Here is a 57,671-nt window from a genome sequence, read left to right as displayed (position 1 = left end):
TGATTCGGCTTGCCTGACCAACTGATACAGGCTTTATTTTATTGAGCTTTTCAATTGCTTCAAGTCTAAGACTTTTTATATCATTATAGTCAATATCCGCAGGCAAAGCCTTTTTCTCCAGCTTTCGCATAGCCTCCACCTGTTCAAGCTGTATCTTTATATAGCCGTCATATTTTATCTGCAATTCTACTTGCTCTTTTACTTCTGCTGAAAGCTCAGGTCGTTCCTTATCGAAAGGAGCAAGACCATCATATGACACCTGTGGTCTGCGGATAAGCTGAGCAAGCTTTATGCCGTTGTTAAGAGGGTCAGTGCCTACAGATTCAAGATAGGCATTTATCTCAGGATCTGGTGCAATATTTATTTTTGAAACACGCTTTATCTCAGCGGCTATCTGTTCATTTTTGTCAAGCAAATGCTGATATCTTTCGTCTGAGATAAGCCCTATCTCATGTCCGATAGGCGTGAGCCTTATGTCAGCGTTATCTTGTCTTAGCAAAAGTCTGTATTCGCTTCTTGATGTGAGCATTCTGTAAGGGTCTGAACAGCCCTTTGTCACAAGGTCGTCAATAAGAGTGCCTATGTATGATGACGCTCTGTCAAGGATAAGCTGTTTTCTGCCGAGAATTTTCAGTGCGGCATTTATGCCTGCAATAAGACCCTGTGCGGCGGCTTCTTCATATCCCGAAGTGCCGTTGAATTGACCTGCGCCGTAAAGACCGTCAAAAGCCTTGAACTCCAGCGTAGCAGAAAGCTCTGTAGGGTCGCAGCAATCATATTCTATGGCATAGGCGTTTCGCATTATCTCAACGTGTTCAAGTCCTTTTATAGTGTGCAAAAATTGAAGCTGAACGAACTCAGGCAGTGATGACGACATACCTTGCAGATAATATTCGTCAGTGTCAAGACCCATTGGTTCAATAAAAAGCTGATGCCTTGGCTTATCTGAAAATCTCATTATTTTGTCTTCGATAGACGGACAGTATCTTGGGCCAATAGCGTGTATCCTACCCGAATATATAGGTGAAAGATGTATGTTATCTCTTATTACCTTGTGTGTTTCTTCATTTGTATAAGCCACATAGCATTTAACTTTATTTTCAAGCTTTTCATGATTATCAAAAGAAAATGGTGTTATATCATCGTCACCGCATTGAACTTCAAGCTTGTCAAAATCTATGGAACGCTTGTGTACACGGGCAGGAGTGCCTGTTTTGAAACGTCTTATTGTCATGCCTGCCTTTTTAAGACATTCTGTCAGGCTGAGTGCAGGCAAAGTTGCGTCAGGACCGCTTGAATATGATACTGCACCCACATGGACAGTGCCGCCAAGGTAAGTTCCCGTTGAGATCACAACAGCCTTGCAGTCATACTCAGTGCCAAGCTTTGTACGCACACCACGGACAGTTTTGCCGTCCTCCTCAAATAAAATATCAGTTATCTCAGCCTGCTTCAGATAAAGCCCGTCAGTATCTTCGATAGTCTTTTTCATAAGCTTGTGATATTCCACACGGTCTATCTGCGCCCTCAGACTATGAACGGCAGGACCTTTTCCACGGTTGAGTATCCTGCTTTGCAGAAAAGTTTTATCCGCCGCCTTGCCCATTTCTCCGCCCAAAGCGTCTATCTCACGAACAAGATGTCCCTTTGCAGTTCCGCCTATAGAGGGGTTGCATGGCATATTGGCAACACCGTCAAGTGTTATGGTAAAAAGTGCCGTCTTTAGTCCAAGGCGTGCCGCCGCCAAAGCCGCTTCACAGCCTGCGTGACCTGCACCTACCACAATAATATCAAAATATTCCTTTTGCATAATAAAACCACCTGTCTGAAAATAAGACCATATAAATTACTTTCCTACGCAGAATTTTGAAAATACCTCGTCTACCACCGCTTCTGTAGCCTTTTCTCCTGTCAGCTCCAAAAGTGCATTTGCACCATTGTCTATCATCACAGTAACAGCGTCCAAAGTTTCTCCCATATCAAGGCTTTCAAGAGCCATGGCAAGATATTTTCTTGCACGTTCTGCACAGGCTATTTGACGCTCGTTTGCAAAAATTGTGCTGTCAGCGTCATATCCGCCAATGCCCAAAAGCTTCTCTGCGGCCTTTTGCAGCTCTTCTCTGCCCTCGTCAAGCTTCGCAGATATCTCTATCACATAGTCTGAATATTTTTCAAGCTGAGACCTTTCAACAACATTTTCAAGGTCAGACTTGTTGAGAACTATGATAACTTTCTTTCCAAGCTTTTTCACATATTCAAGAAGCTCAAGATCCTCCTCGTCAAGCTCTCTTGAAATGTCGAAAACTTCTATCACAAGCATAGCGTTTTTAAGCTTTTTCTTTGCAATATCAACGCCTATTTTTTCAACTTCATCATCAGTTTCATGTATTCCTGCAGTGTCGGAAAGCTTCAAAATAAGCTCGCCAAGCTTTGCACTTTCTTCGATAACATCTCGTGTAGTGCCTGCCATATTTGTGACTATGGAGCGATCATATCCCAACAGCATATTCATGAGTGTCGATTTTCCAACGTTCGGCTTGCCTGCGATAACAGTGTCAACACCGTTTTTCAGTATCATACCGCTGTCATGATCTGCTATTATTTTATCAAGCCCTGCCAAAGCGTTTTTAAGGCTCTCTCTGAGATTATCCTCAGATATCTCAGGCAAGTCCTCCTCTGGATAATCCACCCATGCCGCAAGCTCACCTAGTATTGTGACAAACTTTCTTGACATATCAGAAATAAGCCTGAAAAGCCTGCCCTCTTTTGTAAGATTTGCAGAATTAAGCGCATATTCTCCCTGAGCGGAGATAGTTTCCATTACGCCCTCAGCCTGAGTAAGTGAAAGCTTTCCATTGAGAAAAGCCCTCTTTGTGAACTCGCCCCTCTGAGCAAACTCTGCACCCTGTTCAATGCAAAGTCTGAGAACTTTTTTTGTAACATATATTCCGCCATGGCATGATATCTCGCAGACGTTTTCACCGGTGTATGACTTAGGCGCACGGAAAACCGTCAGAACGCCGTCATCAACTTCTCTGCCGTTTTTGTCAACTATTTTTCCGTATGCACACGAATAGCCTGCCATGTTTTCAACACTTTTGCATGACAGCGGTTTAAAAACCTTTGCACCTATGCTTATGGCGTTTTCTCCGCTTATTCTTATGACTGATATACCGCCCTCAGCGAGTGGTGTCGAAACTGCACATATATCTTTCATTTTTACCTCTTTTTACTCCGACAGAGCCTTTCCCTGCCATGAATTTCTTCTTCCCATTTCCTTGTCTATCTCGTTCATAACGCAGAATTTTTTCAAACTCCACAAAGGTGCAACAAGGTCGTCCTTTGCACCGTCACCTGTCACACGCTGTATTACTATCTCCGCAGGCAGAAGTTCCAACTGGTCGCAGACGATATTAACATACTCGTCCATTTCAAGTGCTCTGAACTCTCCACGCTCATACATCTGTGCAAGCACAGTGCCTTTTAAAACGTGCAGAAGATGTATCTTAATGCTTTGTATATCAAGCTGACCGAGAGTTTTAGCCGTTTCAAGCATCATATCTCTATCCTCACCGGGAAGCCCGTCGATGATATGCACGCACACATTCACATTGCGTTTTCTCAGCATTTCATAGCCTTTGAGAAAATCCGCAAAAGTATGACAGCGGTTCATTTTCAAAGCCGTTTCGTCATGTATAGTCTGCAAGCCAAGCTCTACTGTAAGAAACGTTTTTTCAGCAAGCTCACCGAGCAGGTCGGCTTTTTCTTCGTTGATGCAATCTGCCCTTGTTGCGATAGAAAGCCCTGCCGTATTTTCAAATGACAGGGCTGTATAAAACATTTTTCTCAGCGTTTCAACGTCAGCATAGGTGTTTGAGCCTGCCTGAAAATACGGTATGCACAGACCCTTGCTCCACTTTTTGCTCATTTTCTCCCTTATCTCTCTGTACTGAGTAAGGATATCCTCATGAGGGTCGCCTGCAAAATCTCCGCTCATTTTTGCCGAGCAGAACACACAGCCCCCCACACCTTTTGTGCCGTCTCTGTTCGGACAGCCAAGGTCAATATTAAGCGGTATCTTGAAAACCTTAGTGCCAAACTTGTGCCTTAGATAATAATTATAGGTATGATATCTTTTATTGTCATCAGAATAGGGAAAAGGGTTATCAAATCTGCTATTCATCTGACGGTCCCTCAGTTTGCTCGGTGGTAGGTTCTGCAGTTTCTGTCGGCTGAGTTGTGGTCTCAGTTGCCTTTGTTGTGGTCGTGGTAGTAGTAGGACCGGGCTGTACTATAGGCTCAGTTTCGGTGACAGTATAGTAAGGCTTGTCATTATTTGTGGTAGTGGAAGCCGTTGAAGTCGTTGTGGTGCTTTTAGTTTCCTCCGGTCTGTCAATAGCAGTGGTAGTTGTTGTTTTTTTCTTGTCCTCTTTTTTCTTTGTGGTAGTTACTTCACCATCCTGCGGTTTTGCAGTGGTGGTGATAACATTTTCGTCAGGATCATCACTGTCATTATTAGTCGGCTGATCGAAGCTGTTGTGATTAGAATCAGTATTGTCAGGCGTTTCCTTTATAGGGTCAGTGACCTTATTGCCGATACCGTAAATAAGAGAGATACGCTCCTCAACAGCTTTCATGGCGTCAGGAAAAGGTATACTATTATTATAAGAGTCCTCCAATGCCTGAGTGTAATCCCCTGAAAAGAAAGTCTTGAATGTTAAAGACAGATTGTTGTCCTCCACAATGTCGCTTCCTGAAACTGAAATAAAGAATATGCAGGCAAATAGCATTATGACCGCTATGGAAAGAAGATTTATAAAGCTGTAATGCTCCTCCAAATTCGTTTTGGCAAGCTCTTCAGCCGCTTCCTCTGCAGCCTCGCATTCCTCCGGTATTTCATATTCATTGTCATCGTGAACGATATTGAATCGTGTAGTTTTCTTATCCATTAGTATTTTCCTCTTTTTATGCTGCGTATTCCGCCGCAAGTGTTATAACGCTCACTGCAAAAACAAGCACTGTCATAATGGTCTTTGTTATCATAACTCTGCCATAAGCCGCCTGAGACTTCTGTGAAAGCTTTTTAAAAATCTTGCAGAAAGCTCTTTTTGCAGGTGGGCAGACAATAAAGAACGATATTACTATAAGGGTGATATTTTTCAGCACTGCACTTTTTACAGACACGCTCAAGGTGTATTTCACATTTACTCCTGCAAGTGCAAAGAGCCATTTTTTGTAGCCATAGAAGCTGTCAAAATAAAGTCCGCCAAAAATAACGAGAGCAGTGAGTACAAGATAGATATACTTCACAATGTCAGGCAGCTTTGAAAGCGGTCTTTCAAGAAACAGCTTTTCAAGGATACAAAGCACAGCCGCACAAAGTCCGACGATAATGAAATTCACCTTTGCCTGATACCATATAGAAAGTGCCAGACCGCAAAGTATATAGCATACAAAAGTAAAGACCTTGTTCATGTTTTTTTTGCAGCAGAAAACCTCGCTGAAAAAGTCAACAACAGTTGTATTGAAGCTTTTTATCATACCAGTGAAAAGTCCGTCAGCCTCAATGTTTGTGTAGTTGTCGGGATAAACAAAGCCGTTTGTAAGACCAAGTCCCATTGCCATATCCGAAAGTCCTGTGAAAAGAAAATAATACTGAGCCAAGAATGACAGCATACCAAGCCAACAGCCAAGGGTAGTTATCTCTTTGCCGTTAAGTCCTGCAAGCTTTATCTGTTCAAAAACGCCTGCAAGAAGCACCACCTTGCCAAAACCGAAAACTATCTTATTAAGTCCCTGGTTGAGCTTTGCTCCTGTGATTTCACGATGCCTTATCTGTGGCTCAATATCACCGTATCTCACAAGAGGTCCCACAAGCATAAAATGCAGTGACACCATATAAGTCAAAAGGCAGAAAATGTTTTTTTCTGCTTTGCAGTTGCCCTTGAAAACGTCATAGACATAAGAAATTCCTCTGAGCATATAATAACCCATACCAAGTGGAAGTATGGCGGCGTCAAAACTGAGCTTTTTTACCTTATTATAAAGGATATTCTGACCGAATATCAGCATAAGAGATACGTTCATTATAATATCCAGCACCAAAAATATCCTGCAAAGGGCTTTGTTCTCACGGTTTTTTGAAATAATAAGACCAAATATCCAATCGAGGATAACTGACAGAAAAATAAGACAGAACACAAAAGGTCTGCCCCAACTGAAAAACAGCAGGGAACAAACTATCAGAATGAGGTTTTTATATTCTGCACTTCTGTCGAAAAGCGAAATAATGGTCATTATCGGGAACATTCCCAGTATAAATATAAGATCGGAATAAACCAAAATAAATTGCTCCTTAATATTTTTATGTGTTAAAATATTTTTATATTTTTTTACTTATGATTTATACCTATAATTTTATCACAATTCACTAAATATAGCAAGCAAAATTATAAAGAAAATCTAAATTTTTCAGTTTTCTTCAAAAAGTATTTGCAATTAATAAAAACTGTGGTATAATTATAGTAAATAAATGTGCAATTCTACTTGGGGAAGGAGTGGCAGAGTTGGCTTCAATTTTAGTTACAGGAGCAAGCGGAATGATAGGCTTGTACCTTACATCCAGCTTACTGCACAAAAAGCATCGTGTATTCGGTATAGATACACGCAAAAATGAGTTTATTGGAACTGATCCAAACTATACTTTTATCCAGTGTGATATTACAGATAAGGACGCTATTACAAATGTAATCGATAGCAACAAGATCGACGTTGTCGTGCATCTGGCAAATTCTGTAGATAACGATATAGATCCATATGTAACAGACGCTGAGATGAAAAAGAGCAAGATATGTGATAAGTTCATATATGCGGCTGCAAACAAGGCTGAGGTAAGGAGCTTTATCCTGCTCAGCACAACAGCAATATATGGTGTACAGAAAGGCAGAGAACCAATAAGGGAAACTGCTCCTGAAAAGGGAAATTCAAACTATGCAGATCTTAAGATGACATCTGAGAAGATAATGCAGAAGGAATTTAAAAAGTCTGAAACTATACCTGTTATTGCCAGAGTAGCTCCTATTTATGACGCTGAGTATACACAAAATCTGAGAGACAGAGTATTTGACGCAAAGGAAAATGTTGCATACATATTCAATGATGGAGAATACGGTTTTTCATTCTGTTGTGTATTCAATCTTATCGACTTTATAAATGGTATCATCAATGTGCCGACAGGAAGATATGAGGGAATCTACAATCTTGCTGATTCAAGGCTGATAACGGCAAAAGAGATAATTGATTATGAAAAGGAACATCACCGCATAGGTGCAGTTATCCAGAAATCACCTGGAATGGGAATAAGCATCAACAAAGGTAAGATGAAAACTGATTATCGCTATTTTGACCCATCTATCACATTCAACAACTGGAACATAGACAACACAAGGGCAAAGAGAATAGCACCTTTCAGATGGACACTTTCAAACACAAAATAAACTCACAAAGGCAGTCCCAGGGCTGCCTTTTTTGTATTGTTCCATGTGGAACATTTGATATAACAGGAGAGCTAAGATATCATGGAAAGCAATAGGTTAGTTAAAATATTATGTGTTGTCTGTGCGGCAGGCTGTTGTCTTTCCTCTTGCGGAAGCACAGGGGAAGAAAAGCCCAAAAAGCTTTCAAGCGTCAGCACAGGAGTCACCACAACTGTGACCACAAATAAAAAGTCTGCCGAAACTATCACGGGTTCAGTGACTACTATACAAACAGCAGCGACTTGTACAAAGATAGTTTTTGATGGCGGCTATACCCTTTTTGCAAATGTGCAGGGGGGATATACTCTTATAAACAGTTCAAATGAGATAGTGAACTCTTTTGAGATAACTGATGATAACGGTGATAAGCTTGTACTGACTTGTGACGGAAATACTGTCACTGTCACTAAGAACGGAAAAAAGGTCAACTCGTTCAGTTATAAAGGCACAAGGATAATAATATCAGCCAACGAGGTCTACTATGCAAACACAAAGGTGACATATGTTGATGAAAGCTTCAGCAGCTTTAACGTAACTGACAAGGTGACTATAAGGTGTATCGCAGAGAACAAGTTTGAAATTGTAAAAGACGGCAAGACAGTAAAGAAAGCTACTGTAAAAGATGTGAACGGCTCAAAGTATGTGCTTGAAGCCATGGATAAGGGCATGGAGATAACAAACACTGATAATGAGCTTATGGAATCCATAGTGGTAGGCAATAACTACATAAGCGTGTCAGGGGATAAGGTTATCATAAACGGAAAGACCATGCGGCCACCTCACAGTGCAGATATAAAAGCTGTGACTACAACTGTTACTACAACAACGACAACGGCTGCTACTACCACAACGACTTCAAAGAAAACTGAAAAGAAAACAGAAACGCAAACTGAAACTGTTACCGAGCCTGTGCAGGAAGAACAGCCCTCTGCTCCTCAGCCTGCCGAACCTACTGAACCTGATTCAAGCACGAATATGTCAAATAGAAATCTTTCTGCTGAAACATCTGAAATGCTTGGCTATGTAAATGAAGTCAGAAAACAGTATGGTTTAAGAGAACTTGAGGGACTTGAACTTCTCGACTCTGCGGCAGATGTGCGAGCAAACGAACTTCTGGAAAATTATTCTCATGACAGACCTGACGGCAATTCATACATCACAGCTATAGAAGAAACTGACCTTCCTGAATGGCGTGCGGCGGCTGAAAATATCGCATATGGTATGAACAGCATGAGCACTGTGAAAGAGGCTTTCGACGCATGGATGAACTCACCGCCTCATAGAGAAAATATCCTCAACCCTGATGTGCATTACATGGCATGCGCAAAAGCCACAAAGTCAGAAAACGGGGAATACACCTATTGGGAACAGCTTTTTTACAGCGATATATAAAAAAATTTGGACAGACTTTTGAGCCTGTCCAATTTTTTTGTTCCATGTGGAACATTTTATTCTGCCTGCTTTTCCGATGGTATCTTTATAATATATTCGATATAATCCTCATGGTCGATACGTTTTGCGTCAGCGTTCACTCCTGCCATTCTCATAACATCTATCGCCTTATTGACACTGTTGAAAAACAATCTAACATCTTTTAACATAGCCGCTCTTTTGTGATAGCTTGCACGCTTTTCATCATCTTTCAGAAGCTTGGCAATATATTTTTCCAATACGTCAACTGTCCAACCGCTTTCAGCCGCTTTGTTCAACACAGCAAGCCTGCGGTCATTATCTGTGATCTTCAGCAAAGCCCTTGCGTGACGTTCTGACATATTGTTATCGAGAATTATTTTGCGTTCCTCAGCGTTAAGTTTCAGAATACGAAGCTTGTTTGCAACTGTGGATTGAGCAAGTCCCAGACGAATAGCCGCAGATTCCTGAGTCATGCCATATTTTGTGATGAGCTGAGAGATCGCTTCGGCTTCTTCAAAAAAGTTCAGGTCACAACGTTGGATATTCTCTATAAGTGCAATGACCTGCGAACGTTCCTCTGTGGCATTGATAAGTATACACGGCACTGACCTTAATCCTGCAAGCTTTGCCGCACGCAAACGCCGTTCGCCTGACACAAGCTCAAAAGTGCCTTTTACACGCCGCACTGTGAGAGGTTGTATGATCCCGTCCTGAGAAATGCTTTTTGCAAGGCTTGTTAGTTCAGCAGGTGAGAAATATCGCCTTGGCTGAACAGGGTTAGGCTTTATCTCTCCTATGGAAATGTCGATTATTTTGCCTAATGTCTGATAGGGTGAAGCCCTTTGCGATTCGTCAGTTTCTTCGCTGAAAGCTTTTGTTAATGTTTTTGGGAAAATGCTCATTTTTTTATACCTCCGTTTCGTTTTAAAATAATCATAACACTTCACGATCCTCAATTCTATATTTTATTCAGAAAACTTTTCTGCTCTTTATGACCTTGATTTTGATATTGGTACTTTATTCTTTGTATTATTTTCTAAATTGTCATGGACTTTGTCGGATAAAGTAAAAATTCTGATTTGTTCCATGTGGAACATTTTCAAGAAAATTTGTAAAAGGGTCTTTTCAAAAGTGAAAAATTGTAGTATAATAAATATGATATAATTCTACTTAGAAAAGAGGTCAAGAATATGGGGAAAATAATTGCCGTTTCAAATCAGAAAGGCGGCGTTGGAAAATCTACTACTGTTGTAAATCTTGCAGCGGTTTTTGGACTAAAGGGCAAAAAAGTCCTGATCGTTGACTTTGACCCACAGGGCAATACTACCACAAGCTTTGGTATAAAGAAAAAAAGTATCAGAAATACAGTGTTTGATGTAATATTTGAAGAATGTTCGATATTTGAAGCTGTCGTGCCAACTTCCTGCCGTGGAGTTTCAGTTGTGCCGACAACTCAGGATCTTTCAGGTGCGTCTGTATCACTTGTGAATGAAAAGGACAGAGCAATGAAGCTTCGCAATGCCCTTATGCCTGCAAAAGAGTTTTATGACTACATATTTATAGATTGTCCCCCAACTCTCGATATGCTCACAATAAATGCACTTGCGGCGGCTGATTCTGTACTTATCCCTCTCCAATGCGAGTTTCTTTCACTTGAGGGTCTTGTTGAGCTCCACAATACTATCAACAGAGTAAAAACATCATTCAATCCTGACCTTGATATCGAGGGCATTTTGTTTACAATGTGCGTTGAAAGATACAAGATAACAGGTCAGATAATAAGCGAGGTCAAAAAGCATTTTGCAAAGGAAGTCTTTGAAACTACCATACCGAGAAACGTTGCTTTGTCGGAAGCCCCAAGCTTTGGTGAGCCGGCTATTTATTATGATAAGAAGGCAAAAGGCTCAAAGGCATATGAAAATCTTGCAAAAGAAATAGCTAAAAGAGAAAAGAAAAAAGCGGCAAAGAATAAAGAAAAATAAAGAAAAAATAATGTTCCACATGGAACATTGTATCTTATAATGTGAAAGGAAAATACAATGGCTAAAAAAAGCAAAATGGACAGAGGCTTGGATAGCCTGTTCTTTGATAATTCTATAGATGAGATCACACGATCTGATAGTGAATCGGTAAAAAATGATGATGGCGAAAATGGCATTTCCACAGTAAGGATATCTCTTATTGAGCCTGACAAAAATCAGCCACGTTCTGAGTTTGACGAGGACGCTCTTAATGAGCTTGCGGAAAATATCAGACAGCATGGTGTTTTACAGCCTATACTTGTAAGACCTCTTGACAATGGAGGATATAAGATAGTTGCAGGCGAGCGTAGGTGGCGTGCGGCACGTCTGGCTGGACTTGATGAGATACCTGTTTATATAAAGGAACTTACAGATCTTGAAGCCGCTGAGATATCCCTTATTGAAAATATCCAGCGTAAAGACCTTACACCTCTTGAGGAGGCTGCCGCTTATCAGACTCTTATGGAAACCTATGGTCTTACTCAGCAACAGGTGGCAGAAGCTGTTGGACGTTCACGTTCCGCTGTGGCAAACTCTATCAGACTTCTTTCCCTTAGCGAAAATGTGCAGGAAATGCTCCGTGACAAAAAGCTCACCGAGGGTCACGCAAAGGTGCTTGCAGGCGTTGCGGATAAGGATACTCAGGAGAAGCTTGCCACAGAGTGTATAGAAAAGGGCTGGACGGTAAGAGAGCTTGAAAAAGCTATCGCCGCTTTGGAAACAAATAAAAAAGCTGAAAAGAAAATAAAGCGTACTATCACAAATCCTATGTATACTGAGTTTGAGATAAGAGTAAATCAAGCCACTGATAAGCTTCGTGTAAGTTTAAGCGAGGATAAAAAAGGCGGTTCAAAGCTTGATGTAAAATTCAGCTCTGATGTTGATGTGGATAAGATACTCAATGCCCTCGCCGAACTTCTTATGAACTGCTAGTTTTATAATTTAAATATATGAAAAATGTCTGTTTCGGCAGGCATTTTTTTTATCTCCGTAATACAGCACGTCTGAAATATGAGGAAGTCATAACTAACCGAAAATAGGGGGTTTACAGCGTATAAATCAAGAAAAAATGTGGTAAAAGGTCTTTACAAATTGAAAAATAAGTGGTATACTATAAGAGTTAAAACAGATGTATCCTGAGAAAGTTTGTTACAGCTTACTTTTGAAGAAAATATCTGCTGTCCTTAAACAGACGTGCTTGAAAAAGTACGCTAAAAAGGAAATTTGAGTTTTGAGCTTTTGCTTGAAATATCGAGAAAGGAATGATTCTAAAATGGCAAGAAAAATGAAAACCATGGACGGAAACAACGCTGCTGCTTGGGCGTCATACCCATTTACAGAAGTTGCTGCTATCTATCCAATCACACCATCATCTGTTATGGCAGAAGTAACAGACCAGTGGGCTGCCAAGGGTAAGGAAAACCTGTTTGGCACTCCTGTAAAGCTTGCAGAAATGCAGTCTGAGGCAGGTGCTTCAGGTACAGTACACGGCTCACTTGCAGCCGGTGCGCTCACAACAACATATACAGCATCACAGGGACTTCTTCTTATGATCCCTAACCTGTATAAGATCGCAGGTGAGCTTCTCCCTTGCGTTATCCATGTATCTGCAAGATGTGTAGCTTCACACGCACTTAATATTTTCGGCGACCATTCTGACATCTATGCTTGCCGTCAGACAGGTTTTGCTATGCTTTGTTCTTCAAATGTACAGGAGGTAATGGATCTGGGTACAGTTGCTCACCTCTCAACTATCGAGGGCAGAGTACCATTCATCCACTTCTTTGACGGATTCAGAACATCTCACGAGATCCAGAAGATCGAGACATGGGATATGGAAGACGTAAGAGATATGGTTGACTTCGAGAAGGTGGAGGAGTTCAGAAAGAGAGCTCTTAACCCTGAGCATCCTGTACTTAGAGGTACAGCTCAGAACCCTGATATCTTCTTCCAGGCAAGAGAAGCTTGTAACCCATACTATGACGCTATCCCTGGCATCGTAGAGGATTACATGAACAAGGTAAACGAAAAGATCGGCACAAACTACAAGCTGTTCAACTACTACGGCGCACCAGACGCTACACACGTTATCGTAGCTATGGGTTCTGTTTGTGACACTATCGAAGAAACAATTGATTACCTCAACGAGAAGGAAGGCACAAAGCTCGGTCTTGTTAAGGTTAGACTTTACAGACCTTTCCGTGCTGACAAGCTCGTTGAAGCTATCCCTTCAACTTGTGAGCAGATCTCAGTTCTTGACAGAACTAAGGAGCCAGGTTCTGAGGGCGAGCCTCTTTATCTTGACGTTGTTGCTGCTCTTAAGGGTACACAGTTCCATGATGTAGCTATCGCTTCAGGCAGATATGGTCTTGGTTCTAAGGATACAACTCCTGCACAGATCAAGGCTGTTTACTGGAATGCAAGCTGGAAGGATACATACAAGCCAAGATTTACTATCGGTATCGAAGACGATGTTACAAACCTCTCTCTCGAAACTGAGGGCAAGCTTGACTCTGCTCCAGCAGGCACAACTGCTTGTAAGTTCTGGGGTCTTGGTGCTGACGGTACTGTTGGTGCAAACAAGAACTCTATCAAGATCATTGGTGACCACACAGATCTGTATGCTCAGGCATACTTTGCATATGACTCAAAGAAGTCAGGCGGTGTAACAGTTTCTCACCTGAGATTCGGTAAGACACCTATCAAGTCAACATACCTTATCAATCAGGCTGACTTTGTTGCTTGCCATAACGAGTCTTATATCTCTAAGTACAACATGGTACAGGATATCAAGCCAGGCGGAACATTCCTTCTGAACTGCCAGTGGGAGCATGAAGAGCTGGATAAGCACCTCCCAGGTCAGGTAAAGAGATATATCGCTGAGAACAACATCAAGTTCTATACTATCAACGGCGTTAAGATCGGTAAGGAGATCGGTCTGGGCAACAGAATAAACACTGTTCTTCAGTCTGCATTCTTCAAGCTTGCTAACATCATTCCTATCGACGACGCTATCAAGTACATGAAGGACGCTGCTACAGCTTCTTATTCTAAGAAGGGCGACGCTATCGTTAAGATGAACCATGACGCTATCGACGCTGGATGTCAGCAGGTTCACGAAGTTAAGGTTCCTGCATCTTGGAAGAAGTGCAAGGATACTCCAATGGGTATGCCTGCCGCTAAGTGCGCAGATAAGACACTTCAGGACTTCGTAAACAACATTCAGATCCCTTGCAATGCTCAGGAAGGCGACAAGCTCCCTGTTTCAACATTCACAGGTATGGCAGACGGCACATTCCCACAGGGTTCTGCTGCATTTGAGAAGAGAGGTATCGCTGTTGACGTTCCTGCATGGAATGGTGACAACTGTATCCAGTGTAACTTCTGTTCATATGTATGTCCACACGCAGTTATCAGACCTGTTGTAATGACAGACGCTGAGCTGAAGAAGGCTCCTAAGCTTGCTCAGGAGAAGGCAGTAGCTATGACAGGTATGCCTGGTTACAACTTCGTAATGACAATGTCTGCTCTGGACTGCACAGGCTGCGGTTCTTGCGTAAATGTTTGTCCTGGTAAGAAGGGCAACAAGGCTCTCAGCATGATGCCACTTGAAACTCAGCTCGCTGAGCAGGAAGTATTCAACTATGGTCTTACACTTGCTGAAAAGCCGGAAGTATTCGAGAAGTTTAAGGCAACAACAGTTAAGGGCTCACAGTTCAAGCAGCCACTGCTTGAATTCTCAGGCGCTTGCGCAGGCTGCGGTGAAACACCTTATGCTAAGCTCATCACACAGCTCTTTGGTGACAGAATGTACATTGCTAACGCAACAGGCTGTTCATCAATTTGGGGTGGTTCAGCTCCTTCAACTCCATACACAGTAAACAAGGACGGCAAGGGTCCGGCTTGGGCTAACTCACTGTTCGAGGATAACGCTGAGTATGGTTACGGTATGTTCCTTGCACAGTCAACTATCAGAAACAGAACTATCGCTAAGGTTCTTGAACTGTCTAAGACAACTAAGGCAGCAGCTCTCAAGAAGGCTTGCGAAGAGTATCTTGAAACAGTAGATGACGGCGAGAAGAACTCAGCAGCTACAGATAATCTTATCGCAGCTCTCAAGAAGACAAAGAACAAGGCTACTGAGGAGATCCTTAAGGACGCTGACTATCTGAGAAAGAAGTCAATGTGGATCTTCGGCGGTGACGGTTGGGCTTACGATATCGGATTCTCAGGCGTTGACCACGTTATCGCTCAGGGCGAGGACGTAAACATCTTCGTATTCGATACTGAGGTTTACTCAAATACAGGCGGACAGTCATCTAAGTCAACTCCAACAGGTGCTATCGCTCAGTTCGCAGCAGCTGGTAAGGAAGTTAAGAAGAAGGATCTCGCAGGTATCGCAATGTCTTACGGCTATGTATATGTAGCTCACGTTGCAATGGGTGCTGATTACAATCAGTGCATCAAGGCTATCCACGAGGCAGAGTCTTATCACGGTCCTTCAATCATCATCGGTTATGCTCCATGTATCAACCATGGTATCAAGGGTGGTATGTCAATTGCTCAGACGGAGGAGAAGAAGGCTGTTCAGGCTGGTTACTGGCATCTGTACAGATTCGACCCACGTCTTAAGGCAGAGGGCAAGAATCCATTTATCCTTGATTCTAAGGCTCCAACAGCTGACTATAAGGATTTCATCATGGGCGAGGTACGTTACAACGCACTTGCTAGACAGAATCCTGAGAGAGCTGAGAAGCTCTTTGGTAAGGCTGTTCAGAACGCTAAGGACAGATATGATTATCTGCTCAGATACGCTAAGCTTTACAATACTGAGGAAAAGTAATCTAAGTTACTATAAAAAAGACGCTCATGCACTTCGGTGCGTGGGCGCTCTTTTTTTACCACAAAAAAAGGGTACTGCCACGTTGACAGTACCCTTTATATATGCAGTGGGGAACAGCGTTCGACCGTTTCTTTTATCGCATGGATAAAATATTATGGACTACATATCCTTTTTGATAAGATAAGTTTTCAGTATAGCCGCAGTTGTCTTTGCGTCAGGGAGCTTGTTTTCCATGACCATCTTGTAAGCTTCTTCAAGAGGCATTTTTGTTACGTCAAGGAACTCGCCCTCGTCAAGGTGCTGCTCACCGAAATCAAGTCCCTCTGCCATATACATATGGATTATCTCGGTATCATAAGCCACTGTAGGATAAATACAGCCAAGATAAGTCATTTTTTCTGCTGTTGCACCTATCTCCTCTTTAAGCTCACGTTTTCCGCACTCCAAATGATCTTCACCGTATTCAAGCTTTCCTGCAGGTATCTCCATAAGTGCGGTCTTGAAAGGATAGCGGAACTGCTTCACAAAATAAACATTCTCGTCCTCGTCAAGAGCAACTATGCAAACTCCGCCAGGGTGATGAATGACCTCTCTAAGCGTCTTGTAGCCGTTTTCAAGCTCCACTTCATCACAAGTCAGGTGAACGACCCTGCCCTTGTATATCTCTTTTTCACTGATAGTTTTTTCGTTCTGATACATTTTATATCCTCCCTTTCAGGTTTATGCTTTCTTTTCAACAGGCTGAGCTTCTTCTTTTTTCTTTCTGCCTGTAAATCTCACTGCGCCAAGGTAAACGATAAGCGAGCCGAAGCCAACGGCTGTTATTACCTTGCCCCAGAAAAGTCCCTTTGTTTCGTAGGTGAACTGGATGTCGTTTGAACCAGCAGGACAAAGCACAGCCATAAAGCCGTAATCCACCTTTTCTATTTCCACGTCCTGACCATTCACCTTTGCGCTCCAGCCGTCATCATATGGAACTGAGAAGAACACAAGGTTATCCTTGTCAAGGTCGATCTTGGCGTTGAAGCCGTAAGAATCATAACTGAATGATGAACAACTGTTTGCACGTCTGTCAAGGCAGTTCTGATAATACTGATCTGTTGAGTAGTCAGTACCCTTAAAGCTGTAGTAGCTGAGAATATTATTGTATTTTGCAGCCTGCTCAGGGGTAAGCACAAGGGCTTTCATTAGCATTGATGTCTTGTCTACCTCTGAAGCCTTCTGAATGTCGCTGTCAAGGCAGTAGTAATCATATGTGAAGCCCATTGGTACATAATATTTGTTTTCGTAAATGTTGAAACCGTTCTGAGTATCAACATATTCAAAGCCGTAGAGATTTGCAAGAGTTTCAGGCTTCGATACCTCTGTGATACCTTTTCTCTCACTTTCAGTAAGTTCATTGAAATAGTATTTTACGGAAAACAGGCTTCTTAGCGGATAGACCTTAGTTTCCATTCTTGATGCAACATCTCTCGTTTGTCCGATAGAGCTGTAGAAATCCATGATTGATGTTGAAACAACGCTGTGGAAGCATCTCATTGATGAAAGCTTCCAGAACATACACCAGTTGTCAACATTTTCTGAGGTATCTATTCTGTAGAAATTGTTGTCAGCATTGTAGTTCTCTGATCCAGACTCCAGCTTATCCATGTTGATGTTGTCGCCGCCGTTTATGGCTCTGTTGATGTAGTCGGTGTTGTCAGTACCCTGGGTTACGCCGTATACGATAGAAGAAGTCATGCAGATGACCACCGCAACCGCCGTCATTGCAGAAGCGATCTTCATGTAGTCAAGCTTCTTCTCTGCGACCACATATATAAGCGTGCCAAGCATTATTATCATTACTATGGTAACTATAGCCTGAATGTAGTAGAGTTCAATATATTCAGGGACTTTGCCATAGGATACAACGCCGTTTTCGTTTGTCGGAAGCAGACCGATGCCAATGAATATCGCACAAACTACACAAACAGGCACAAATCCCTTTTTCAGATCGTCCTTGTTTTCTGCGATGACCTTTGCTGTCATAAGGCACATAAGCAGTATAGGCATATAATACCATCTTGCATAATATGACGCATTGAAAAGGACGAAAGAGGAGTTCAATATAGGCACGCAAGCCATTATGCCAAACACGACGATAGCCTTTGTAAGCCAGCTGTCTTTGCCTTTCTTTCTTGTTCTCATAAACGCTATAACGCCTGCCATTGAGAACATAGGCAGATAGCCTGCCATTGAAGCCCATCTTGCCTTGTCTGAGTTAAGGATATTTATTCTTGCAGGCATATCGGAAAGCATAAAGAACGATTGGATAATTCTTGGTATTCTTACATTTTCACCGTATATAACAAGGTCAAGACCATAAAGTCTTTCGTTTACACGGTAGTTGCCCATTACGCTCAGCGCTGACGGGAGGAAGATAACAGCGGATATCATCACACCGATAACAGCCTCAAGAATAAGCAGACCGAACTTCTTCATGTCAATTTCAAAGTCCTTGTCAAGGCACCTCAGGAAGAAGTAGATAACAATGAATACGACTTCGCAGGCAAAGAAGAAATAGCTTATGGTCGCACATATAGCTACCGCTACCGCAAACGGACCCTTCTTGTTCTTTTGAACCAGCAGTTCAAATCCCAAAAGCATTAGAGGGAAAAACGCAGTTGCGTCGTGGAAGTGGTTGAAGAAAACGTTGTAGGTCTGGAAGCCTGAGAAAGCGTAAAGCAGACCGCCTATAAAGCAGGCGCTTGTGTTGTCAACAAAAAATCTGATATAAGCGTAGGCTGTTATTGCGGCGATAGCCGTTTTCAGCGCAAGGAGCCATGGTATCAGATAAGGCACTGCACCTGACGGGAAAAGTGTAGTGAGCCAGAAAAATGGCGAGCCAAGGAGATAGAAAGCATATGAGCCAACAAAGCTCGAGCCTAAGTCTGTTCCCCAATCCCAGCCCATGTTTCCGCTGCGAACAGCGTCATGACAGTGCTGATAGAACATCATCTGCTGTGAGTTGAAGTCGCCATAGTAGAGAAAGATGCCCTTGTTCACTATCATTGACGGTATGAACGAGATCATCATGCCGATAAAAGCCACCGCAAACAGCAGCAGATACTTTTCTTTTGGCTTGCTGTCAGGGCTTTTTAGAAGTCCGTTTTTCTTAAACATTGTCTTGTCCTCTTTTTCTTTACTGATAATATATTGGTAAAAAACCATACACAATTCATTATAACACAGCTACATATAAAAATCAACATTTTAAACAGTCTTTAGAACGATTTTGAATAAAAAAGCTCATATGCAATAAGCACATGAGCCAGTCTGTTGCAAAAATGTCAAATCAACGGGCGAACACTGTTCGCCCCTATATACAAACAAAGTGAATACGCAAAAGCATATGAGCATAGTTACAATATTATTTATTCCCTTTTCTCTGAACAATAAAGATACCCGAGCATACAAGTATAAGTGCGGCTATCCCCTGAACGCCAAAAATGCCTTTTTCATCAAGCAGGATAGTTGAAAGCAGCACTCCGCACACAGGGTTCATAAAGCCGAAAATCGCCACCTTTGAAACAGGGTTGTGCTTCAAAAGCACTGCCCACAGCGAATATGCCGCCGCTGATACAAAGGCAAGATACAAAAGCATTAAAAAAGCCTTTGCGCTCATGTGACCAAGCCTGCCGCCCATTAAAAAGCCTATGACAGTGAGAACTGCTCCACCGAAAACGAACTGCCAGCCGCTAAGCATAACAGGGTCTTCTGTTTCGGAATAGCGCTTCATATACACCGATGAAAAAGCGTATGCACAGGTGCAAAGAAAAATAAATCCGTCCCCGAGAAAATTGAAGCTTACCCCCGAAAGTCCCCCGAGATTTATAACAATGATACCCGAAAAACCAAGTATACAGCCTGCTATTTTCACAGCGGTGAGCTTTTCAAGCTTGTATAAAAGCGATGACACCAGTATCGCAATAAAAACGTTCGCCCCAACTATTATCGCTGCCTTTACCCCCGTTGTGTGGGCAAGACCTATGTAGTAGAAAAAATACTGCAAAATTGTCTGAAAAAGGCTTATTATCATGATCTTTGGTATGGAAGTCTTTGTTGGCAGGAGAATTTTTCTCTCAGCTCCGCTTCCCATGGCAAGAGCCATTAGCCCTGCCACAAAAAATCTTATGCCCCCAAACACAAGCTGCGAACCGCTGTCATTGGTGGTTATGTTCATAAGGCTGTAGCCTATTTTCACGCAGGAAAATGCACTTCCCCACAGCATACAGCATATGGACGCAAGAACAGCCACTACCCATGTTTTTGTCAGAATATCTTTTTTCTCGTTCATACATTATCCTATCTATAGCAAATTGTGGATCTTCACAGAAAGACCGCAGCGGCGTAAAATGCTGCTGCGGTCGAAAGTTATTTTTTGTCTTTTTTTGCTTTCTTTTCCTTTTTGCGTTTCTTCTTGTTTTCCTTTATTATCTTCAAAGGGTCGCCGAAACGTTCCTTATCGTCCTTGACAGGCTCGATAGTTTCGCTCTTTGTCATGATATCCGTCATTTGCTGTAAAAGCATCGACTCCTCGAACATATCCACAGCTTCCTCGCAGGTGTCAGCCTTGCCGTCCACAAGAAACTGTTTTATCTGCTGAACGTTCTTCATATAGTCAAGTGACATGAAAGGCACTCTCTTTTCAAGAGCCTTGTAGTAATCATCTCTCTGACGTTCTACCTGCTTTATTCTGTCATCAAGCATTATTATCTGTTCGTTAATGCCCTCGTTCACTTCAACCTGCTTCTGTTCAGCAGCAGTAAGTCTGTATTTGTTCAGTGCGATACCGAAAACGCCTGCACCGATAAAAATAAGTGCACCTGCAATAATGCCCACTATAATAAGCTTTGTGCCAAGGAGCAGCCACAGCAGCAGAAAAGCCACCAATCCAATGCCGATGCTTATGCCTAAAGACTTAATTATTTTATTTTTTATATTGAAGTTTTTAACAACATAATCGTTGTCATGGATATAAGTTTTGAGGTATTCTTTATTTTCCTTGCTGACCGTTACAGCGTCCTCAAACTCAAAATATCTTTCAAAGTATTCGGCAGCACGGTCAATTTTTTCAAGCTCAGTTTCGTTAGCCATATATACTCCCTCAGATCACGAAAAAATTTCTAAAAGCAGAACCTTTTAGTCTTTTGCGTGGTGCGTGATAGTGAACACTGCACAAATAACACGCTATATTTCCCACCATATTACTACAATTATAACACACAGTACGTCTTTTGTCAACCATATTCAACTTGATTTTTGTAAAATGAAATCCCATGTATCTTACGCTGTTTTACTCTGTAAAATGCCAATATGGGAACAAAAAAGAGGACGAACACAGTCCGTCCTCCGATATGCTTAAGTATCTTACTCTGCTGTTTCGTTGTTTGTAACAGCAATGTCAGGAGCTTCGCCATTTTCAGCAGCTTCTCTAGCCGCCTTGCGCTCCTTTGCTACCTTTATAAGGGTCTGCTTGATAGACTCCAGCATTTCCTGAGTGAAAGGAAGGTTCTCGCCAAATGGGTTTACAACGAAGCCCTGTACCTTTGGCGTCTGCTCAGTGAGAGCAGCTATATCCTGAAATCTCATTGCAAAGCTCTGGAATGGCTTGTCATACTGGAGCTTCTGAGCTTCCTCTGGGGAAGTGAAAACAGGGAAAAATGTGCCGTTTGTTTTGTTGTTGTTGAGAAGAATGAACTTAGCCTTGCTCTTGTCCTCAAAATTAACATGATTTTCAGCGTCGGCAACAAGCTCTGTTGTCTTTTCTACCATTGCAGGCACGAGAAATGTGCAGGCAAGCGCTGTGTTTATTACCTTGTTTTGAGTTTCTGCACAGAAATTCTTTCTCATTTCTGCGATAGCTTCTATAAGCTTAGGGTTGTTGTCGAAATTTGGTTTCTGATTGTTAGCCTTGAGTTCTGCCATTTTTAATTACTCCTTGTCTGTTTCTTCAAGATTTGTTTCGATTATAAATTTAGGTCTAGCCTTTGTTTCCAAATAGATCTTGCCTATATATTCTCCGATAATGCCTATAGCCAAAAGCTGAAGTCCGCCTATCGCCCATATAGACGTGATAGTTGAAGCCCAGCCCTGAACAGTGTGCCCCACTGCCCATGTTATAAGGAAATATATAAGCATTATAAGTGATACTAAAAATACTATTATACCGATAGTGGTGATAAATCTTATAGGCTTTACAGAAAGTGAGGTTATTCCCTCAACTGCAAAGGAAAGCATTTTTTTCAGCGGATATTTAGATTCGCCCGCCACACGCTCGTTTCTTACATACTTAACGATGTCGCTCTTGAAGCCAACCATAGGCATAAGACCTCTCAGAAACAGATTAACTTCCTTAAACTCTGCCAGAGCGTCTATAGCCCTTTTGCTCATAAGTCTGTAATCAGCGTGATTATATGTTATCTCAACGCCCATATGCTCCAAAAGCTTGTAATAAGCCTGAGCAGTTCCACGCTTGAAAGCGGTATCCTTTTCTCTCGATGAACGAACGCCGTAAACAATATCACAGCCCTCTGCCCTCTTATCAAGGAAGCCGTCAATAGCGTTTATATCGTCCTGCAAGTCAGCGTCCATGGAAACAACGATATCAGCATAGTTTCTTGCCGTCATAAGACCAGCCAGCAGTGCGTTCTGATGACCTTTGTTTCTTGAGAGTTTAAGACCTGTGAAAACAGGGCTTGCTTCGTGGAGCTTCTGTATTATCTCCCACGTTTTGTCCTTTGAGCCGTCGTCAACGAACATGACCTTGCTGTTCTGTGCGATACGACCTTCTGCCTTCAGCTCATCGAGCTTTTTTATAAGCGCTTTCGCTGTGATAGGCAACATTTGTTCTTCGTTGTAGCATGGTATCACTACATACATAGTTTCTGTCATTTTGTTCTCTTATCCTTTCTCATATTCGATCCCGAACAGGTGGCAAGCGTTTCTATTTGTAATGTCAAGCACTTCCTGCGGATCGAGTTTTTTTATCTCAGCCACGACCTTTGCCACTTCTTCTATCATAGGGCTTTCGCACCTCTGTCCTCTGTAAGGAGGGGGCGCCATATAGGGGCAGTCCGTTTCAAGAAGAAGCCTGTCCATAGGGACAACTTCAAGAGCACGTCTGGCTTTTTTAGCATTTTTAAAAGCAAGCGCACCTGTAAACCCGATGTACATACCAAGCCCAAGCACTATCTCTGCGGTCTCCGCCGAGCCTGAAAAGCAGTGAACTACACCTGACGGCGCATATTTGTTCAGCACGTCAAGGCAGTCCTGAGTGGCTTCACGGCAGTGAACTATAACAGGCAGACTTTTCTTCATAGCATATTCCACCTGCTTGTCAAAAAGCTTTATCTGTCTTTCTTTGTCATATCCCTCATAATGATAGTCAAGCCCTATCTCACCAACAGCAACAAGCTTGTGAGTAGAGCAGGCTTTCAAATAAAGCTCGTCAAGCACCTGCATATAATTTTCAGGAAGAGTATCCATACACTCAGGGTGAAAGCCCACAGAGGTATAGAAATTCTCATATTTTTTTGCAGTTTCGATTCCGAACAAAGACGATCTTTCGTCCGTTGCGGCGTGGCAGACCTTGTCTACAGGAGAGTCAGGGTCGCAAAGAAGCCTGTCAAGGACTTCGTATCTGTCCTCATCGAAAGCGTGATCGTCATAGTGACAATGTGAGTCAAATATATTTTTTATGGCAAGGACGTCCTTTCGTAAAAATATACAAACATATTATATCACAACTCGCCAATTTTGTAAAGCTTTTTATTGTAAAAACGGGCATAAAAAAACGGGCGAACAAACCATCCGCCCGCAAAGATCTTTATTTTACTAGAAAGCTATCTTCTTTTCGATATAAGCTACCAGCTCGTCGATCTTGATACGCTCCTGCTCCATTGTATCTCTGTCTCTTACTGTTACACAGCCGTCCTCAACAGAATCAAAGTCATATGTGATGCAGAATGGTGTACCGATCTCGTCCTGACGGCGATATCTCTTACCGATAGAGCCTGCCTCGTCATAGTCAACAAGGAAGTGCTTTGAAAGCTCTGCATAAAGCTCGCCTGCCTGCTCGCTGAGCTTCTTGGAAAGCGGAAGAATGCAAGCCTTGAAAGGAGCAAGTGCAGGGTGGAAACGCATAACTGTTCTAACGTCAGGCTTCTCTTCTGTGCCGATGTTTTCCTCGTCGTATGCTTCGCAAACAACTGTCAGGAACAATCTCTCAACGCCAAGGGAAGGCTCGATAACGTATGGAACATATCTCTCGTTTGTTTCAGGGTCAAAGTAATCAAGGCTCTTGCCGCTTGTCTTGATGTGCTGATTAAGGTCATAATCAGTTCTGTCGGCAACGCCCCAAAGCTCGCCCCAGCCAAATGGGAAGAGATATTCAAAGTCAGTTGTAGCCTTTGAATAGAAGCAAAGCTCCTCAGGTGAATGATCTCTCAGGCGGAGGTTCTCTTCCTTGATGTTAAGGCTAAGGAGCCAATCCTTGCAGAAGCCTCTCCAGTAGTTGAACCACTCAAGGTCTGTGCCAGGCTTGCAGAAGAACTCAAGCTCCATCTGCTCAAACTCACGAACACGGAAAATAAAGTTACCCGGGGTGATCTCGTTTCTGAATGATTTACCTACCTGTGCAACGCCGAAAGGTACTTTCTTTCTTGTTGTTCTCTGGATATTTGCAAAGTTTACAAAGATGCCCTGTGCAGTTTCAGGACGCAGATAAAGCTCAGACTTTGAGTCCTCAGTTACACCCTGAAATGTCTTGAACATAAGGTTGAACTGACGGATATCAGTGAAGTTGTGGCTGCCGCAATCTGGGCATGGGATCTGCTTTTCCTTGATGTAGTCCATCATCTGCTCGTTTGTCCAGCCTGCAACGTTAGTGCCGTCGAAATCTTCGATAAGGTTGTCCGCTCTGTGACGTGTCTTACAGTCCTTGCAGTCCATAAGAGGGTCAGAGAATCCGCCGATATGACCTGAAGCCACCCAAGTCTGCGGATTCATAAGAATAGCGGAGTCAAGGCCAACGTTGTACTTGTTCTCCTGAATGAACTTCTTTCTCCAAGCGTTCTTGATGTTAGTTTTCAGCTCAACGCCAAGCGGACCGTAGTCCCAAGTGTTTGCAAGACCGCCGTAGATCTCGCTTCCAGGGTATACAAAGCCTCTGTTTTTACAGAGAGCCACGATCTTATCCATGGTTTTTTCAGAATTATTCATGAAACATTCTCCTTATACAAAATATAATACTACCATTATATTTTATAGCAAAATTCCGCAAATGTCAAGGCGTTTCAGCGATTTATTACTTTGTGTAGTTATATGGCTTTTTATCGTTGCAAAAAATCACGCATTGTGCTATAATAAAATAGTATCGCTATGACTATTCATGTATTGGAACATATTAGGAGAATTTGACTTGATGAACAGTTTTTTTATCGGAAACGTTGAAATAGAAAAGACCGCCGCATTAGCACCCATGGCGTCGGTGGCAGATAAATCATATCGCCTTATGTGCAAAGAGTATGGTGCTTCATATCTTGTGAGCGAAATGATATCCTCGAAGGGTCTGTGCTTTGGTGACAAAAAGACTGCACGTCTTTGCGAGATTGAGAAAGAGGAACGCCCCTATGCTTTGCAGCTTTTTGGGGAAGACCCTTATTATATGGGAAAAGCGGCTTATAAGCTCAACGAATATTCCCCTGATATCATTGATATAAACATGGGCTGTCCTGTGCCTAAGATAGTAGGCAACGGCAGCGGCTCTGCACTTATGAAGCTTCCTGACACAGCGGCAGAGATATGCAGAGAGGTGGTAAAAAACGCAAACTGCCCCGTTACAGTGAAATTTCGTGCAGGCTGGGACGAAAACAGCATAAATGCAGTGGAGTTCGCAAAACTCATGGAGCAGGCAGGGGCAAGCGCCGTCACCTGTCACGGCAGGACGAGAACGCAGTTTTATTCAGGCAAAGCCGATTGTGATATAATAAGGCAGGTAAAAGCGGCGGTGAAGATACCCGTTATAGGCAACGGCGACGTTGTTGACGGAGAAAGCGCAATAGCAATGTATGAGCAGACAGGCTGTGACCTTGTGATGATAGGCAGAGGAAGCTACGGCAGACCATGGGTTTTCCGTGACGTGAAGCATTATCTTGAAACAGGGGAAAAACTTCCTGAGGTGACCATAGAAGAAAAAATGGCAGTGATGAAAAAGCACTGCGAGCTTATATGCAAATACAAGGGCGAACGTCAGGGCATGAAAGAAGCCAGAAAAAACTGCGCATGGTATGTTAAAGGGCTGAAAGGCTCTGCAAGGCTAAGAGCACAGTGCGGTGGGCTTAATACCATTTCTGACCTTTATAAGATGATAGACCACATACTTGCAAACGAGTTAGGAGAATAAAAATGGGAATTTTATCCGTAGTAGGAACGCCTATAGGCAACCTTGGAGATATGACATATCGTGCAGTTGAGACCCTGGAAAAGGCTGATTTTATCTGTGCCGAGGACACAAGAGTTACCGCAAAGCTTCTCAATTATTTTGACATAAAAACGCCACTTGTGAGCTATCACGAACACAATGCAAAGCAGGTGGGCGAAAGCATTTTGAACAGGATAATGGCAGGCGAGAATGCCGCTATCGTCACAGACGCCGGTATGCCCTGCATTTCAGACCCTGGGGAGCTTCTTGTGAAGCTGTGCGCTGAAAACGGTGTGAAAGTGGAGGTAGTACCGGGTCCGTCAGCGGTGGTATCAGCACTTGCCATAAGCGGACTTGACACTGCAAGATTTCAGTTCGAGGGCTTTTTGTCAACCACCAAGAAGCAAAGATTAAATCATCTTGCCTCGGTAAAAAACTGCACGAACACTCTCATTTTCTATGAAGCGCCCCACAAGCTCATCTACACTTTGAAGGATATGCTGGAATATTTCGGTGACAGAAGAATATCTCTTTGCAGGGAGCTTACAAAGATACACGAAGAAGTTTTCCGCACCACCCTTGCACAGGCTGTGGAGTATTATGAAGCCAACAAGCCAAAGGGCGAATTCGTGCTTGTTATCGAGGGTGCAAAAGAGGACGAGCTTTGCCCTGCGGAGAATATAGAGGAAGCGCTTGAACAAGTAAAAGCCCTTGTGGAAAAGGGTATGCGTGGAGCTGACGCCTGTCGTGAGATAGCAAAGGCGACGGGATTTTCTAAGGGGGAGCTTTACGGACTCTTGTTTAAATGAGGAATGAGGAGTGAGGAATTAAGGTATCGCCTGCGGCGATGTTTATTTCTTGTTTTTTCTCATTTGTATTATATATCAATTTAGATTTTTTGAGGTGATTTTATGAGCATAAAAGAATACATAGGAGGACAGTGTGCCGACCCAGAGGGATTGGGCGGTATAGCCTGTGCAAAATTCATGAATTTTTTCAATGCAGAGCACTACAGAGCGGTGAAAAAATTTGTCTGCAAGCTTGACGGTGCAAGGATATTGGATATAGGCTTTGGAAACGGCATGACTATCAAAAAGCTTAGCAAGAATATAAACGCTAAGTTCTATGGAGTCGATATTTCTGCGGATATGGTTGAAAAAGCCAAGCGAAAAAACCGTGACGGAGTGAATACCAACAAGGTGATCTTACAGCAGGGAAAAGCTGAGGAGCTTCCTTATAATGACGATTTTTTTGACACTGTTTACACTGTGAACACCATTTATTTCTGGGAGGACACCGCAAAAGTTCTTGACGAGGTAAGGCGAGTTCTCAAAGACGGCGGCAATTTTATCTGCACATTCTATACAAAGGGCTACCTTGATAAGCTCCCATACTGCGACACAGGTTTTGACAAGTTCACTCCTCAGCAGGTGCGTTCAATGGCTAGAGAGCGTGGCTTCCATGATGTAAAAGTCAAAATTCTGAGCGACTGCAAAGCGTATTGCCTTGTTGGCACGAAAATAGAGGGCGAATAAGGTGGCAGATGTGACCATTGTGCCTCTTTCAGAGGAAAACGTACAGCTTTTTTCACAAACTGCGGCGAAAATTTTGCCCGAAGCTTGGAGTTTTGAAACCTACAAAAAACAGCTTTCAAACCCTGACGATATATCGTTCCTTGCCCTTTGTAATGGCGAAGCCGCAGGCTTTATAAGTGTGTGGTGCGTCTGCGGAGAAGCTGAGATAAACAATATAGGAGTTTTGGAGAAGTTCCGCAGAATGGGCATTGCAAAAGCCCTTTTTGACAGCGCATACAATGCCGCAAAGGCTGAAAAATGGTATCTTGAAGTGCGGGAATCAAACCTTGGGGCTATAAGCTTTTACGAAAAATTGGGCTTTGAGAGGGTAGGCATGAGAAAAAATTTCTACACCGCCCCCACGGAAAATGCTGTTTTAATGGCACTTCAACCCACTGAAAATGGAGAAATAAATGACATATAACGATTTTACATTTGAGTCCTTGGGCGAGGGCATTGAGATATGTATATCTGACGAACACCGCTTTGGTACTGACGCCTTTCTGCTTGCGGATTTTTCAGCAGGACGGCACAAGGATATCTGCGCAGACCTTTGCACAGGAAGCGGCATAATCGCACTTCTTCTGCACAAATTTTACAAGCCACAGAAGATATATGCTGTTGAGATACAGGAAAAGGCTCACGAACAGCTTAAAGTATCTCTTGAGAGGTCGAAAATAGACACTATCCAGCCTGTTTTGGGTGACTTGAATGATTGGCGAAGCGAAAAAGAGCTTGACCTTATCACCTGCAATCCGCCCTACAAGATAAACAACACTGGTGCGAAAAATGACAGCGAAGCGGTTTCTATCGCACGGCATGAAATGCTCTGCACTATTGATGATGTGTGCAGATGTGCAAAGAAAAATCTGAAATACGGTGGCAGGCTTTGCATATGCAACCGCCCTGAGCGCCTATGCGATATAATGACGGCAATGAGAGCCAGCGGCATCGAGCCGAAGCGTTTGCGGACAGTTCACAAAAACCCGGAGTGTCCCCCATGGCTTATTCTCGTTGAGGGCAAAAAGGGCGGAAAGCCTTTTGTGCAGATAGAAAAGCCTTTGTATGTGCGTTCCGCAGACGGAGGAAATTCGGCTGAAATGAAGCGGATATACGGACTTCCTTGAATAGTGAGGAATGAGGAGTGAGGAATGAGGAATTAAGGTATCGCCTGCGGCGATGATTATTTTTTGGTAGGGGCGAACACTGTTCGCCCGCTTGCTCCAATTTGTCTGCTTATTAAATGTATATGATATGCTTATATTTACGAAATAAAAAGAGGGTAATAAAATGAAGATTTTAGGAATAGAAAGCTCCTGCGATGAAACAGCCTGCTCTGTTGTTGAAGACGGAAAAACGGTGCTTTCAAATATAGTTGCAAGTCAGATAGACGAACACAGGCTTTATGGTGGAGTTGTGCCTGAGATAGCCTCACGCCGCCATGCGGAGAACATAACATGGGTAACAAAAGCCGCTCTTGAAGAAGCAAACTGCACAATGGACGATATCGACGCTGTCGCAGTGACCTATGCCCCTGGTCTGATCGGAGCACTTCTCGTGGGAGTGAGCTTTGCAAAGGGACTTGCAATGAGTGCAGGCAAGCCTCTTGTGCCTGTTCACCATATCGCAGGTCACATTGCCGCAAATTATATCTCCCACCCTGAGCTTAAACCGCCTTATCTTTGCTTGGTCGTGTCAGGAGGACATTCACATATTGTAGAGGTGCTTGATTATTCAAGATATCATGTTATAGGCAGAACAAGAGATGATGCCGCAGGCGAGTGCTTTGACAAGGTAGCGAGAACATTGGGCTTTGAATACCCGGGCGGAAAGTTTATCGACAATGCCGCAAAGTCAGGTGATCCTAATTCCTATAAACTGCCGCACCCAAAGGTGCAGGGCAGTGAATATGACTTCTCTTTCAGCGGACTAAAAACCGCCGTTATAAACCTTGTGCATAATGCCGCACAAAAGGGTGAAACTGTCAATGTGAACGATATGGCGGCATCGTTCCAGAATACCATATCCGATATTCTTGTAGACAAAGCGATGCTTGCCGCAAAAGATCTTGGGTATACTACCATAGGGCTTGCAGGCGGCGTTTCGGCAAACTCAGGGGTAAGAGAGAAGCTTCAAAAAGCCTGTGACAAGCGTGGCTATAAGCTATATATGCCTGAGTTCAAATACTGCGGAGATAACGGAGCGATGATAGCCTGTCAGGGATATTTTGACTATCTTGCAGGCAGGCGAGCAGACGAAAGTCTTAACGGCATTGCAACGCTGTCGCTGGATAAGATTTCGGAATAATCTTATGGATAAGCCTGTAAGGAAAATCATAAGACTTGACAATTATTATTATTCAAAAAATGGACTTTATTTTATTACCATACGTACTATTGATAAAAACGAGTTGTTGTGGGCAACAGATGTAGGGGACGGCGCCCCCGACGTCCCGTTATGTTGCGCACACGCTGTCGGAAAGGTCTATCTTTCAAGCTTTGGTAAAATTATCAGAGATAATATCCACAGAGCAAACAGTGTCTATGATGACAAAAAGATATTGCAATATGTCATAATGCCAAATCATATCCATTTTATACTGAAAATCGGTACAGGCGTAAACGGGACGTCGGGGGCGCCGTCCCCTACAAATGAGATAGTTCCACAGTATGTGTCAATGTTGAAAAGATTTATAAATAAGGATATTGGTTTTAATATTTTTCAGCGTTCATATTATGACCATATCATCAGAAACCAAAAAGAATATATAGCAATTTCAAAATATATACACAATAACCCTATCAAGTGGGACGTTGACGAGTATAATCCAAGAAATGAGAACAATAAATCGGAGGTGCTTGGACTAGAATGAAACTACTAGCCATAGACGGAAACAGCATAATGAACAGGGCTTTTTACGGAATAAAGCTGCTGTCAAATTCAAAGGGACAGTTCACGAATGCCCTTACGGGGTTTATGAATATTTACCTCAAGGAGATAGGCGAGGTAAAGCCTGACTGCGTGGCAGTGGCTTTCGACCTTAAAGCCCCTACTTTCAGACACAAGGCGAATGCCGCATACAAAGCCAACCGAAAGGGTATGCCTGAGGAGCTTGCTCAGCAGATGCCTGTTATAAAAGAGCTTTTGGGCGACCTTGGTATAAAGATAGTACAGTGTGAGGGTTATGAAGCAGACGATATTCTCGGTACGCTCTCAAAAGCCGCCGCAGATTCAGGCAACGAGTGCTATATCCTCACTGGTGACAGGGACAGCTTTCAGCTCGTTTCCGACCGTGTGACAGTGCGCCTTGCCACCACAAAGGAAACAAAGATATATACCCCTGACAGGATAATGGAAGAATACGGCGTTACACCTCGTCAGATGATCGAGGTAAAGGCTCTTATGGGAGATACCTCAGACAATATCTCAGGCGTAAAGGGCATTGGCGAAAAGACCGCCCTTTCCCTTATCAAGCAGGAGGGCGATGTCAAGACCCTTTATGAACACCTCTCAGATATCAAGCTTACCCCGTCTGTGCGCACAAAGCTTGAAAATGGTCATCAGGACGCTATAGACAGCCGATTCCTTGCGGAAATATGTCTTGAAGCCCCTGTGGATAAAGCTACAGAGTTTTATAAGCTGGGCGAGGTCGATACCGAGAAAACAAAGGCTCTCCTTGCCGACCTTGAAATGATGCGCCTTATAGACAGATTGGGTCTTAGCGGAAAAGCTGTGGAAAGCGCTGACAGCGCAGTGCAGGAAAGCAAGCTAAAGCTTTCCGACCTGCCTAAGTTTGATGTCAAGACACTTGATGAGAGCGTTATATCTGTTCTCGGCAAGGACAAAACAGCGTATTTTATCTTTGCCGACAATAAGCTTTCTATCCTCTGTAACGATGTTATCTACACCACCGATGACAATGCAATTATCACAGCTTTCATGGGAACAGCCTGTGAAAAAATAACCTTTGAGGGCAAAACTGCCCATAAGTTTGCGTTCTCAAATGGCACTCACCTTGAAAACCTAACTTTCTGCTGCGACCTTGCAGGATATCTTCTCAATTCACAGTCAAGCGAGTATACAGCGGAAAATCTTTGTCTTTCATATAAGTGCCTTTACCGCTCTGATATGGGGGAATATGCAGACCTCTCAAGTCTGCCTGCTCTTAGCGAAAATCTTAAAAAACAGCTTGAAATGACAGAAATGACAAAGCTTTTTGACGATATCGAAATGCCACTTTGCGAAGTGCTTGCTTCAATGGAGTTTTACGGTGTAAAGGCTGACGCAGAGGGCATAAAGGCTTTCGGTGAGGACTTGAAAATAAAGATAGACGAGCTTACCTCGCAGATATATATGTATGCAGGCAAGGAGTTCAATATAGCCTCCACAAAACAGCTTGGGGAGGTGCTTTTTGAGGACTTAGGTCTGCCTGCAAAGAAAAAAACAAAGTCGGGCTATTCAACCAATGCGGACGTTCTTGAAAGCCTTATGGACAAGCACCCTATCGTGCCTCTTATCGTTGAATACCGCACACTCACAAAGCTCAATTCCACTTATGTTGACGGACTTTTGAAGCTTATCCACCCTGACGGCAGAGTTCATTCTGTTTTCAAGCAGACCGAAACAAGAACAGGAAGGATATCCTCCACCGAGCCTAATATGCAGAATATCCCTGTGAGAAAAGAGATAGGCAGGAATATGCGTAAATTCTTTGTTGCCGAGGACGGCTATACTCTTCTTGACGCTGACTACAGCCAGATCGAGCTTAGAGTGCTTGCTTCCGTGTGCGGTGACAAAAATATGCAGGAAGCTTTCTCAGAGGGCAGAGATATCCATACCTCAACGGCGGCACAGGTCTTTGATATCCCCGAGGATTTCGTCACCCCTGAAATGAGAAGTGCGGCAAAGGCTGTAAATTTTGGTATAATCTATGGCATAGGAGCATTTTCTTTGTCGAAAGATATCGGCGTGACCGTTGCGGAAGCAAAAAGATACATCAAGAATTATCTTGACAACTTCCCGAAAGTATCTGAATTTATGGATAAGACAGTTGATGACGGCATAAAAAACGGCTATGTCACCACCCTTTTTGGCAGAAGAAGATATATCCCTGAGCTTTCTGCTTCAAACAAGGTCTTGCAGGCTTTTGGAAAGAGGGCGGCAATGAACGCACCTATCCAAGGTGCGGCGGCTGATATCATAAAGATAGCAATGGTAAGAGTATACAAAAAGCTCAGAGAAGAAGATCTTGACGCAAAACTTATTTTGCAGGTGCATGACGAGCTTATTATAGAAGCGGCTGAAAAAGACAAGGATAGAGCCGAAAAGATACTCAAAGATGAAATGGAGAACGCTGTAAAGCTTGCTGTGCCAATGACAGTGGACGTAAACAGCGGCAGAAGCTGGTACGAAGCGAAAGACTGATTTTTTAGTGAGGAATGAGGAGTGAGGAATGAGGAATTAAGGTATCGCCTGCGGTGATGATCTTGATTTCTATATGTAGGGGCGAACAGCGATCACCTGTTTATCCATATTGCTTATTTTATATGTTTTGCTCTTATTATCTTTGTCACCTTCGTGGTTTGGCTGACAATTTGTTTGTGATTGTTGACGAATTTTTTGACGGTTGTCGCAATAATACTTGACTTTTGTGAAATTTGTGGTATAATTCTCTATGTAAAAAGTGTGTAAGAAAGATAGATAAAAAGTAGAATAATAGGAATTTGAAAAACGAAAAGGGGCTGGGAAAATGAAAAAATTGCTTTTTGTGTTCAACCCCCATGCTGGCAAGGGACAGATAAAAGATAACCTTTGCGACATTGTGGATATTTTTACAAAGGGCGGCTATGAGGTAGTCACATACCCTACGCAGGCTAAGCTTGACGGCTATAACAAGCTTTGCCAGTGCGGTCAGGATTATGATATGATAGTCACATCAGGCGGTGACGGAACATTGTCTGAGGCTGTCAAGGCAATGATGACATTTGATAAGAAAATACCGCTTGGATACATTCCTGCAGGTTCAACAAATGATTGTGCGCAGTCTTTGAGCATACCGAAAAAAATGCTTGACGCCGCAAGGGAGATAGTTGACGGCGTGTATTTTGATTATGACGTTGGTAAGTTCAACGGTCAGTATTTTGTGTATGTAGCAGGCTTTGGCGCTTTCACTGACGTTTCTTATGAAACCTCACAAACGATGAAAAACAAGTTTGGTCATGCCGCATATGTGGCTGAGGGCATAAAAAGGCTTTCAAAGATAACAGGTCAGCAAATGAGAGTGGAGCATGACGGCGAGGTAATAGAAGGAAGCTTTATACTCGGTCTTATCTCAAACACTATCTCAGTGGGCGGAATGAAAAAGCTTATCGCATCAGGCGTGTGCTTTGATGACGGACTGTTTGAAGTGGTCTTGGTAAAGACCCCTAAGAACGCTATCGAGCTGAGCAACACCATAAATGAAGCAGTGCTTAATAAGCTCAACGATAAGCATTTTGTGACGTTCAAGACCTCAAAGGTCACATTCACAAGCGTGAACGAAGTGCCTTGGACGCTGGACGGAGAGTCGGGCGGAAAGCATACATATGTTGAGATAGAAAACTGCAAGCAGGCAATAAGATTCAAACTCAAACCCAATGACATAACCGCAGAGCAAACGGCTGTTCAGTGCAGTGCAGGGGATATGATAATGACCGATGACGGTCACCCTGTTGTCATTGAGGATCAGTCGGAGATAGAAGATTAAGCTGTTTTGTAGGGGCGACCTTTGATCGCCAGCCTTTCAATAGATATTTGACAAAATAAAAGCGGACGAGTTCTTTTCGTCCGCTTTTTGCATATGCCTATTTCTTGTTTTTTAGCCGAAACTGGGAGGGTGTCATGTTGTATCTGCGTTTGAATTGTCGCATGAAATGCACGTCATTTTCGTATCCGCATACGGCGGCAATGTTTTTCACTGTCATGTCAGTGCTGAGAAGATAGTATTCAGCGTTTTTCATTCTTGCACAGAGTATATCCTCATAACAGCTCACACCGAAGCGTGAGGTGTAAAGATACTGAAAGTGGGAGGGGCTTACGCTGAGGGCTTTCGCCATGTCGGCAATGTTCCTGCTCCCGGAGGGGGAGCTGTAGATGTCAGCCCTGAGCCGCTCAAGTGCGTCAGCGTAGTGACTGCGCTTTCTTGGGGGCTGACCGCTCTTGCTGAGAGAATATTCCTCTCCAAGTCTTATGAGCAGCATTCTGAGCATAAGCTCGATATAATCCTCACGCCTGCCGCTTTCAGATAAGCTGAGTCTGCTTATGGTGGATAAGATATCCTCAGTTTTCTCTGCGTCTGATAACATAAAAATCGTATCATATGGGAGTGAATAGTCACGGGTGAGCGTATCGTCGCAATCAAAATGAAGCCAGTGGTTTATATAAAAACCCTTGCAGGCACGGTATATCTGCTCAGTGCCTTTTTTGTATAGTATTGCGCTGTCAGGGGAAACTGAGTATTCCCTGCCGTGTAAACGCACCACCGCAGAGGACTTGAATATAAGCAAAAGATTATCCCCCGAACCGTTTGGACGGCGTATATCAAAAGACCCGTCATGGCTGTAGTTTAGTCCCAAAGCGTGAAGTTCCATAGGTTTTTCCTTTCTAATTTCGTATGATGTATCAGTATAATAATAGGATATATCATTGTTGTTTTTTTGTCAAGTGATAAAATATAATTGAAACTAAAATCATATACATCAAGGAGGTCACAATGAAAGAGATTTCAATGCTTATCAATACCGCAGACAAACGTTCCCACATCAACCCGGAGATATACGGACACTTCTCCGAACATCTTGGCAGATGTATCTATAACGGAATGTACGTTGGCGAAAATTCTGAGATACCGAACATAAAAGGAGTAAGAAAAGACGTTATCGAAGCTTTCAAGGAGATAAAAATGCCTGTTCTCCGCTGGCCGGGAGGCTGCTTTGCTGACGAGTATCACTGGAAGGACGGTATCGGCGAAAAATCCCAGAGAAAGAAAATGATAAACACCAACTGGGGCGGCGTGACGGAGGATAATTCTTTCGGCACAAATGAGTTCTTCGACCTGTGCGAAGAGATAGGCTGTGAACCGTATCTTGCAGGAAATCTCGGAAGCGGCACTGTTCAGGAGCTTGCAGAGTGGATAGAATATATCACCTTTGACGGCGTTTCCCCTATGGCTGACCTGAGAAGAAAAAACGGCAGAGAAAAGCCTTGGAAGCTTAAATATCTTGGTATAGGCAACGAAAACTGGGGTTGCGGCGGCTCAATGCGCCCTGAGTATTACTGTGATGAATACAGAAGATATCAGAGCTTTTGCAAGAATTTCAGCGGCAATGAGCTTTACAAAATTGCCTGCGGACCAAATTCCAACGATTATAACTGGACGGACGTTGTAATGTCAAACCTTGGGGAGTGGCACACAAAGGCTATCTCTTTGCACTATTACACCGTTCCTACAGGAGATTGGAACAAAAAGGGCAGTGCAACTGAGTTTTCAGACGAGGAGTATTACGAAACTATATCAAAAACTCTATATATGGACGAGCTTATAAAACGTCACAGCGAGATAATGTCACGCCGTGATCCAGAGGGTAAGATAGGTCTTATAGTTGACGAGTGGGGCTGCTGGTATGACGTTGAGGAGGGCACAAACCCAGGTTTCCTCTATCAGCAGAACACAATGCGTGACGCTATCGTGGCGGCTTGCAATTTGAACATCTTCAATAACCACAGCGACAAGGTAGTAATGGCAAACCTTGCGCAGGCTGTGAACGTTTTGCAGTCTCTTATCCTCACAGAGGGGGACAAAATGGTAAAGACGCCTACCTATCACGTCTTTGATCTTTTCAAAACTCATCAGGGAGGCGAGCTTTGCTACAGCTATGCCAACAACTGTCAGGCAGGCGGAAAGATACCAATGATATCACAGTCTGCCTCAGTAAAGGACGGCGTCCTCACTGTCACTATAGCGAATTGCTCTATAGATGATGACGCTCATATCTGCTGTGATATCGCAGGTTCAAACTATCAGAACATTGAGTGCAGGATACTTGACAATGAAGTAAGGGACTATAATGATTTTGATAATTGTAATAAGGTCGCACCAAAAGAGTACAGTGCGAAAATGACAGAAAAGGGCTTTGAGATAGACCTGCCAAAATGCTCCGTTGTAGTTGTGACAATGAGATAAGGACTATAAGGAGAGTCAAAAATGACAGTAAAAGATAAAATTTTGCAGGGAAGAACATATCTTGGCATAGAACTTGGCTCAACAAGAATAAAGGCTGTTCTTATAGACGATAGCTTTTCTGTTATCGCATCAGGGTCGAAGCAGTGGGAAAACCGCTTTGAGAACGGCTGTTGGACATATTCTCTTGATGATATCCATGGGGGCATACAAGCCTGCTATAAAGACCTTGCAGAAAACGTAAAGGCACAGTATGGCATTTATCCTGAAACATACGGTGCAATGGGCATTTCTGCTATGATGCACGGCTATATGGCTTTTGATAAGAATGACAAGCTTCTTGTGCCTTTCAGAACATGGCGCAATACCATGACAGCTCAGGCGGCAGGAGAGCTTACAAAGCTTTTGGGTTTCAATATCCCACAGCGTTGGAGCATCGCACATCTTTATCAGGCGGTGCTTAACAAAGAAGCCCATGTTCCTTATATCGCTTATATCAATACCCTTGCAGGATATGTGCATAAAAGGCTCACAGACCGCTTTGAAGTTGGCGTTGGCGAAGCTTCAGGTATCTTCCCTGTGGAGGGCATAGGATACAAAAAAGAGTATTGCGAGCCTACAGAAAAAAGCCTTGCAGAAAAAGGCTTTGACCATAAGCTGAAAGATATCCTCCCAGCGGTAAGAAATGCAGGAGAAAAGGGCGCTGTCCTTACAGAAGAGGGCGCAAAGTTCCTTGACCCAGAGGGACGCCTTAAAGCAGGCGTGCCGGTCTGCCCGCCTGAGGGCGACGCAGGCACCGGCATGGTTGCAACAGACAGCGTGCTGAAAAAGACGGGAAACATCTCCGCAGGCACTTCAATTTTCGCAATGCTCGTCCTAGAAAAGCCACTGAAAGGCGTTTACGAGGAGATAGACGTTGTTACCACCCCTGACGGCTCGCCTGTGGCAATGGTGCATTGCAATAACTGCTGTTCAGAGCTTGACGCATGGGTGAATATGTTCGGTGAGTTCGCAAAGCTCACAGGCAGTGAGATAGACAAGAGCAGGCTTTATGAAACTCTCTATAAAAACGCCATGACAGCCGACAGCTCATGCGGTGGCGTGACAGCCTATAACTGTCTTTCGGGTGAACCTGTTATAAAGCTTGACGGGGGCAGACCAATGTATTTCCGCACTCCCGACAGCACTTTGACCTTGGGCAGCTTTTTCAGAGCACAGCTTTATTCTTCTTTCACCGCACTGAAAATAGGCATGGATATCCTCTTTGACAAAGAGCAGGTAAAAGCTGAAAAGATAACAGGTCACGGAGGACTTTTCAAGGTCAGCGGAGTGGCTTCACAGCTTATGGCAGACGCACTTTCTACCCCTGTTTCAGTGATGAAAACAGCAGGTGAGGGCGGCGCATGGGGCATGGCTATCCTTGCGGCATATATGGAGCTTTCAAATGGCGAAAAGCTTGCAGACTTTCTTGACAAAAAGGTGTTCGCTGATATGGAAGTGACAACTTCTCAGCCTGAGCAGGCAGGCTCAGAGGGCTATAAAACATTCCTGGAAAGATATAAAAAGGGATTGGCGGCAGAAAAAAACGCACAGTTCTGAAAAAATCATAGAAATTCATAGATAGATCGTAGGGGCGACCTGAGATCGCCCGCCAACCAACTGTCTGCTCAAATCGTCGGTGAGCTATTCACTTGGACGGAAAATGGGCAGACAAAAGGTGCATTTACCAAATCAGAGAAAGGAGAATTTTATGCTTGAAGAGTTAAAACAGCAGGTGTGCGAAGCAAATCTGCTTCTGCCGAAATATGGACTTGTCACATTCACATGGGGAAATGTTTCTGCTATCGACAGAGAAAAGGGCCTTGTAGTCATAAAGCCCTCAGGAGTGCCTTATGAGGGCATGACAGCCGATGATATGGTGGTAGTTGATCTTGAAAGTGGCAAGGTTGTAGAGGGAAAATATAAGCCTTCCAGCGATACTCCAACACATTTGGAGCTTTACAAAGCCTTTGATATCGGCGGAATAGTACATACCCACAGCCGCTGGGCAACATCTTTTGCTCAGGCAGGAAAAGGTGTTATACCAATGGGAACAACTCACGCAGATTATTTTTACGGCGAGATACCATGCACAAGAGCAATGACCCCTGAGGAGATTGCAGGTGAGTATGAAAAGGAAACAGGCACTGTTATAATCGAGGCTTTCAAAGGTCTTGACGCAACTCAGATACCTGCCGTTCTGGTAAAAAGCCATGGCCCCTTTACATGGGGAAAGGACGCCGCAGAAGCCGTTCACAATGCAGTCGTTCTCGAAGAAGCCGCATTTATGAACTTCCACGCAATGATGCTGAACCCTGAGATAGGTCATATGCAGCAGGAGCTTCTTGACAAGCACTTCCTTAGAAAGCACGGAAAGAACGCATATTACGGACAGAATTGATGTCAATGCCTCAAAAAGCATGATATAAGTCCGTTGAAAAAATGAGTCAAATAACGGGCGAACACTGTTCGCCCCTACATATAAAAGATTTGTTTAGCACATCCTCGATAAAATAGCGCCCCGATTTTCTGGGCGTTTTTTTGTGTCTTTGCCCCTATATTGTGCAAAATGTATATTATGTGTACGCTGATTTGTACAAAAGGGTAGTTTTTTGTACTTGTTATAAGTAAATTCTTGACTTATGTTTTAATAATATGTTATAATTAAAATAATGTCACGGTAATATTTATTGTGTCACAGCGGAAATGAATGGAATATAGTATAGATATTACCTCGAGGCAATGCCATGCAAGGTTTGCCTTAGAAACGAGGAACGGAGGCTTGTAATGAAAAAGCAAATTGATTACGGCAGCTATGCGTCCTATAAGGAAACGGTAAAGGGTCTTACAGAGAACCTGAAATCGCTGCTTGGATTGAGCGAGGAGATCGCTCTTGTCAATACTGCGGAATCTATTCGGGAAACATTGGAGAAAACTGCCGAGGAGCATTTTGAGGTCGCTATAGTGGGCGAGTTCAAGAGAGGAAAGAGTACCCTTATCAACGCAATGCTGGGTCAGGAGGTACTTCCTGCTGACGTGCTGCCTGCAACGGCTACCCTTAACAGAGTTACTTATAGCGAAGAGCCGTATGTGCAGGTGGAATACAAAAACGGCAAAAGTGAAAGGGTGGATATAAACAAGCTGGAGGACTATGTAACAAAGCTTACAGCAGAGTCGGAGGAAAGGGCCGAAACTGTCAAGGAAGCCACTGTTTATTATGATACCGAGTTCTGTAAGAACAACGTGGATATCATAGACACTCCGGGTCTTAACGACGACGACCAGATGACCAACGTTACTCTGTCTATCCTGCCGAAAATAGACGCAGCCGTTTTCGTTATCAGTGCAAACTCCCCTTTCTCACAGTTTGAGAAAGAGTTTTTGGAAAAGAAAATGCTTACCTCCGATGTGGGAAGAATTATCTTTGTAGTAAACTGCTTCGGTACTTTCTCACAGGCAGACGAGAACAAGATCGTCGAAACTGTAAGAGGACGTATCGGAAAATACGTTATGGAAAAGGCTAAAAAGGTCATGGGCGAGGATTCCCGTGAGTTTGCGGTCTATAAAAGAAAGATAGGAACTCCGAGAGTTATCGGTGTTTATGCAAAGCAGGCTCTTACCGCCAAGGAAACAGGGGATAAGGAAGCCCTTGAAAAGAGTAACTTCCCTGAGTTTGAAAAGGCTCTTGAAACCATGCTCACAAAAGAGCGTGGCGTTATCGCATTGCAGATCCTTGCAAATAAGATAACAAATTCGGGTACTGAGATACTCAGAAGCGTTGTTATGCAGGAAAACGCACTCATGATGGCTAACGATGAGTTCATGGAAAAGTATGACGAAGCTATCAAAGAGATAGGCGAGATAAGAAATAAGAAAAGACAGGAATTTGTCAAGATCAACGATGCCGCAAATCAGGTGTTCAATGACCTGCAGCCTGTTCTTGACAGCTATTGGACAAACATCGAGCAGACCGCTATGGAGGTTATAGACAACTTCCAGATGTCCTCTGATGATTTCAAGAAAGACCAGCTCAAGCTCGTTACCGCAAAGCTCACCGAGAAAATAAAGGAGAGCATAGAGGCAAGAGCGCAGATAATCTGCGAGCAGATACAGAACAGCATCAACTTCGCTGTTTCCTGTGAGGCTGAAAGACTTCAGGAATTTGAGGACGAGTTCTTCGAGTCCGTTACAAAGATACAGCAGATGTTCACTATCTCAGACAGAGTTTCAAAGAACGGCGGCGTAATGGATAAGATAATCGGCGTTGCTATCGGCTCTTACGGCGTCGGCGGATTGTTCCTGGGCTTCAGAGAGTCTGGCGTAAAGGGCGCACTTTTGGGCGGAGCGACAGGCTTTGCAGGATTTTATGCTACTTATTATACTGCTATATTCTTTGCAGGCTTCTTTGGCATCACCGCTACCCTGCCAGTGACCCTCTGCCTTATGGCTCTTGCAGGCATTGCAGGTACTTTTACTTCAAATTTTGCCGTTGATAAGATACTTGTTAAGGAAAGAATAGATAAGTATAAGTCAAACTTCAAAACTCAGGTGAGAAAGCAGTTCCACGAAATGAAGCTCAATAATGACTTCACTGAAACTGTCCGCCGTCAGGTATTCTCAGCTTTTGAGGGTCTGAAGGGCAAGATCGAGAGCGAAACAGAGATAATCCTCCGTGATACTCAGGAAACACTTGATAATCTTAACGATCTTAAAACAGAAAAGAGCAACATTTCTCAGAAGGAAATGGAACGTCTGCATGATATTGCCGAGAGCGCAAGCGCTATAGTTCAGGAAGCATATCAGGTAAGACGTGTGCTTACCGAAGCTATGGAAAGCTGACGGTCATATAAAAATATTATTTTAGGATCAAGGGAGGACAGGTCATGAGTACAAATACAACGGAAAGGGAAAATCCGCTGCTACAGATTGACACAAGCTTCCGCACATATTTGAACGCTTATACAAGAAGCTATCAGAACCATATAGTTGACGGCGTGCTTGACTATGCTTTTGAGTCCGACTTTGCCGTAAGGCAGAAGATAATGGGACTTGGGGGCTGGGGAAAGCTCGTCAAGGCGGCAGGCTCGCAGGACGTTTCTGCCGAAGCAAAGCACCTGTTTCTTAAGTGCGAGCAGGTTGGCCCGCTGAAATATCCTGATATCTATGACATTGTGAAAAAGTGTGCCGAGCGGCTGGAGCTTGTTGTGCCTATCGTCTTTGTCAGAGGGGATATGGATAAAGCACAGGTCTACTCTGTGGCAAGCGATATCATCGAGCCTTGTATCGTGCTTTCAAAGCAGGTAGTGGAAATGTGCAGCAAGGAGGAGCTTATGTTCCTTATAGGCTGCGAGTGTGGAAGAATACAGAACAATCATTGTGCCTATAATATGGCATTTACATATCTCAATTACAATAAGTATACTTACAGACCAGTTGAAAGGTCATATAAGCAGACCGTGAACAATCAGCTTTATACAGCGCTTGTTCAGTGGGTGAAGTATGCTGATATAACTGCAAACAGAGCAGGCATTATCTGCCTCGATAAGCCGGGAATGTTCATAAGCGTCATAACAGGGCTTTATAACAAGGGCTATATCGACTTTTATGGCAGACAGCAGAAGAATATGGATACCGACGGACTTATCAAAAAGGCTGAGAGCGTCCATGCAGTTTCTTCAAGAAATCTGAAAACAGATAATACTATGAGCGAGCTTGAAAAGCTTGTTGTCGCAGCTACTGAGTTTCTGTATTGCTCAGTTCTTTATGAATGGCGCGGCGACGCAGAGGATTCTGACAGACACCTTGTTTCAGGTCAGATATGTGATGTGCGCAGCAGTATTATAATCGGAAACGGAGGCGTGATAGGTGGATAGTGCTAATATCAACACAGCGGAGCAGAATATTGCACAGGTAAAAACCGCTCTTAAAGCCTTTGTTGAAAATGAAAAGATAGCGAAAATGCTCGGCAAGGATTTTGTCAGCGAAATGAACGATTGGGAAGCTCTTATCGAGAAAAAAAGCGAAGAGCCTTTCACGCTGGTCATACTTGGCGAGTTCAAAAGGGGAAAAAGCACCATTATAAACGCCCTGCTGGGCAAGGAGCTTGCACCTATAAACGTTACACCTGAAACTTATACTATAAACGAGATATCTTTCGGTCATACGCAGTATGTGGAAGCTATCCTTGAAAACGGCATGAGAGTGCCGCTGTCGCTGGAGGATATCACAAGAGAAAAGCTTGAGCAGAGAATGAAGCTTTTCCCTGCAAAAATAAGCTATGTTCAGATAAAGGACAATGCCCCTATACTCAAAGAGATAAGGATAGTGGATACCCCGGGTCTTTCTGACTTGGAGAGCCTTGATAAGCAGGTAATGGATTATATTGTCAATGCTGACGCTATCATGTATGCGGCATCATGCCTGCTGCCTTTTTCTGAAAGCGAGCAGTTGTTTCTTGCAAGCCATGTTCAGCCTCAGCGATTTGGTATGCTCTATATCCTTGTGAATATGATAGACGCAATGAACTCTCAGAAGGACGCTGATAAAATACTAAAGCGTGTGAGAAACATATCCGAGAGGATAGTGCCTAACGCTATCGTATACGGCATAAGCGGTGCTGATGAACTGAGCAGAAAGCTTGGCAGAGAAAGACCGCTGGACAAGGGTACAAGAGAGTTTTACGAAACTCAGTTTTTCCAGTTCGAGCTGTCTTTGCAGCGTGATATAATCATGCAAAAGGACGTTATACGTTCAAAGCGTGTTCTCACAATGCTTTCGCAGATGTGCGACGAAACAGCCGCAAAGCTTAGACTTATAAGCGATATGGCAGAGCTTGACAAGCAGAAGCTTGCCGACAGAGCAAAAGAGTTTGAGGAGCAGTGTGAAAAGCTTTCAAAGGCTCTGGAGGAGAAAAAGCCTGCTTTGCACCTTTCTATTATCGAAATGCAGCAGGAAGCCGAAGCTTGGATGTATGAGTTCTTCTCAAAGCTGAGAGCAAGCATTTTGGATTGCCGAGGAAAAGACGCAGACGGAAACGACCTTTACAGCTCTGAGGATATAGAAAAGCATTTCTATTCGTTCCTTATGGAAAAGGTGGGCGAAGCATATCGAAATTGTATCGAGAGCCATAGAGATAGGATAGCCGAGATAGTGGAAGGCACAGGCAGAGAGCTTGCCTCCGCCCTTGGCATAGACGATCTTTCAAAGGCGGCAAAGGCTCCGTCAGTGGAAATGATAATGACCTCCCTGAACAAGAACGTAACACGTTCTGTTATGGGCGTTCAGCTTTTCGGCACCAGCGAAACCTTTCCTCCTGCCACAATGTCAGTTTTCAGCCTTATCCTTAAAAAGAAAAAGCAGACTGATATAATTGATATCGCTCTTGAAAACTATGACGATATCAGAAATAATATTGTCAAGGATATAAAGACAGTTTATCAGGACCTTGAAACAAAGGCAGCCGCAAGGCTCGACAGCCTTTATCAGTATCAGGTGGAAATGGGCAGAGAAGCCCTCAATCAGGCTCAGCAGCTCATGATGGTTTATGATAATGACGAGATAAGGCAGACCCTTGTGGAAGCAAAGCAAATGCTTGCCGAGCCACAGAGAATACTGGCAGAGAGCACATTATAACAAAAATAAAAACGTCCCATTAAGTTGGGGCGTTTTTTTGATAATGGCGTAAAAATGCTTCTTGACAAAAAAACAGGCTGTTTTTGCAGCCTGTTTGGAATATCTAAAAAGTATCAGATCAACAGGCGACCTCAGGTCGCCAATACATTTTGTATGCAGTAAATTACTTGTCTTTGTATTGCTCAACATTGTTTTCTATCTTGTTAACAGAGTTTCTTTCTGTTATGTCAACACGATAGTTGTACTGAGCGTCCTTGGTGACAGTGTTTTCCGTGAAGTATTCAAGTTCACCGTCTTTGTCGAAAAAATAGGTTGTGGAAAAGCCCTTTGTGCCTATCTCCTCAGCGTCCTTTCCCAGCTTTGAAACGTCATAAACATACGTCACAGTAACAGAGCCGTCATCACCGATAATGTCAGAAACAGACTCAACAGCTTTCGGTGCAAACATCAGCATACCCTCGTCAGCTTGTGGGTGCTTTGCCTTTCTTGTGTACTTTGAAAAGTCCTTGTCGCCCTTTACCAAATGTGAGTATTCTCCGTTATCATAGGTGTAGCTCTCGATTCCGTTGTTATACTGAGCGTATTCCTTTCCACCGTTCTTGCCGTAGTAAGAATAGGTCAGCACATCCTTTTCGTCATACTTGAAAGTGAACTCCTGCTCAATATCACCGGTGTCCTCGTTGGTTATAACGACTTTTGCGGAGTCGAGCGTCGCATAGTCCTCCCTTGCCTGATATACCAATGTGTCATGCTTTAGCTCAGGCGTACCGCAGGAAGTGCATAAAAGGCAGACAGCCACTGTTAAAGCTACTGCTGCTGTTTTTAGAAATCTCATTTTAAAATTTACTCTCCTTAAAGCCCCTTGCAGGTCTTTGAGAACACTATAAGCGCCGCAGCAATAGTGAATATCTGCGAGATAGTTGCATGGACCATAAGACCTATATTGAATTTTATCACATACAGGTCTATAGCAAAGCTTTCAACGCCTACATTTTTTCCCCATGCAAGCCAGCCCACATAATCCTTGCCCTCACAGACGTAAGCTATGAACGCACCAAGTATTATTCCTGCCAGCATGAAAAATATAAACGCAAAAGTCTTTTTGAAATTTTTCATGACTGAATATCCTCTGTTTTATGTATCGGTATCTATTTTCTTCTTGACGGAGATTTTCTCTTGTTGTCAATGACTTTTTTCAGATCAGAAAATCTCTCCTCGCTTGACGCCTTGAACTTGCTGAGCATATCCTCAAAATCAGCGTTTCCTGAATTGCTGTCAGCATTGTATACCGGAGGCGGATTTTTAGCAAAATCCTGTGGCGCTCTGTCTCTGTTGTGATCCCTGTTATAGTCGTTTCTGGGTCTGCCCTGAGGATTGCCTCCCTGACGGTTGAAATTTCTCTGACCACCGTTAGGTCTGCCCTCTCTGCCACCCTGGTGACCGTTCTCTCTTGGCTTTCTCTGTGGCGCAGGCTGAGCCTTCTTGATAGAAAGCGATATCTTTCCGTCGTCGCCTAAATTAAGCACCTTTACCTTGACGGTCTGACCCTCGGTAAGATGATCCTTTATCTCGTTTACGAATGTGTTCGCAACCTCCGAGATGTGGACCATTCCTGTCGTATCCTTGTCAAGCTCCACAAATGCTCCGAATTTTGTGATACCTGTTACTTTTCCTTCATAAATTTTTCCTACTTCAAGCTGCATTTGATCTTTGTGTCCTCTCTGCAATAAAAATTCTGCTATATGAACGGTCAAAAGACCGTGTTTGCCTTAGTCGCTGTTGTTTACAATATAAAATCTGCGCTCATTAGGATAAGCATAGCCCAGCTTTTCAATAGCTATCTTCTCCATATACTCCGCCTCGTCGTCAGAACTGAGCAGCCTTGTGTATTCATCATTGAGCTGCTTGGCGGCGGTTATCTTTTTATTTATAGCGTCTGACTCTTTTCTGAGCTGTGCTATCTGCGCCTGCTGTGAGATGATAGTCACCCCTGAATAAACAACAAGAGCGGCAACAGCAAAAATAGTCAGAAGCTTAACAAATCTTGATCTTTTCGGCTTTGGATTTTTTTTTGCAGCGTCCTTTTCAGCGTCAGCCGTTTCGGACGTTTTATTTTTAAAACCTAGCATTGCGTACTCCTTTTTTGACTACAAAACCGACCTTTCCATAAGCAATACCCCAATAACTGTCATGAGGCGTTACCTATACTCTTTTCTATTATACACTAATCAAAAGAGAGTTTTCAAGTGCTTTTAGAAGTTTTTTTTCGCAGAGAGGAAATTTTGCACTTTTTCACAAAACAGTCCCTGAAACTGTCTGCTCTTTTGGTAATAAATTTAACCACAGGCGAAAACGTTTTAGCAAATAGTTTTCTGATGATCGAAAAAAGGCTCCTCAGCACGGATACAACAGCGTTTCCTACAGTTAGATGTTCTATCACAGAGCCTATGAGCATACCCACTAAAACAAACCCTCTTATAGCCCCCGTCAGCCCGGTGCAAAATGTGAAAAGTGCAAAGCCGTAAAGAAATGTGTAAATGATATCCTCAAAAAAGGTGAGTATCTTCCCATGTGGCAAAGCCGCCCTGAATACCCTGAAAATATCATATAAAAGCCCCAGCCCGCAGCCCAGAACCACAGACAGCAGAAAAAGCTCCCTTTCAAGCTCTAGCCCCAGTTGCATTTCTTCCATTTTCTTTCCCCTTTCTCAAACCTTTTGCTTAAAAACCGCTTGAATATGCAATTCCCCACTTGTAGGGGCGAACAGCGTTCGCCCGTTGGCTGACCGCTATTTGTTATCTGCCTATCCGTATTTTGCCGAAAGCTCCGCAAACAGGCGGGCGACCTCAGCCCCTACATATGTTATCTGAATATCTTCCCTATCGCCGAGAGCTTTTTCTTTCTGTCCTTTTCTCCATAAACCAAAGCCCAGATATCTCCCTCCACGGAAACATCTCCTGACTCAACGCTTATTTCGTTTATGTGCAGGTCTTTGCCTTTTATCGTCAGCTCTCCAAGCTGTGTGAAAAGCCTTATCTCATCCTCGTCAAAGCTGTCAACGTCCGTTACGCCCGAAAGCTGTAAACGCTGTCTGTTTTCAAGAATGGCATTGTGCCTGCCCTGAGTATCATTCATAAAAGCACCCCCTGATATTTTTCTTATCTATGTATATTCGCTCCGTGTAAAAATATTTCTCTGAAAACGTTTTATATCCTTGACAAAAACGCCTTGAAAAGCTAAAATAAACATATGCAAAAAAATCATAGTATCGAAAGGATATGAAAAAATGGCAGAGAATAAAAAGCTTATAACAGCAGACAACAGCTTTCTTACTTATATGGGCAGAATAGACTTTTCCGACAAAACACGCCCTGAGTTTTATTACGCAGGCTCAAATGTAAAAATGACTTTCACAGGCACAAGCGTATCCGCCGTGATAAAAAACCATAAGTATTTCAACATTCAGGAGCTTGGCTTTGTTATGGACGGCAAAGAGGGCAAGGTGACTTTCGATAAAAATGACGAGGATATCACCCTTGATATCGCTTGTGACCTTGAAAAAGGCACTCATACCGTCACCCTTTTTAAAAGGCAGGACGCTTCCCATTACTTTGAGTTCGTGGGTTTTGAGATAGACAGCGACGGAGAAGTCCTTGAAAATTCCTCTCTCCCTGCAAGAAAAATAGAGTGCTATGGCGACTCTGTTTCTGCAGGTGCAGTGTGCGAGGCAGTTGACTTTGTTGCAAGCTGTGACCCTGAGGATCATCAGGGCGTTTACGATAACGCATGGCACAGTTATGCAATGATAACAGCAAGAAATCTTGGCGCACAGATACATAACATCGCACAGGGCGGTATCGCAATTTTCGACAACACAGGCTATTATCATGCACCGAATTTTATCGGCATGGAGTCAGTCTATGACAAGCTTTGCTATTTCCCTGAGGGAGCAAAGGGCGTGACCCCTTGGAATTTTGACCTTTATACACCTGACGTTGTGCTTTTTGCAGTTGGTCAGAACGACCCTCATAACGAAGGTCATGAAGATTTTGATATTGCCGACCCTGATTACAGAGCAAAGTGGAAAAATGCCTACAAGAGCATTATCCTTGACCTTAGAAGCAAGTATCCAAACGCAACATTCGTGCTTCTGCTGACAGTTCTCTGCCACGGTGAGGAGTGGGATAAAGCCGTTGACGAGATAGCAAACGAGCTTAATGACCAGAAGATAACACATTTCATGTTCACAAGAACAGGCAAGGCGACCCCCGGTCACCCAAGACTTCCTGAGCAGTATGAAATGGCGGAGGAGCTTACAGCTTATCTCTCAAACATGGGCGATAAAATTTGGGGCTAAAAGCCGAAAAAAATAATAGGGCGAACATTTCACATTGTTCGCCCGTTTTTTATGCCTGTTTTATCGGCTTTTTTTGTCGTTTTCAGCTTAGATCCTGCTGTTCCGCTGCCTGCCTGTCAAGCTCCATGCGATAAGCAGAAAGTATCTCCTCCTCTATCTCATTGCGAAGCTCGCTGTCGATGGGGTGAACGATATCACGGAAAACCCCGTTGTCATCACGGCGGCTGGGCATAGCCACAAAAAGCCGCTCCTCCCCTTGCACTATCTTGATATCATGTACCGCAAAACTGCCGTCAAAGGTCAGGCTCACAACGGCTCTGAGCTTGCCCTCGTTTATAAATCTTCTGAATTTTACCTCTGTTATAGTCATTTTCATGCGTCCTTTCTTGTGATGTAATGCCTGTAGTAATATTTTTGCCTCTTTTTTTGAAAAATAATCAAAAAAGGGGTTTATTTTTTTTTAGAAATGTTATATAATAAAATAAACATACATTCTGAATTATCTATTATTCTAAGGAGTATTACAAAGATGATAACAAATGAGATCTTGAAAAATATAAAGCACGTTCATTTTATCGGTATAGGCGGCTCTGGTATGTACCCTCTGGTGCAGATATTCCATTCAAAGGGATATTTCATCACAGGCTCAGACAATAACGAAACTGAAACTCTTGAGGCTGTGAGAAAGCTTGGCATAGAAGTTTTCCTCGGTCAGAGAGCCGAGAATATCAAGGGTGCAGACCTTATAATCTATACCGCCGCAATAATGGCAGATAACCCTGAGCTTATCGCCGCAAAGGCAAGCGGTGCGATCTGCTGTGAAAGAGCCGAGATACTTGGACTTGTCACAAGCTGGTATACGAACGCTCTTTGCGTTTCAGGCACTCATGGAAAGACCACAACTTCTTCCATGCTCACACAGATATTCGTTCAGGAGGGTACTGACCTTTCCTGCGTTATAGGCGGAAAGCTCCCAAGCATAGGCGGCTCAGGCAAGGCAGGCTCATCACAAACTATGGTCTGTGAATCCTGTGAGTTCGAGGATCATTTCCTCAGACTTTTCCCTGACGTTTCAATTATCCTGAACGTTGACGCAGACCACCTTGAGTATTTCAAGAATATCGAAAATATCATAAAGTCTTTCCATAAGTTCGCAACCATGGCTTCAAAAGCCGTTATCTATAATGGCGACGACGCAAATACTCTGAAAGCCGTTGAGGGTGTTGACAAGGAAATGATATCTTTCGGATGGGATAAGAAAAACGATTATTCCGCCGTCATAAAGTCCAAAAAAGGCTTGCAGACACGCTTTGAGCTTTATCATAAGGGCGAGTTTGTCAGAGAGCTTACTATCCATGTTCCCGGCGACCATAACGTCATGAACGCCCTTGCAGCCATTGCTGCCGCAAGATATTCAGGCGTTTCATGGGAGGGTATCGAAAAGGGACTTGATACTTTCTTTGGCGCAATAAGACGTTTCGAGAAGATAGCCGAGGTCAAGGGCGTTACTATTGTTGACGATTACGCTCACCACCCAAAGGAGATCGAGTGTACACTGAAAGCCGCAAAGGGTCTTGATTTCAACAGAGTGTGGGCAGTTTTCCAGCCTTTCACCTATTCAAGAACAAAGATACTCATGAACGATTTTGTGAAAGCGCTTTCTATTGCAGATATTGCCGTTGTAACGGATATCATGGGAAGCCGTGAGAAAAATACCGACGGTGTTTATGCTGAACAGCTTGCAGAGAAGATACCAAATGCAGTTTGGTTCAAGACCGACCATGAGCTTGTTGACAAGCAGACTGCACAGCAGAAGGAATATAACTTCTCACAGTGTATCGACTATATAAAGAAAAACTGCAAGGAGGGCGACCTTGTTATAACTCTTGGCTGCGGAGATGTCTATAAGCTTGCAAAAAGGCTTGCAAAAGAGCTTTAGGTTTAGAAGATAAAGATTTATTGATATAACAGAAAGGACGGAGCTATGAGAAAAGTAACCGAGAACGAGAAAATGGTATTCGAGTTCATAAAGGATCGCATAGAAGAGGGCTATCCGCCCACAGTTAGGGAGATTTGTGCAGAGTTTGGCTTTAAGTCTACCTCAACAGCCCATAGATATATAAATAATCTCACCGCAAAAGGTCTTCTTGAAAAGGGAAATAACCAGAACAGAGCCATAAGGCTCACAGGCGGCAACGGCATGAAGATCCCCCTTGTGGGAACTGTCACCGCAGGTATCCCTATCACTGCCATTGAGGAGATAACAGACTATATAAGCTTCCAGCCTGCAAGGCATTACAGCAATCCGCTTTTTGCCCTAAAGGTAAGGGGAGAGTCCATGATAAACGCCGCTATCCTTGACGGAGATATGGTAGTTATAGAGCAGACCCCATATGCAGAAAACGGCGATATAGTCTGCGCACTTGTTGACAACGAGTCAGCTACCATAAAGACTTTCTATAAAGAGGACGGCCATTACAGACTACAGCCTGAAAATGACACCATGGATCCTATCATAGTAGACGAAGTAAGCATACTTGGCAAGGTTGTGGGCGTTGTAAGATATCTGTAAATATAGATAAAGAAGATTTGTAGGGGCGAACAGCGTTCGCCCGTGTCATTAAAGAAAACGGGCGGATAGTCCAACATAGATATAGAAAAAAACTTCGACAAACAAAACAGTTCTAAGTGTGTAAAGGATTGGTAATAATGAGCAGACACTGTACATTCTGCGGTTCTAAGCTGGAGGACGGAGCTAAGATATGCACCAACTGCGGAAAAATGGTACCTATCGCCTCATCGACCCAAAGACGTGGCGAGCAGGAGTTTATAGATCGTTCAAGGATACAGGGCATACCGAAGCGTGTTTACGAACACCCGAAAAGAGCCGAAGCAGAGGAAAGAATGCGCCGAGAGCAGGAAGCTCGCAGGGTAAAGCGTGTAAGAGAGACAGACCGAAACAGAGAAATGAGTGCGGCAGACTATAGGCGCACCCCAACTGAACATTCAAGCAGCGGCAAAGAGAATTATGGCAAGGGCAAAAAGATACTAAAGACTCTGCTTAAGATCACAGTGGTAATACTGGTGATATATTTTGTGATCGCCTTTGTGAGAATATTCAGCGTAAGACATTCCACCTACGATTTCGATACCGAAATGAAATTGGCAAGCGAAAATTACGGTGAAGCCGTTGACGCATATTTCAAAGACGGCAAGTGGAAATATAACATCTTTAAAAATCAGGTGTCCTATGAGGGAACTTCCGAAAGTGGCGACGATTATGTTATGATATTCGGCAAGAATGACGGTCAGACTGTCGTAAGGCAAATGACAAAGAACAGCAAGAAGGTCGCTTCTGACAGCATAATGAACGATGTCATGGGAATGTTCATGTTCGAGAAAAAGGTCACAGGATAAAAAAATAAGCGCATAATTATGTAGTTAATTGTAGTGGCGAACAGTGTTCGCCCGCATTTTGACACGCATTATAAAACGAAACGGACGAAGTAAAAAAGCTTCGTCCGTTTATTGTTTTGTAGGGGAACGGCGCAATTTCTGCATTGCAGAAATGCGACGTTCCGCTTTTTTTGTTGTTTGTGTTTTTAACAGCCTAATTTACACTATTGTCACGCTTTTCATCAAACATTCTGTAATACTGCACAGTTTCATATTCGTTCAGCGTGTCCTTGTATTTGTCAGCTACATCATTTATAGAATACCATTCTCCGTCAGCCGTCTTGTAGCCGTAAGAGCTTATTATCGGAATGTCACAGCGTATCTTGTCAAGCTCCTGCTGATATCTCGACTTTGGGAGTCCAGCCGCTTCCATGACCTCGTTTGAAAGATAGTTAAGGCTTATATCGTCTATCTTCTCCGCATTAACGCCCTTGTTGCTCCAAATAAGGAAAGGAGTCTGTCGAAGTCTTGAGTAATCCTCCGTTGAAAGCAGAGCAACGTCCTTGCCATAGAGATGCTCTGTAAAGCTTAAAATGTGTGGATAATGGTCGCCGAACATTACGATTATGACTTCTTCGTCCTTGTTCCTGAAATAATCCGTAAGCTCTCCCAACGCCTTGTCAGATTGATAAATGGAGTTTATATACTGCAAAGCCTCATTGTTGTTGTAACCCTCAAATGTTACCTCAGACGGAACAGAGCTGAGGTCATCATATGGACCATGGTTCTGCATCGTGGCAGTCCATACAAAATACGGTGAACCCTTGTTGCTCTCGTATTGTGCCTCAATGTAGTGGAAAAGGGAGCTGTCTGACATATTGTTGTTTATGTATTGACAGTTTGAAATGTAGTCGCCGCAGTTGAAGAGCTTGCTCTTGAATTGAAGCTGTTCATAGGCGTTGCCTATATCCCATAGTCCCTCAGAGCAAGGCGAGATAGCCTGCGTTGTGTAGCCAAGCTCGTTTAGCCAGCTTACAAGACCGTTTTGTTTGTCGTTGAGATATTGGGTGAATACCGCACTTCCCGACGGTAAAAAGCCAAGAGTGTTGCCCGTGAGAAATTCATACTCAGAGTTGCAGGAATAACCGCCATATGCCGAAACGGAAACATATCCGCTTATGCTTTCCTCCTGCAATTTGTGATAGTTGGGCAGATAGTCTTTGTTAGTCTTGAACTGAGCGATATGCTCAAAGTCTGCAAAGGATTCGTTCATGATAGCAATGATAGCAGGCTTTTTGTCAGCCTTTTGTACCTCATACTGAGTTATGATATCCTCCGCCTTTTGAGTGGAGTAGCCGTCAGGCTTCGTCACTCGGTCAAACATTCCGTCAAAGCAGAACATAAGGTCATAGCCTACGCACCTGTATGTGTCTGCATTTTCTGCACCTGAAAAGTTCAGCCTGATGTATCTGTTCCTTATACCAAGGTCATAGGCAAACCTGCCGCCATATACGAATAGGAAACACCCTGCGATAACAGCCACACCCGATATTATCCTGCTGCGTATTTTTATCTTCCTTACTTTTGTCGTCACCGTTACAGCGATAATAAGAATAAGATCACAAAGCACAAACATCACATTGCTGTCTAAAAACAGTGAGTACATTCCGTTTATCTCACTGGCTGACTTTATGTTGGCAAGGTCGGCAAACTGCACAGGATTTCCTCTGAACTCCGTTACATAATACTGCGCCAAAGCATATATGGCAAATATGACGTTCACTCCGCAAAACCAGGCGTGTGGCTTCGGGAATATCACCGCTCCTATAAGATATAAAAGCCAGCAGAGCAATATTCCAAGGAGAATGTAAAGCACATTGCTCTTTGGAAAATATGACCTCATTACAAAGTCAGGCAAAAAATATGAATTGAGTGCAAGCATAAAAGCCGCCGTAAAAGGGTCGATATAGCCTTTTGTTTCGCTCTTTTTCAGCTTCTTTTGCATTGAGAAAAATTCCGCAATAATAAATATCAGTGCCAGCTCAACAGCGCAAGCCCCTATAAGCGCATAATTTCGTTCTTTCGGCAGGAAGTTGTCTTTGTCCATGTATATGCCCAACAAAGCACAGATGACTCCTACCGCTATAACTGCCACTATGGCACTTATAAATCGTAATGTTTGCATTCCGTCAGGCGACGCAAACCATGCTCCTATTTTTTTCAGCAAGCCTTTTTTCTCCTTTGCCTGCTGTGTTTGAATGTTTTGTTGTTCTTCCATTACAATATACTCTTTTCTGTTGATTTACACGCATTTTACAATACCTATTCATTATAGCATAGCTATTAGCAAATTACAACAGCTAAAATCAACAAATATTGTCCTGCTTGATGTCAGGTGTTCACAATTAATTTACCCCATGCTTCAAAGAGTGTGTAAATTGCTCTTGAAAAAGGGACGGCAACGTGTTATAATATTTATGTATTTCAAAAAACATAAGGAAAAGAGGTAAATATATGTCACATGAGAAGATACTGGTGCTTGACTTTGGCGGACAGTACAATCAGCTTATCGCAAGACGTGTGAGAGATCACCACGTTTATGCAGAGATAAAAAGCTTTGAAACTCCACTTGAAGAAATAAAAGCAGCAGGCTATAAGGGCATAATCTTCACAGGCGGACCAAACTCCGTTTATGATATGACTTCCCCGCATTATGACAAGGCTATACTTGACCTTGGCATACCAGTCCTCGGCATCTGCTACGGCTGTCAGCTTATCTCATGGATGAGCGGTGGAAAGGTAGAAAGCTGTAAAAAGAGCGAGTACGGCAAGATAGAGATAACAGTCTCCGCAGAGAGCAAGCTTTTCAAGGACGTTCCTGATAAGAATATCGTATGGATGAGCCATACCGACTATGTCAGCGAAGCACCTGAGGGCTTTGTTATCACTTCCCATTCAGATGATTGCCCATGTGCGTCAATGGAGAATGCAGAGAAGAAGATATATGCCGTTCAGTTCCACCCTGAGGTAACTCACAGTGAGTATGGTAACGTCATTTTGAAAAACTTCCTTTACGAAGTCTGCGGCTGTAAAGGCGATTGGGTAATGGATAACTTTATCGAGAACACAGTTGCAAAGCTTAAAGAGCAGATAGGCGATAAGAAAGTAGTTTTGGGACTTTCAGGCGGAGTTGACTCATCAGTTGCCGCAGGACTTATCAGCCGTGCAGTGGGCAAGCAGCTTACCTGCGTGTTCGTAGATCAGGGCCTTATGAGAAAAGACGAGGGCGACTTTGTTGAGGAAACTTTCACAAGACTTTTCGATATGAGATTTGTAAGAGTAAACTGTCAGAAGCAGTTCCTTGAAAAGCTCAAGGGCATAACAGATCCGGAGGAAAAGAGAAAGACTATCGGAACAGAGTTCTATAAGGTATTCTGGGATAAGATCAGAGAAGAGGCGGACGGCGGATTTTTCGCACAGGGTACTATCTACCCTGACCGAATCGAAAGCGGAAAGGGCGACGCTGCCACAATAAAAACTCACCACAATCAGGTGAAAATGCCTGAGGACATCAACTTTGACGGCGTTATAGAGCCGCTTGGCGATCTTTTCAAAGACGAGGTAAGAAAAGTCGGCGAAAAGCTCGGCATACCAAAGGAGCTTGTATGGCGTCAGCCGTTCCCAGGCCCAGGACTTGGTGTAAGAATAATCGGTGAGATAACAGAGGATAAGATAAAGGTGTTGCAGGAAGCAGACGCCGTTTTCCGTGACGAGATCAAGAAAAGCGGAATTGAAAGCAGCCTGAGCCAGTTCTTTGCAGTTCTCCCGAACGTCCAGACAGTAGGCGTAATGGGCGACCACAGAACCTATGACCACCTTATAGCTATCAGAGCCGTAACAACAGACGACTTCATGACAGCCGATTGGGCAAAGATACCATACGATGTTCTCGCAAGAATATCCAACAGGATAACAAATGAAGTAGACCATGTAAACAGAGTAGTTTACGATATAACCTCAAAGCCACCGGGAACGGTGGAGTGGGAATAGTAGGAGGTCAAATATGACTGTTTTAAAAAGAACTATTGAAGCACTTAGACATCTTGGTGGAAAAGGATCATATTCAGAAATATATCGTGAATATGAAAAGATTCTTGGAAAACCAATTACAGATGGTCAAGAAGCTGGAATTAGAAAAACAATAGAGGATCACTCCTCTGACTCTAAGAACTATAAAGGTCAAAAAGATTATTTTTATTCTGTTGATGGAATAGGAAAAGGAATATGGGGACTTAGATAGTTTTTTGTTATCATGGCGCTAAAAAAATGATAACTTATCATCAGTGGGCAGTATAGTACAGAGCAAAATGTATAACTGAGATACCTGGGTGCAAATCGCCTAAACAAATTTGTTTAGTATTGGGCGAAATCTGGGGAGTGGGAATAATACGATACTCCAAGGCTGTGAACGCACCTCGTTCACAGCCTTTTTCACACTCACTTTCATTATTCAAATAATTTTACAAAATTACAAATACCCCCTTGACACTTCCCCCATTCTGCACTATAATACTACACAAGAGAGCTTTTTTAGCGTTGTGCATACGTTAAAATGAGCATAATAAAGCCCAGAAAATAAGCTTTTTTGTGAGATGTGCCGCAAAAGTGTCTTGCGGATTGTTAAAGTGTAGACAAACGGCACATAATATGATATAATGTAGGGTGAGAAATGAGCGGTTTAAAACAGGCGGTCAGAAACACTGCCAAAATCATAATGTTCAAAGGAGTATATCCCCTTTGCTATAAAGTGTCAAGCCTTAGACCTTTGAGAAAAAACAAGGTCATCTTTGCCGAGATAAGAAGTGGTACGCTGACGGATAGCTTCCGTTATATCTATGAGGAGATAAAGACCAGAGGACTTGATCCGCAGGTCTATTACGTCCATAATAATAAGGGCGGAATTGGCTATCTGCTGAGATATCTGAAGCTTACTTGGCTAATGGGAAACGTGGGTTGCGTTTTGCTTAACGATACCTGTAATCTGTTCGGCGCTTTTAAGTTCAGAAAAGGCACAAAGGTCATTCAAACATGGCATTCCTGCGGAGCTTTCAAAAAGTGGGGAGAAAGTATCACCGACCTCTCTTTCGGCGAGTCGCTGGAAGAATTGAGAAAGTTCCCTGCC

General features: G+C 43.3%; 50 protein-coding genes (2 of these 50 cut by a window edge). 27 read left to right on the top strand and 23 right to left on the bottom strand.

The window, feature by feature from the left end; all coding sequences use genetic code 11:
• The 5 genes in view from mnmG to DW938_RS02510 are tightly spaced (at most 36 nt apart) and all read right to left on the bottom strand, a layout consistent with a single transcriptional unit that may run on beyond the window.
• Positions 1-1,810: the 5' portion of a tRNA uridine-5-carboxymethylaminomethyl(34) synthesis enzyme MnmG gene (gene mnmG, locus DW938_RS02530; protein WP_181984349.1), read on the bottom strand. The gene continues 74 nt to the left of window position 1, outside the view; the window shows 1,810 of its 1,884 coding nt (coding positions 1-1,810); it begins with the start codon at positions 1,808-1,810; the stop codon falls past the left edge of the window.
• A 36-nt stretch (positions 1,811-1,846) separates the two neighbouring features.
• Positions 1,847-3,217 carry a tRNA uridine-5-carboxymethylaminomethyl(34) synthesis GTPase MnmE gene (gene mnmE / locus DW938_RS02525; RefSeq protein ID WP_118123790.1) on the bottom strand — a complete coding sequence of 457 codons (1,371 nt, stop codon included), beginning with the start codon at positions 3,215-3,217 and terminating at the stop codon, positions 1,847-1,849.
• Positions 3,218-3,229: 12 nt separating this feature from the next.
• Positions 3,230-4,183 carry a TIGR01212 family radical SAM protein gene (locus DW938_RS02520; protein ID WP_117897119.1) on the bottom strand — a complete coding sequence of 318 codons (954 nt, stop codon included), beginning with the start codon at positions 4,181-4,183 and terminating at the stop codon, positions 3,230-3,232.
• A complete protein-coding gene (locus DW938_RS02515; RefSeq protein ID WP_118123789.1) occupies positions 4,176-4,949 on the bottom strand; it encodes a hypothetical protein in 774 nt (257 codons plus the stop codon). The genes DW938_RS02520 and DW938_RS02515 overlap by 8 nt, the downstream gene beginning before the upstream one ends.
• A 16-nt stretch (positions 4,950-4,965) precedes the next feature.
• Positions 4,966-6,342 carry an acyltransferase gene (locus tag DW938_RS02510; protein ID WP_118123788.1) on the bottom strand — a complete coding sequence of 459 codons (1,377 nt, stop codon included), beginning with the start codon at positions 6,340-6,342 and terminating at the stop codon, positions 4,966-4,968.
• Positions 6,343-6,566: 224 nt separating this feature from the next.
• On the opposite strand from DW938_RS02510, the gene DW938_RS02505 reads away from it, so the two are divergent.
• Together DW938_RS02505 and DW938_RS02500 are read left to right on the top strand one after the other, a co-directional pair.
• A complete protein-coding gene (locus tag DW938_RS02505) occupies positions 6,567-7,496 on the top strand; it encodes an NAD(P)-dependent oxidoreductase (RefSeq protein ID WP_118163735.1) in 930 nt (309 codons plus the stop codon).
• Positions 7,497-7,577: 81 nt separating this feature from the next.
• Positions 7,578-8,927 carry a CAP domain-containing protein gene (locus tag DW938_RS02500; protein WP_118123787.1) on the top strand — a complete coding sequence of 450 codons (1,350 nt, stop codon included), beginning with the start codon at positions 7,578-7,580 and terminating at the stop codon, positions 8,925-8,927.
• Positions 8,928-8,983: 56 nt separating this feature from the next.
• Here the strand turns inward: DW938_RS02500 and DW938_RS02495 are convergent, their stop codons facing one another.
• A complete protein-coding gene (locus DW938_RS02495) occupies positions 8,984-9,850 on the bottom strand; it encodes a ParB/RepB/Spo0J family partition protein (RefSeq protein ID WP_118123786.1) in 867 nt (288 codons plus the stop codon).
• A 288-nt stretch (positions 9,851-10,138) separates the two neighbouring features.
• Between DW938_RS02495 and DW938_RS02490 the strand changes: the two genes are divergently transcribed.
• The 3 genes from DW938_RS02490 (at position 10,139) to nifJ (ending at position 15,812) form a co-directional block, all read left to right on the top strand.
• The gene (locus tag DW938_RS02490; RefSeq protein ID WP_117877472.1) at positions 10,139-10,930 is read left to right on the top strand and encodes an AAA family ATPase; all 792 of its coding nucleotides are present in this window, start codon (positions 10,139-10,141) and stop codon (positions 10,928-10,930) included.
• A gap of 57 nt (positions 10,931-10,987) precedes the next feature.
• The gene (locus DW938_RS02485) at positions 10,988-11,902 is read left to right on the top strand and encodes a ParB/RepB/Spo0J family partition protein (RefSeq protein WP_117877470.1); all 915 of its coding nucleotides are present in this window, start codon (positions 10,988-10,990) and stop codon (positions 11,900-11,902) included.
• A gap of 340 nt (positions 11,903-12,242) precedes the next feature.
• A complete protein-coding gene (gene nifJ, locus DW938_RS02480; RefSeq protein WP_118123785.1) occupies positions 12,243-15,812 on the top strand; it encodes a pyruvate:ferredoxin (flavodoxin) oxidoreductase in 3,570 nt (1,189 codons plus the stop codon).
• 159 nt (positions 15,813-15,971) lie between these two features.
• Here nifJ and DW938_RS02475 read toward each other — a convergent pair whose 3' ends face one another.
• The 8 genes from DW938_RS02475 to DW938_RS02440 form a co-directional block, all read right to left on the bottom strand.
• Entirely contained in the window at positions 15,972-16,511 is a 540-nt protein-coding gene (locus DW938_RS02475; protein ID WP_038672772.1) for an NUDIX hydrolase, read from the bottom strand.
• 21 nt (positions 16,512-16,532) lie between these two features.
• Positions 16,533-18,974, bottom strand: coding sequence for a YfhO family protein (locus tag DW938_RS02470; protein WP_118123784.1), 2,442 nt, complete (start codon positions 18,972-18,974; stop codon positions 16,533-16,535).
• 247 nt (positions 18,975-19,221) lie between these two features.
• On the bottom strand, positions 19,222-20,148 hold the full coding sequence (locus tag DW938_RS02465; protein WP_117892097.1) for a DMT family transporter: 927 nt from the start codon (positions 20,146-20,148) through the stop codon (positions 19,222-19,224).
• 77 nt (positions 20,149-20,225) lie between these two features.
• The gene (locus DW938_RS02460) at positions 20,226-20,948 is read right to left on the bottom strand and encodes a hypothetical protein (protein ID WP_117863662.1); all 723 of its coding nucleotides are present in this window, start codon (positions 20,946-20,948) and stop codon (positions 20,226-20,228) included.
• Between the two features lie 273 nt (positions 20,949-21,221).
• Entirely contained in the window at positions 21,222-21,779 is a 558-nt protein-coding gene (locus DW938_RS02455) for an SseB family protein (protein WP_118123783.1), read from the bottom strand.
• A 6-nt stretch (positions 21,780-21,785) separates the two neighbouring features.
• Positions 21,786-22,745, bottom strand: coding sequence for a glycosyltransferase family 2 protein (locus DW938_RS02450; RefSeq protein WP_118123782.1), 960 nt, complete (start codon positions 22,743-22,745; stop codon positions 21,786-21,788).
• A gap of 9 nt (positions 22,746-22,754) precedes the next feature.
• On the bottom strand, positions 22,755-23,543 hold the full coding sequence (locus tag DW938_RS02445) for a TatD family hydrolase (RefSeq protein WP_347517180.1): 789 nt from the start codon (positions 23,541-23,543) through the stop codon (positions 22,755-22,757).
• Positions 23,544-23,687: 144 nt separating this feature from the next.
• Positions 23,688-25,073 carry a glycine--tRNA ligase gene (locus tag DW938_RS02440; RefSeq protein ID WP_038672759.1) on the bottom strand — a complete coding sequence of 462 codons (1,386 nt, stop codon included), beginning with the start codon at positions 25,071-25,073 and terminating at the stop codon, positions 23,688-23,690.
• Between the two features lie 202 nt (positions 25,074-25,275).
• Here DW938_RS02440 and dusB point away from each other — a divergent pair, with 202 nt between their 5' ends.
• The 9 genes from dusB to DW938_RS02395 all read left to right on the top strand — a co-directional run bounded on the left by dusB (position 25,276) and on the right by DW938_RS02395 (position 34,593).
• Positions 25,276-26,256 (top strand): tRNA dihydrouridine synthase DusB, encoded by a 981-nt coding sequence (gene dusB / locus DW938_RS02435; protein WP_118123780.1) that lies wholly within the window; start codon positions 25,276-25,278, stop codon positions 26,254-26,256.
• Between the two features lie 2 nt (positions 26,257-26,258).
• The gene (gene rsmI, locus DW938_RS02430; protein ID WP_117905286.1) at positions 26,259-27,083 is read left to right on the top strand and encodes a 16S rRNA (cytidine(1402)-2'-O)-methyltransferase; all 825 of its coding nucleotides are present in this window, start codon (positions 26,259-26,261) and stop codon (positions 27,081-27,083) included.
• A 102-nt stretch (positions 27,084-27,185) separates the two neighbouring features.
• The gene (locus tag DW938_RS02425) at positions 27,186-27,809 is read left to right on the top strand and encodes a class I SAM-dependent methyltransferase (RefSeq protein WP_118123779.1); all 624 of its coding nucleotides are present in this window, start codon (positions 27,186-27,188) and stop codon (positions 27,807-27,809) included.
• A 1-nt stretch (position 27,810) separates the two neighbouring features.
• On the top strand, positions 27,811-28,272 hold the full coding sequence (gene rimI / locus DW938_RS02420) for a ribosomal protein S18-alanine N-acetyltransferase (RefSeq protein ID WP_242992337.1): 462 nt from the start codon (positions 27,811-27,813) through the stop codon (positions 28,270-28,272).
• Positions 28,262-28,975, top strand: coding sequence for a methyltransferase (locus tag DW938_RS02415; RefSeq protein WP_118123778.1), 714 nt, complete (start codon positions 28,262-28,264; stop codon positions 28,973-28,975). Before rimI ends, DW938_RS02415 begins: the two co-directional genes overlap by 11 nt.
• 163 nt (positions 28,976-29,138) lie before the next feature.
• Entirely contained in the window at positions 29,139-30,155 is a 1,017-nt protein-coding gene (gene tsaD, locus DW938_RS02410; protein WP_118123777.1) for a tRNA (adenosine(37)-N6)-threonylcarbamoyltransferase complex transferase subunit TsaD, read from the top strand.
• 4 nt (positions 30,156-30,159) lie between these two features.
• Entirely contained in the window at positions 30,160-30,720 is a 561-nt protein-coding gene (locus DW938_RS02405) for a transposase (RefSeq protein WP_118123776.1), read from the top strand.
• Positions 30,717-33,272, top strand: a complete 2,556-nt coding sequence (gene polA, locus DW938_RS02400; protein WP_118123775.1) for a DNA polymerase I — start codon at positions 30,717-30,719, stop codon at positions 33,270-33,272. The genes DW938_RS02405 and polA overlap by 4 nt, the downstream gene beginning before the upstream one ends.
• A gap of 325 nt (positions 33,273-33,597) precedes the next feature.
• Positions 33,598-34,593, top strand: coding sequence for a YegS/Rv2252/BmrU family lipid kinase (locus DW938_RS02395; protein WP_118123774.1), 996 nt, complete (start codon positions 33,598-33,600; stop codon positions 34,591-34,593).
• 97 nt (positions 34,594-34,690) lie between these two features.
• Here DW938_RS02395 and DW938_RS02390 read toward each other — a convergent pair whose 3' ends face one another.
• Positions 34,691-35,476 carry an AraC family transcriptional regulator gene (locus DW938_RS02390; protein WP_118123773.1) on the bottom strand — a complete coding sequence of 262 codons (786 nt, stop codon included), beginning with the start codon at positions 35,474-35,476 and terminating at the stop codon, positions 34,691-34,693.
• Positions 35,477-35,598: 122 nt separating this feature from the next.
• On the opposite strand from DW938_RS02390, the gene DW938_RS02385 reads away from it, so the two are divergent.
• The 6 genes from DW938_RS02385 (at position 35,599) to DW938_RS02360 (ending at position 44,736) form a co-directional block, all read left to right on the top strand.
• A complete protein-coding gene (locus DW938_RS02385; protein WP_118123772.1) occupies positions 35,599-37,068 on the top strand; it encodes an alpha-L-arabinofuranosidase C-terminal domain-containing protein in 1,470 nt (489 codons plus the stop codon).
• A gap of 21 nt (positions 37,069-37,089) precedes the next feature.
• Complete coding sequence (locus tag DW938_RS02380; protein ID WP_118123771.1) at positions 37,090-38,664, top strand: FGGY-family carbohydrate kinase; 1,575 nt, start codon at positions 37,090-37,092, stop codon at positions 38,662-38,664.
• 151 nt (positions 38,665-38,815) lie between these two features.
• Positions 38,816-39,505: an L-ribulose-5-phosphate 4-epimerase gene (gene araD / locus DW938_RS02375; protein ID WP_118123770.1), complete on the top strand. Its 690-nt coding sequence runs from the start codon at positions 38,816-38,818 to the stop codon at positions 39,503-39,505.
• A gap of 386 nt (positions 39,506-39,891) precedes the next feature.
• The gene (locus DW938_RS02370; RefSeq protein WP_117877434.1) at positions 39,892-41,943 is read left to right on the top strand and encodes a dynamin family protein; all 2,052 of its coding nucleotides are present in this window, start codon (positions 39,892-39,894) and stop codon (positions 41,941-41,943) included.
• 44 nt (positions 41,944-41,987) lie between these two features.
• A complete protein-coding gene (locus DW938_RS02365; RefSeq protein WP_022287149.1) occupies positions 41,988-42,977 on the top strand; it encodes a M48 family metalloprotease in 990 nt (329 codons plus the stop codon).
• Positions 42,970-44,736 carry a dynamin family protein gene (locus DW938_RS02360; protein ID WP_242992335.1) on the top strand — a complete coding sequence of 589 codons (1,767 nt, stop codon included), beginning with the start codon at positions 42,970-42,972 and terminating at the stop codon, positions 44,734-44,736. The genes DW938_RS02365 and DW938_RS02360 overlap by 8 nt, the downstream gene beginning before the upstream one ends.
• Before the next feature lie 163 nt (positions 44,737-44,899).
• Here the strand turns inward: DW938_RS02360 and DW938_RS02355 are convergent, their stop codons facing one another.
• The 6 genes from DW938_RS02355 to yabP form a co-directional block, all read right to left on the bottom strand.
• Complete coding sequence (locus DW938_RS02355; protein ID WP_118123769.1) at positions 44,900-45,571, bottom strand: hypothetical protein; 672 nt, start codon at positions 45,569-45,571, stop codon at positions 44,900-44,902.
• Positions 45,572-45,588: 17 nt separating this feature from the next.
• A complete protein-coding gene (locus DW938_RS02350) occupies positions 45,589-45,852 on the bottom strand; it encodes a DUF4321 domain-containing protein (protein WP_038672732.1) in 264 nt (87 codons plus the stop codon).
• Positions 45,853-45,884: 32 nt separating this feature from the next.
• On the bottom strand, positions 45,885-46,439 hold the full coding sequence (locus DW938_RS02345) for a S1 RNA-binding domain-containing protein (RefSeq protein ID WP_117877430.1): 555 nt from the start codon (positions 46,437-46,439) through the stop codon (positions 45,885-45,887).
• A gap of 66 nt (positions 46,440-46,505) precedes the next feature.
• On the bottom strand, positions 46,506-46,865 hold the full coding sequence (locus DW938_RS02340) for a septum formation initiator family protein (RefSeq protein ID WP_117863677.1): 360 nt from the start codon (positions 46,863-46,865) through the stop codon (positions 46,506-46,508).
• Between the two features lie 113 nt (positions 46,866-46,978).
• A complete protein-coding gene (yabQ, locus tag DW938_RS02335; protein WP_118123768.1) occupies positions 46,979-47,428 on the bottom strand; it encodes a spore cortex biosynthesis protein YabQ in 450 nt (149 codons plus the stop codon).
• A 170-nt stretch (positions 47,429-47,598) separates the two neighbouring features.
• On the bottom strand, positions 47,599-47,871 hold the full coding sequence (yabP, locus tag DW938_RS02330) for a sporulation protein YabP (protein WP_022287142.1): 273 nt from the start codon (positions 47,869-47,871) through the stop codon (positions 47,599-47,601).
• 151 nt (positions 47,872-48,022) lie between these two features.
• On the opposite strand from yabP, the gene DW938_RS02325 reads away from it, so the two are divergent.
• Positions 48,023-49,093 (top strand): electron transporter RnfD, encoded by a 1,071-nt coding sequence (locus DW938_RS02325; RefSeq protein ID WP_118123767.1) that lies wholly within the window; start codon positions 48,023-48,025, stop codon positions 49,091-49,093.
• Positions 49,094-49,175: 82 nt separating this feature from the next.
• On the opposite strand, the gene spoVG is transcribed toward DW938_RS02325, so the two are convergent.
• Entirely contained in the window at positions 49,176-49,463 is a 288-nt protein-coding gene (gene spoVG, locus DW938_RS02320; protein ID WP_117877422.1) for a septation regulator SpoVG, read from the bottom strand.
• Positions 49,464-49,622: 159 nt separating this feature from the next.
• Between spoVG and murC the strand changes: the two genes are divergently transcribed.
• The 3 genes from murC (at position 49,623) to DW938_RS02305 (ending at position 52,510) form a co-directional block, all read left to right on the top strand.
• A complete protein-coding gene (murC, locus tag DW938_RS02315; RefSeq protein ID WP_022287047.1) occupies positions 49,623-51,032 on the top strand; it encodes a UDP-N-acetylmuramate--L-alanine ligase in 1,410 nt (469 codons plus the stop codon).
• A 45-nt stretch (positions 51,033-51,077) separates the two neighbouring features.
• A complete protein-coding gene (gene lexA / locus DW938_RS02310) occupies positions 51,078-51,665 on the top strand; it encodes a transcriptional repressor LexA (protein ID WP_022287046.1) in 588 nt (195 codons plus the stop codon).
• 137 nt (positions 51,666-51,802) lie between these two features.
• The gene (locus DW938_RS02305; RefSeq protein ID WP_117897148.1) at positions 51,803-52,510 is read left to right on the top strand and encodes a zinc ribbon domain-containing protein; all 708 of its coding nucleotides are present in this window, start codon (positions 51,803-51,805) and stop codon (positions 52,508-52,510) included.
• Positions 52,511-52,703: 193 nt separating this feature from the next.
• Here the strand turns inward: DW938_RS02305 and DW938_RS02300 are convergent, their stop codons facing one another.
• The gene (locus DW938_RS02300) at positions 52,704-54,767 is read right to left on the bottom strand and encodes an LTA synthase family protein (RefSeq protein ID WP_118123766.1); all 2,064 of its coding nucleotides are present in this window, start codon (positions 54,765-54,767) and stop codon (positions 52,704-52,706) included.
• A 236-nt stretch (positions 54,768-55,003) separates the two neighbouring features.
• Here DW938_RS02300 and guaA point away from each other — a divergent pair, with 236 nt between their 5' ends.
• From guaA to DW938_RS02285, 3 genes are all read left to right on the top strand, one after another.
• Positions 55,004-56,539, top strand: coding sequence for a glutamine-hydrolyzing GMP synthase (gene guaA / locus DW938_RS02295; protein ID WP_117857070.1), 1,536 nt, complete (start codon positions 55,004-55,006; stop codon positions 56,537-56,539).
• 13 nt (positions 56,540-56,552) lie between these two features.
• Positions 56,553-56,789 carry a hypothetical protein gene (locus tag DW938_RS02290; protein WP_118123765.1) on the top strand — a complete coding sequence of 79 codons (237 nt, stop codon included), beginning with the start codon at positions 56,553-56,555 and terminating at the stop codon, positions 56,787-56,789.
• A 429-nt stretch (positions 56,790-57,218) separates the two neighbouring features.
• Positions 57,219-57,671, top strand: the 5' end (the start) of a protein-coding gene (locus DW938_RS02285; RefSeq protein WP_118123764.1) for a CDP-glycerol glycerophosphotransferase family protein. It continues 726 nt past the right edge of the window; 453 of the gene's 1,179 nt are visible here — the first part of the coding sequence; it begins with the start codon at positions 57,219-57,221; its stop codon lies beyond the right edge, outside the window.

Origin of the sequence: Ruminococcus sp. AM43-6, from assembly GCF_003461785.1 — a bacterium.
Lineage (GTDB): Bacteria > Bacillota > Clostridia > Oscillospirales > Ruminococcaceae > Hominimerdicola > Hominimerdicola aceti.
This window is presented reverse-complemented; position numbering and strand designations above follow the sequence as displayed.

What these genes read in the sequence shown, in the direction of transcription:
- mnmE (WP_118123790.1), bottom strand. Translation starts at nt 3,217, where the DNA reads ATGAAAGATATATGTGCAGTTTCGACACCACTCGCTGAGGGCGGTATA.
- DW938_RS02520 (WP_117897119.1), bottom strand. Translation starts at nt 4,183, where the DNA reads ATGAATAGCAGATTTGATAACCCTTTTCCCTATTCTGATGACAATAAA.
- DW938_RS02515 (WP_118123789.1), bottom strand. Translation starts at nt 4,949, where the DNA reads ATGGATAAGAAAACTACACGATTCAATATCGTTCACGATGACAATGAA.
- DW938_RS02500 (WP_118123787.1), top strand. Translation starts at nt 7,578, where the DNA reads ATGGAAAGCAATAGGTTAGTTAAAATATTATGTGTTGTCTGTGCGGCA.
- DW938_RS02495 (WP_118123786.1), bottom strand. Translation starts at nt 9,850, where the DNA reads ATGAGCATTTTCCCAAAAACATTAACAAAAGCTTTCAGCGAAGAAACT.
- DW938_RS02490 (WP_117877472.1), top strand. Translation starts at nt 10,139, where the DNA reads ATGGGGAAAATAATTGCCGTTTCAAATCAGAAAGGCGGCGTTGGAAAA.
- DW938_RS02485 (WP_117877470.1), top strand. Translation starts at nt 10,988, where the DNA reads ATGGCTAAAAAAAGCAAAATGGACAGAGGCTTGGATAGCCTGTTCTTT.
- nifJ (WP_118123785.1), top strand. Translation starts at nt 12,243, where the DNA reads ATGGCAAGAAAAATGAAAACCATGGACGGAAACAACGCTGCTGCTTGG.
- DW938_RS02475 (WP_038672772.1), bottom strand. Translation starts at nt 16,511, where the DNA reads ATGTATCAGAACGAAAAAACTATCAGTGAAAAAGAGATATACAAGGGC.
- DW938_RS02470 (WP_118123784.1), bottom strand. Translation starts at nt 18,974, where the DNA reads ATGTTTAAGAAAAACGGACTTCTAAAAAGCCCTGACAGCAAGCCAAAA.
- DW938_RS02465 (WP_117892097.1), bottom strand. Translation starts at nt 20,148, where the DNA reads ATGAACGAGAAAAAAGATATTCTGACAAAAACATGGGTAGTGGCTGTT.
- DW938_RS02460 (WP_117863662.1), bottom strand. Translation starts at nt 20,948, where the DNA reads ATGGCTAACGAAACTGAGCTTGAAAAAATTGACCGTGCTGCCGAATAC.
- DW938_RS02455 (WP_118123783.1), bottom strand. Translation starts at nt 21,779, where the DNA reads ATGGCAGAACTCAAGGCTAACAATCAGAAACCAAATTTCGACAACAAC.
- DW938_RS02450 (WP_118123782.1), bottom strand. Translation starts at nt 22,745, where the DNA reads ATGACAGAAACTATGTATGTAGTGATACCATGCTACAACGAAGAACAA.
- DW938_RS02440 (WP_038672759.1), bottom strand. Translation starts at nt 25,073, where the DNA reads ATGAATAATTCTGAAAAAACCATGGATAAGATCGTGGCTCTCTGTAAA.
- dusB (WP_118123780.1), top strand. Translation starts at nt 25,276, where the DNA reads ATGAACAGTTTTTTTATCGGAAACGTTGAAATAGAAAAGACCGCCGCA.
- rsmI (WP_117905286.1), top strand. Translation starts at nt 26,259, where the DNA reads ATGGGAATTTTATCCGTAGTAGGAACGCCTATAGGCAACCTTGGAGAT.
- DW938_RS02425 (WP_118123779.1), top strand. Translation starts at nt 27,186, where the DNA reads ATGAGCATAAAAGAATACATAGGAGGACAGTGTGCCGACCCAGAGGGA.
- DW938_RS02415 (WP_118123778.1), top strand. Translation starts at nt 28,262, where the DNA reads ATGACATATAACGATTTTACATTTGAGTCCTTGGGCGAGGGCATTGAG.
- tsaD (WP_118123777.1), top strand. Translation starts at nt 29,139, where the DNA reads ATGAAGATTTTAGGAATAGAAAGCTCCTGCGATGAAACAGCCTGCTCT.
- DW938_RS02405 (WP_118123776.1), top strand. Translation starts at nt 30,160, where the DNA reads ATGGATAAGCCTGTAAGGAAAATCATAAGACTTGACAATTATTATTAT.
- polA (WP_118123775.1), top strand. Translation starts at nt 30,717, where the DNA reads ATGAAACTACTAGCCATAGACGGAAACAGCATAATGAACAGGGCTTTT.
- DW938_RS02395 (WP_118123774.1), top strand. Translation starts at nt 33,598, where the DNA reads ATGAAAAAATTGCTTTTTGTGTTCAACCCCCATGCTGGCAAGGGACAG.
- DW938_RS02390 (WP_118123773.1), bottom strand. Translation starts at nt 35,476, where the DNA reads ATGGAACTTCACGCTTTGGGACTAAACTACAGCCATGACGGGTCTTTT.
- DW938_RS02385 (WP_118123772.1), top strand. Translation starts at nt 35,599, where the DNA reads ATGAAAGAGATTTCAATGCTTATCAATACCGCAGACAAACGTTCCCAC.
- DW938_RS02380 (WP_118123771.1), top strand. Translation starts at nt 37,090, where the DNA reads ATGACAGTAAAAGATAAAATTTTGCAGGGAAGAACATATCTTGGCATA.
- araD (WP_118123770.1), top strand. Translation starts at nt 38,816, where the DNA reads ATGCTTGAAGAGTTAAAACAGCAGGTGTGCGAAGCAAATCTGCTTCTG.
- DW938_RS02370 (WP_117877434.1), top strand. Translation starts at nt 39,892, where the DNA reads ATGAAAAAGCAAATTGATTACGGCAGCTATGCGTCCTATAAGGAAACG.
- DW938_RS02365 (WP_022287149.1), top strand. Translation starts at nt 41,988, where the DNA reads ATGAGTACAAATACAACGGAAAGGGAAAATCCGCTGCTACAGATTGAC.
- DW938_RS02355 (WP_118123769.1), bottom strand. Translation starts at nt 45,571, where the DNA reads ATGAGATTTCTAAAAACAGCAGCAGTAGCTTTAACAGTGGCTGTCTGC.
- DW938_RS02350 (WP_038672732.1), bottom strand. Translation starts at nt 45,852, where the DNA reads ATGAAAAATTTCAAAAAGACTTTTGCGTTTATATTTTTCATGCTGGCA.
- DW938_RS02345 (WP_117877430.1), bottom strand. Translation starts at nt 46,439, where the DNA reads ATGCAGCTTGAAGTAGGAAAAATTTATGAAGGAAAAGTAACAGGTATC.
- DW938_RS02340 (WP_117863677.1), bottom strand. Translation starts at nt 46,865, where the DNA reads ATGCTAGGTTTTAAAAATAAAACGTCCGAAACGGCTGACGCTGAAAAG.
- yabQ (WP_118123768.1), bottom strand. Translation starts at nt 47,428, where the DNA reads ATGGAAGAAATGCAACTGGGGCTAGAGCTTGAAAGGGAGCTTTTTCTG.
- yabP (WP_022287142.1), bottom strand. Translation starts at nt 47,871, where the DNA reads ATGAATGATACTCAGGGCAGGCACAATGCCATTCTTGAAAACAGACAG.
- DW938_RS02325 (WP_118123767.1), top strand. Translation starts at nt 48,023, where the DNA reads ATGGCAGAGAATAAAAAGCTTATAACAGCAGACAACAGCTTTCTTACT.
- spoVG (WP_117877422.1), bottom strand. Translation starts at nt 49,463, where the DNA reads ATGACTATAACAGAGGTAAAATTCAGAAGATTTATAAACGAGGGCAAG.
- murC (WP_022287047.1), top strand. Translation starts at nt 49,623, where the DNA reads ATGATAACAAATGAGATCTTGAAAAATATAAAGCACGTTCATTTTATC.
- lexA (WP_022287046.1), top strand. Translation starts at nt 51,078, where the DNA reads ATGAGAAAAGTAACCGAGAACGAGAAAATGGTATTCGAGTTCATAAAG.
- DW938_RS02305 (WP_117897148.1), top strand. Translation starts at nt 51,803, where the DNA reads ATGAGCAGACACTGTACATTCTGCGGTTCTAAGCTGGAGGACGGAGCT.
- DW938_RS02300 (WP_118123766.1), bottom strand. Translation starts at nt 54,767, where the DNA reads ATGGAAGAACAACAAAACATTCAAACACAGCAGGCAAAGGAGAAAAAA.
- guaA (WP_117857070.1), top strand. Translation starts at nt 55,004, where the DNA reads ATGTCACATGAGAAGATACTGGTGCTTGACTTTGGCGGACAGTACAAT.
- DW938_RS02290 (WP_118123765.1), top strand. Translation starts at nt 56,553, where the DNA reads ATGACTGTTTTAAAAAGAACTATTGAAGCACTTAGACATCTTGGTGGA.